Source organism: Paenibacillus sp. J31R30, from assembly GCF_059692115.1.
Window position 1 is genome coordinate 172,302 of record NZ_JCAUAV010000010.1, and the last position, 41,244, is coordinate 213,545.

Consider the following 41,244-nt stretch of genomic DNA (forward strand, 5'->3'; position numbering starts at 1 on the left):
AAGATGGCAAATATCGCAAGATCATCCTTCAACCGAAGTTAGTTGTGGGTAAATCAACAGGACCAGCAATTCGAATGTAACATACAAATAGCGAACTCTTTGTAGGCCAGATGGTCATGAAGAGGCGCTATTTTTTTTTGTTTAAGTCATGGAAAAAGTCTAATGCTATATAACATTAAAAAAAGTAATTGAATTATCAGATATATATGATATATTTATATCATTAAAGAAATCGATTTGTCATATTCATTTTAATGTACGTCTCATCTCTAGAAAAGGAAGGTAACGCATATGCCTTATGAAACAATTAAATTAGAAAGACTGAAAGCTACCCACAATAAGATTCAAAAACATATTTATGTGCCTGTATCTTCACTAGAGGTTACAGCTTATGTAACTAAGGAACCAGTAGTCTTCGATCTTAAGAACGGCGGCCGATTTATTGAATTGTCCCCAGGTGATAAATGGGGTGAACTTTGGGATTGTGCATGGTTTCATTTTTGTGGCGTGGTTCCGGAATTGGCTGCTGGTAAAAAAGTGGTACTACTTATCGATGTGAATGGGGAATTATGCTTGGTAGATCACGAGGGGACTCCTGTTCAGGGACTGACGAATGTGAATTCTGAATTCGAGTTATCCCTTGGTTTACCAGGTAAGCGGGTCGTACATATTAGCTCTAATGCAAATGGTGGTGAGGTCATTGATCTATGGGCTGATGCCGGTTGTAATGATCTTTTTGGGTATTATCGCAGTGGGACTTTAAAGGAAGCGGATGTTGCTATCTGTCATGAGGAAACAAGAAAGTTATATTTTGATTTTGAGGTTCTTCTAGAGTTAGTAGAGCATCTCCCTGAGCAAAGTTCACGGCGAATCCGTGTGCAGCAAGCACTTTATGAGGTTGTGTTATTGCTAGCGGAAATAACAGAAGAAAACATCAGTGCGGCCCGGAGGATTCTTGAGCCTGAATTAATGAAGCAAGGCGGAGATCCATCGCTTTCTGTTAGTGCGATAGGGCATGCGCACATGGATCTTGCTTGGTTGTGGCCGATTCGTGAAACCATTCGTAAGGGTGCGCGAACATTTTCCACGGTTTTGCGAATGATGGAGCAATATCCGGACTATGTATTTGGCGCAAGTCAGCCTCAATTATATCTGTGGATGAAGGAGTATTACCCTAAGCTCTATGAACAGATCAAAGCCAGGATTGAAGAGGGGCGCTGGGAAGTGCAGGGGGCGATGTGGGTGGAGCCGGATTCCAACATTGCTGGAGGAGAGGCGCTTGTAAGGCAAATTTTATATGGGAAACGATTTTTCTTGAATGAATTTAATAAAGAGATGAAAATTCTATGGGTACCAGACATATTCGGCTATAGTGCATGTTTACCTCAACTGTTGAAGCTATCTGGCGTTCCATATATGGTGACGCAGAAGTTGTCATGGAATGTGTATAATGATCATCCGCATCACACGTTTATGTGGGAAGGCTTAGATGGCAGTAAGGTGCTTACACATTTGCCGCCTGAGGATACTTATAATAGTCCAGCAGCTCCTAGGTCCATTATTAAAGCGGAAAAGGATTATTTGGATAAAAATATTTCTGATCACTGTTTGATGTTGTTTGGGATTGGAGATGGCGGAGGAGGGCCGGGAGAAGAGCATTTGGAACGTTTGCAACGTGAAAAGAATTTACAAGGCCTTCTGCCTGTTAAACAAGAGCCGGCATTGGATTTTTTTGAAAAGCTAAATACACAAGCTGAGCGGTATAAAACTTGGCGCGGGGAGTTGTATTTGGAGAAGCATCAAGGAACCCTGACATCTCAAGCAAGGAATAAGAGATACAATCGGAAAATCGAAAAAGCGTTAAGGGAGCTTGAATTCGCTGCTAGCTTAGCTTTATCGCAAGGAGGATCCTATCCTGCGGAAGAGCTAGATAAGATTTGGAAAGAAGTGCTGTTGTATCAATTCCATGATATTCTACCCGGATCTTCCATAACGCGTGTTTATGATGAGTCGCTCGAGAGATATGAAGTGCTTTTATCCAGAGTAGATGAGCTTGTTGAACGATATTATGGGCAGCTTGCTGCTGGAGTTTGTACAGAGTCTTTGGCCCAGCCAGTTGTCGTCTTCAACTCACTTCCTTGGGAGCGTGAGCAGTGGATTCAAATCCAAGATAAATGGTTGTTCGTTGCAACACCTTCAATGGGTTATCGGGTTGTGGATACGGCGAATATGGCGGTATCGGAATCCTTTGAAATGAAAGCCGCTTCTCAATTGTTGGAAAATGAAATCCTGCGAGTTGGCTTGAATGAGGATGGCAGTATTCATTCGATCTATGATAAATTGCTGCAGAAAGAAATGATAGTTGCAGGAGCAAGAGCGAATGTTTTTTCCATTTACCCGGATAATGGCGATGCTTGGGACTTTCCGACAGATTATGCAGAGACTAAGGCTACGGAAATGAAATTATCTGAGGTGCAAGTACGTATGAGAGGGCCTCAAGCTATTTTAGAACAAACATATCACTATGGTAAATCGACGCTTCATCAAAAAATCATTTTGACATCGGGAAGTAGAAAGCTAGATTTTGAAACGGTGGCCGATTGGCAGGAGGATGGCAAGATGCTTCGTGCCTCATTCCCAGTGCAGGTGTATACAGACAATGTCAATTGTGACATCCAGTTTGGTCATATCAAACGTCAGACACATCGCAATACATCTTGGGATCGTGCTAAGGATGAAATTTGCGCTCATCAATGGATTGATCTATCACAGCCGGATTATGGCGTTGCACTTTTAAATGATTGCAAATATGGTTTTAAAGTCGAAGGTAATGTTCTTGATATAAATTTATTGCGTAGTCCATCAAGTCCGGATCCGGTATGTGATCGAGCACAGCATCAATTCATTTATTCTTTGCTTCCGCATGAAGGTGATTTTGTACAAGCGCAAGTCTACAAAGAGGGGTATGAGTTGAATGTTCCGCTTCGCGTCGTAAGTGCTGCTTCTGGTGGCGGGGCGGGGGTTCAGAGTGAATCATTCTTCGGTATTGATTCTCCCTATGTCATGATTGAGGCTGTGAAAAAAGCGGAGGATAGTAACGATATCATCGTTCGCCTATATGAAACATCGGGAAGAAGTGTTGTGACAAATCTTCATGTGAGATTACCTTTTACAACGGTATCATTAGTTGATTTAATGGAGCGTGAGCTCTGTGCACTAGCTCTAGATAATGAGGATATTAGGCTGAGTTTTACGCCATTTGAAATCAAAACCATACAATTATCTGGATTGGTATGAGTCTGTTGGCAAAAGTTGATTTCGAGAAGGAGACGGATGGCTTGTTAAATGAAACGAGAGTGCCGCTATACTTACAAATTCAAGAGCATTTCAAAAATCGAATCATGGCAAGTGATCTTAAGGAGAATGATCGAATTCCTTCTGAAAAAGAGCTTATGGAGCTATATGGTGTGAGTCGAATTACGGTTGCAAATGCATTGGGTGAACTTGCCAAGACTGGTTGGATTCACCGTATTCCTGGAAGAGGAAGTTTTGTTCAGGCTAGGGAACTAGTTGAGGATACAAAAACGTTGTTGGATGAGAATAACGATGCGGATATTCCGACTTCGTACGAAGCAGTCAATAAACGGATAGGACTGGTCATACCTAAAATAGAGGATTTCTTTGCTATTCGTTTATTGAAAGGGATTAATCATGTTCTGAATAAAAGTGGATGTGAGTTAGTTATTTATTTAACTGAAAACTCAAGCTTGCGTGAGAAAGAGGCGATTGGGCAGCTCATTCGGATTGGTGTTGAAGGCTTGTTGATATTTCCAATTGATGCTGAACAATACAACGAAGATATCATTAAGCTGAAAATGGAGAACTTTCCTTTTGTACTCATTGATCGTTATTTGCCTGGCATTGAAACAAGTTACGTGAATTCCAACGGTGGACTTGGCGCGGAGTTGGCTGTGAATTATTTGTGGGATCTCGGGCATCGGAATATTGCAATTTGTTCGGATTCTCCATCAATGACAGTGACTGTGCAGGATCGTATCAATGGGTATATCAAAGCGTTGAAGCTTAAGGGATCTTTGATTAACCCGGCACTTATCTTAGTGGATTTTACCATTGACGAGAGCGGGGCAGATCCTGAAGGTCATGCCTTATATCCTATGATGAAAAATAAAATCGCTACCGCTTACATCACGTTAAATTCACGCCTTGGTGTACATGTTTCAAAACTGGCGAATCATCTTGGTCTTCATGTACCAAATGATATATCGATCATCACGTTTGATAACCCGTTTATGGAAATGGGTAAAGAGGGTGTTTTATCTTATATTTCACAATCGGAAGAAGAGATTGGTGCTGAAGGGGCGAAGATATTATTGCAGATGTTAATCAATAAGAGGGTGCTGGACGCGCCATACTCATTTAACACCAAGACGATAAAGCCTAAATTAGTTATACGGGATACAACGGGACCCCGAATTCAGACCTTATGAGGTGAAGTTATGAGTCAATTTGAGTCAAAAGAACATGCAGCCATCGTTGTGACGCCCTCCATAGCTGTGGGATGGAAGCGGTTTCGCAGAAGGCATGCGGATGCGATTGTAGCTACAATCATACTGGGTCCCATGTTGTTATGGTGGGGCGTTATGTATGGCATTCCAATTATCTTTTCATTCGTCCTTGGTTTTTATGAGTGGATTGGCATTAATGATCATCCTAAGTTTGTTGGGTTTCATAATTTTGTGCTTTTTTTCCAAGATAAATCCTATGTTGCCGATCTCTTTCGTTCTATTTGGATGGGGGGACTAGTAACGCTATTATCCATTTTAGCCGGTTTGGGCGCGGCACTTTTGATGAATTTACCTCTGTTCGGAAAAGGGATTTATCGTACGTTATGGTATGTGCCCGTAGTAACATCTACGATAGCTACAACGCAAGTATTGAACATATTGTTGAATCCGGTTAATGGTGCTATTAATCGAGCGATAGAGGGAATGGGCTTTGAACCGATATTGTGGCAATCATCTGTTTTTTGGAGTATTGTTCAGATTTGTGTTTACTCGGTCTGGAAGGGTGTTGGCACCCAGGCTTTGCTTTGGTTAGCTGGCTTGCAGTCGATTGATCCCGTTTTGTATGAAGCTGCGGAAATAGATGGCGCAGGACGGAAGGGTAAATTTATCAATGTCACGCTGCCCGGTATTAAGCCAATCGCCACCTATATTGTTATTACTGGATTGATTGCGGCGATTCAAATTTATGAACAAGTGGCATTTCTGACCAATGGCGGACCCTACGGTTCGACGGAAGTGTTGGTATATCGTATTATTGCTGACGGTTTTTTCAATTTCAACTTAGGTATGGCTGGAGCGTCCTCTGTTATTCTGGCGACAATCGTCTTTATTGCATCCATTGCTTATTATAAATTGGCTCAAGATAAGGACTAAGGGAAGAGAGGGAGGGAGTTAGACATGTTAATCGCCTTAAAGAAACAATTGAAGCCGCAATACTTGATTGCACATATCATATTGCTTGGCGGAGGATTGATCTTGGTTTATCCGTTGGTATTTATGTTCATGGCGAGTTTGTTTACGCGAGATGAATATAATACCGCGGTGATTGGATTCTTTCCCATAGCGAAGGATCCGACATTCGCGAATTTAAAGCTATTATTCTTTTCGTCCATAGATAAATCAACGCGTTATTTGTATTTGAACTCCATATATCGTACGGCTTACGCAACATTCTTTGCTGTACTAACCGCTTTATTGGGTGGTTATGTTTTTGCTCGTTTACGTTTTAAAGGCAAGGGTGTATTGTTTATGGCTTTGTTGGCGACGCAAATGATTCCAACTGTTGTTGCGCTGTTGCCGACCTATCTGGAGTTCGTTCGTTTTCCTTTTGCGAGGGGGAATGACATTTTTACTGGAGGGAAGGGATTATTTGATACCTGGTGGGTATATATACTCCTTAATGGTGGGTCCATTTATATTCTGGGTGTCTTTCTGATCAAGCAATCATTGGAGAAAGTGCCGAGCGAGTTGGATGAGGCGGCTAAAGTGGATGGAGCAGGTACAATAAGGCTAATATTTCAAATATTAATGCCTTTACTAAAACCTGTCCTTGCTTATATTGCAATTACAGTATCCATTAATACATGGAATGATTGGTCGGCTCCTTTCTTTTATACAAATAGTAGTAAGTTGCAAACGCTTGCGTCTGGATTGTCTAAATTAACAGCATTTGCAGGGGCGCCAGGATCTATCGTGAACTATCCGCTTATATTATCGTTAAGCCTTTTGCTTACCGTACCTAGTGTTCTGTTGTTCTTTTTGTTTCAGAACTTGATTGTGCAAGGCTTGGCGAATGCGGGGCTAAAAGGTTGAATTTTAAACTTTAATATAATGAATATAACGTATTGTGCATTAATGAATTATATGATATATTTAATTCGAACTTATCAATGCTTTACATATGAAAGGGGAATGTTCAATGGTAGTCTTAAAGAAAACAGCAACAGTAGTTCTTGCAGCAAGTCTTTCTATTTCATTAGCAGCTTGCTCAAAAAGCGAAAATGCTGATCCAAAGGCATCGGCAGCAGCTACCGCTGCGCCGGCTACGAAAGATGCAGCTGCAACGGCAGCACCTGCAAAAGTAACTAAACTTTCTGTCCTACTTGATAATGCAATGATTCTCGGTGGTTATGAAAAACCAGAAGAAAGACTTAAACAATATGAAGAAGATGTCAAATCCGGTAAGCTTAAAGGTTCTTCGAACGATAAGATGCAATTTGACAATCTCAAATATTTATCTGAGAAAATGAAAAGTCAAAATATTGAACTTGTTGCTCCTGATTGGGGCTGGGCTGAGCCGTTGATTCAAAAAGAATCCGCTGCCTTCTTAGCGAAAGATGGTCCGGATATCATCGTAGGTGAAACACAAATGCCAGGCTTTGCCTTGGCGGGAAATTTGGAGCCGTTTCCAGATGCGCTTGCTGCTAAAATAAGAGCAACAATTGCTGAAGCAGCTTGGAAGCCAATGGAAGTGAATGGGAAAATTTACGGGCTAGCACCAGATCCAGGTGTAAACATTCTTTATTGGAATAAAAACATTGTTAAAGCAGCGGGATTAGACCCGGACAAAGCACCTGCAACTTGGGATGAACTACTTGCCAATTCGAAAAAAATCTTTGAAAGCGGTTCTTCTGCTGGCGGTGTCTATGGTGGCCCTAACTTTGGCGGTTACTTACGTTTCGGAGCGTTTATGAAGTTAGCTGGCGGTGACTTTGTGGATGGCAAGGGTGTTCCGACGCTGAATTCTCCAGAAAACGAAAAAGCGTTTGAATTCCTTCGTCAAATGAATAAATACAACAAGCCAGGAATCGTTTCCGCACTTGAAGAGGGCACTTTCTTCTCTGCTTTTGACAAAGGTCAAATTGCTTATCAAGTCAATGGACCGTGGGTCATTCAAGGCTGCGTGGATCAAAAAATGGATTGTGGTGTTGCTCCTCTTCCATTAGGGCCAACAGGCAAACCGGGTAATGTTACGATTGGTGCTGCTTTCCAAGCTGTTCCTACGTATTCTAAAAATAAAGAAGCCGCTTTCAAAGTTATTGAAGAACTAATGGGTCAAACGATCCAACAAAATATCGCTGACGCAGGTGTTAGAGCGCCAATTCTAAAATCGATTACGGAGTCGGATGCTTACAAGAAGGCTCACCCAAGCTTATATGTCTTTGCAAAAGGTTTACAAGGTGAAGTAGTTGGATTACCAACTTTCGCGGGTGATGCGAATAAAGCATGGCAAGCTATTGGTGAAGCTATGACGAAGACCATGCTTACGGATAAGCCAGTGAAAGAATTGCTGAAGACGGCTCAGGATCAAATCGTTGCTGCAGGGAAAAAGTAATAGGAATTAAATGGATGGTTTAACGGAGGCTTAGATGATATGGCTAATATGGCATATACGTCTGAGCCTTCTTTGTTAATGCGTATCTATATATGATCACAGGGGGTAGGAATGATGAACACTAGAACGAAAGAGGCGGAACGGACTGGATTCCAAGAAGGATCGCCATATAGTGAGGAAATTGATCTACAATCTGATTTTGTTATGGTTTATGGCATTGATTCGAGGATGCCTGAGAGGATCAAGTCGTGGAAAGAACGGGGTTATATCGTTCATTTAATGACAGGTGTATCTTGGGGTGAATATCAAGATTATCTCAATGGTAAAGAAGATGGCAGGTCTCATTGGGACGAAGCTCAGAAAGGGCGGAATTATGAGAACATCATCCATGGTACATCGATAGATACTCCATATATGGTTCCAAGTATCGCTTATACGGATTTCTTGACAAGGCGTATTCAACTTGCTGTTGATGCAGGCGTAGAGGCCATTCATTTAGAGGAGCCTGAGTTTTGGGTAGAAGGCGGCTATTCCGATGCTTTCAAGCGTGAATGGGAGCTGTATTACAAGGAGGATTGGAAGGCGCCGCATGAAACCGAAGATGCGCAATATCGCGCTTCTAAATTGAAATCATATTTATATACACGATGTCTGGATCGTCTCTGTAATACCCTGAAGGAATATGCCAAAGTAACATATAACCGGAATCTAAGGTTCTATGTTCCGACGCATAGTCTAATCAACTACACGCAGTGGCGCATTATTAGTCCGGAATCCAGGTTGTTAGATCTACCTGGCGTGGATGGCTATATTGCGCAAATTTGGACAGGAACCTCCCGAACGCCAAATGTATATGAAGGGGTACGACGTGAACGAACATTTGAAACGGCTTTTTTGGAATATGGCGTTATGCAAGAACTTGTTCGCGGTACAGATCGTCGGATGTGGTTTTTGCATGATCCAATTGAGGATGACCCCGCGCATACTTGGAAGGATTATCGAAGGAATTATTTGAAAACCGTCATTGCCTCTCTTTTTCACCCAAAGGTCTCGCGATACGAAATTTGTCCTTGGCCAAACAGGATTTTTAATGGTAAATACCCGACTGAGGATGGACTGGATAAAGAGACGATTCCTTCCCGCTATGGCACGACACTGCTGACGATCATGAATACGCTTGGTGATATGGAGCAAAGTGATGTGGAATGGCTAAGCGGGAATGCGGAGGTAGGGATTTTGCTTGCTGATTCAGCCATGTTTCAGCGCAATGGTCCGAAGTGGAGCGAAGAAGCCACTGCCTTTAAATATGATGGGACTGATGTGAAGTCGGCGGAAGGCGAAGAATTTAAGGAGTTGCTGGATTGGTCGCCGTTCTATGGTTTGGCTTTACCGCTGTTGAAACATGGTCTGCCTGTTCGACCTGTGCAATTAGATAACATAAGGCGTTTTACGGGGTACCTAGATGACTATCGCGTATTGGTTTTAAGCTATGAGTATATGAAACCAGAATATCCGGATTTGCATAATGCGCTAGCGCAATGGGTTCGGGAAGGTGGCGCGTTGGTCTATGTAGGGGATGGAAGTGATTCATTTCACGGTGTTCGTGAGTGGTGGAACCAGGGTAGACGCTATTATGCTAATCCAGCTGAACACCTATTTGAGTCGATTGGCTTAGAGAAGCATCTTCAACCTGGTTTTCATGAAGTAGGAAAAGGGAGCGTAACCTATTTAGCCTTCCATCCAGCGCTAAGTGCGCAAGAAAAGACCTATGCTTCCCAGCTGCGAGATGCAGTGAGAACTGCGATATATTCATTTCATGATCCGGCAATGACGTGGCAACCGAGGAACGGCTTTGTGCTTCAGCGTGGCCCTTACACGATCGTATCCGTAATGGAAGAATCCGTGAATGATGAGCCAGAACAATTAATAGGTACTTACATTGATCTATTGGATTCTGAATTGTCTACTGTGATTAACCCACATATACACTGCGGCGAGCAAGGGTTGTTTTACGATCTTAGTCGTGTTGACTCTGGTTTTCAATTAATCGCAGCGGCTTCTCGAATGGATCGAATAGAAGAGGATGAAAGTGGGGTTAGCCTTACTGCTCGAGGTCCTAAAGGGATTAAGGGTATTGCTTGTTTGCGGTGCGAGTCAGCGCCAAGTGCTGTGGTTGCTGTCAATGCGCAACAAGCGTTTGTGAATATATCATTCGAGTGGGAGGAAGCGACCTCGATTGTCCGATTGCGTTATGACAACAATCCTGATGGTATTCATATTAAGTTGACATAATGGAACATCAATAGAAATTAAAGCAGGAGGGGTGCGTTGTGCTACGAGAACCCTTGAAGGAAAACGCTGCTCTTAAAACTAAACTGATGCCACCCTAACATAATCTAGAACAAAGAACCCGGCAATTCCGTTTCAGTAGAAACGAGATCACCGGGTTGCTTTGTGTTGGTCCCTCTTTAACGTGTGGGAGGAGAGGGGGTTACTTACTACTTCTGGTTTTCCGCGTCATATTCGCTGGCGAATTCCGCCAGAGCTTTCACCTTACCATGTGGTGGATGTTGAGCTTGTTTACGACCCTTCCATGCTGCTTCTTCGCGGCGCTTTGAGTGGCTCATCGCTTAAAACCTCCTATGGCATGCGGATAGTGATGCACTAATAAATTGTGATACATGAGGCTTTTTTATGCAGATCAGATAACATCTCTTTACGAAAAAACTCCACCAGACTGATGAAGGTCTGGTGGAGCTCATCTACAATTATACTATTCCGTAGCAACGGATTGGTCAGCTTGCATGTTGACCGGGGAAATACGGATAAAGTTAGCTTCAAGGTTGCTCAGCAAACCTTCGATTTTCGCTGCGGCTTCGGATTGACCGGAGTTCGCAAGCTCAGCGTGATAAGCTGTGAGCAATTCAGTAAGATCTTTTTTACTTTGAAGGCCGATAGGCTCAAGTTTAACCTTAGCACCTTTAGCAATACGACGCTCGATCGCTGCTTGATCAAGACCCATTTCCGGCACTAGACGTTGGTAGATAACCCCGCCTGTCATACCAGCACAGATCCATGGTCCTGGATCGCCCATAACAACGGCACGGCCGTTAGTCATGTACTCGAACGCGAAGCCTTTGAGGTTCGCGCGAGCTGCTAGACCGCCAAGCTCATCACGCAAAGGTGTCGTGATTTCGCCGCCGAAGACAACGTCAGCACCGGAGAAACGGATACATGCACGTGTATCTGCACTGCCTTGAATTAAGAACAAACCTTTCTGAGCGCCGTAACCGAACGATTTACCAACGCTGCCGTTGATGAAGGTGTTGTTGTGGCCAAGTGACTTAACGATGGCAACTTTACCACCGAACGCCATTTTACCAAGACCGTCTTCAGCACCGCCGTGTACAGTAATATCTACGCCACGTGCGTTGAATGCGGCAAGACCGTTACCAGGAACGGAACCATCAACAAGGTTCAATGCAACCGTTGGAAGCTCATCGTAGCTACCGTTGAAACGGTCTCTTACGCGATGACTGGAATAACGAGTTCCAAGGATACGGGACTCGGCATCCACTTTGGACCAGTTGCGAACGACAGGAGCATCGAATGATACGGAATCCGGGAAGAATTCCAAACCTTCTGCGCCAGCCGCGATACGGATGTCGGACGAAACTGCTGCTTCTTCAAGTGCTCTTGTCTCTTCAGAGATGAACTGAAGTGGAGCAGGACGAAGAATGTCGGATAGATCAATACGTTCAACGTGGCTGATTTGTTCCAATAGATCGGAACGGCCAACGAGTTCTTGTAAGCTCTTGAAACCAAGGGAAGCAACGACTTCACGTACTTCTTCACCCATCGAACCGAACAAACGAACCAAGCTGTCAACAGCTAGATCGAATTGACGAGGTACGAAACGACGAAGACCTTTTTCTTCGGCTTCTTCCATGGAATCGATTTGTGTTGCGATACCAACGTGACAAGTGTCCAAATGACAACCACGACATGTTGTACAACCAATGGATTGCATCGCGATACTACCGAAGCCTGCACGGTTCGCACCGAGCATTACCATTTTAACAACGTCAGCGCCTGATTTCAGACCGCCATCGGACCACAGCTCAACGCGGTGACGAAGACCAGCTTCAATCAATGCAACGTGAGCAAGCTTCGTACCAATCTCCGTAGGAAGACCAACGTGAGTCAAGGAGTGAATACGAGCCGCACCTGTACCGCCGTCAAAACCGGAAAGCGTAATTACGTCAGCACCAGCTTTAGCAACACCAACTGCAATCGTACCGATACCAGGAACAACTGGGATTTTTACGATGATTTTGGCTTTACGTCCGCTGCCTTCTTTAAGCTCGGAAATGATTTGCGCCAAATCCTCGATAGAGTAGATATCGTGGTTGTTGGATGGCGAGATCAAGTCTGAACCGATTGTAGCGTTACGTGCTTCAGCGATTTTTGCTGTTACTTTGGAGCCTGGTAAGTGACCGCCTTCACCTGGCTTTGCCCCTTGACCGATTTTGATCTCAAGGAAAGCGACTGCGTTAGCAAGCTCAATGTTAACACCGAAACGTCCGGAAGCGACTTGCGCTCCGCGCGTTTTTTTGTAACGGCCAAGCATATCTTTAATCTCTCCGCCCTCGCCGTTCATGGTTACCATGTTCAGGCGTTCGCCGGCTTCAGCGTAGGCACGGAAAGCTGTTTCATTTTGTGAACCGAAGGACATCGAAGAAATCAACATCGGCAAGGAATGACCGCCAATGGAAATATCAACTTGCGACGGATCGAGTGGCTGACGGCCATCGCTGATTGCTTTGAAGCCCGCAATGTGACGAATGGAGATCGGGTTCTTCTTCTCTTCTTCACGCAGCTTGTCGCGGTAGTCGCTGTAAGGAGCAGCTCCTGATGCAGCATCGCCTAGCGCTTTCCACATACGTTGAAAGAAACGGAAGTTTTTCGCTGCTTTCGCTTTCGGGTTCGTGTAATCGGCATAACGTGCTTCAGCCTCAGCTTCAAGCTGTGCAAAGCCAGTTCCTGCTTTTTCACTACCCAGGTAGTTCACGATATCCAGCACCTCGGATACTTCCGGATGGAAGCCGATGGAGGAGAAGAAACGTGTGTAACCGCGAAGCTCATGCGTACCGATCGTAGAAATGACTTTTTCAAGTCCTTTTGTAAGTGCCGCGTATACTTTACGTGCTGCTGCTGCATTGCCTTCTTTGTCAGAAGCTGTGGAGAACAACAAGTAAGGTGAGATCACATCTGCACCAAGACCGCAAGCTACAGCAATATCATGCAGACTGCGAATCGCAGCTGAACGAAGAATCAGCGTAACATGGCGGCGCAGGTTGTCGCCAAAACCAAGCTTTTCCGCACGAAGTGCGATATCGATTTTGGAAACGACAAGGTGCGGATCAAGCCACAAACGGTCGTTTTGGTGAGCTTCTGCATCGTCCAAGACAAGAAGTACAGCACCACCACGTGCTGCGGAGATCGCATCCTCAGCAAGCTTAGCCAATCCATCTTTCAGAGAAGTTCCTCTTCCGAAAGTTGTGGATAGAACCGCTACTTTGTTGTCGCCTTGCGCACGGAATTGTGCCACTAATTGCTCGAAAGATGGTTGGGATAGGTGCTCTTCGCTGCCTACACCGTTCGTTCCTTCAAGTACTAGCGGAGCAAGAAGCTCAAGACGAAGGTTGCTATCCACCTGTGCAAATACCGGAAGACGAGCTCCAGCGATAACTCGCGTGGAGAAATGCTCCATTTCACGGTCACGGTCAATGGCAGGGTTGGTTACAACGGCAACACTTTCTTTAATGAAGTCAGGCACGTTCTGGCGTTCCCATGCAAGTGCTGCGTGAGGGGAGTCATGACCCAATGAACGAATCGGCTCAGCGCCAGTCTCGGACATGGATTCAATGTGTGAAATGCCGTCACGATCCCAACCAAATGCACTGTACACTTGATCCGTTGTAATAACATTCTCATTAAGATCGGCTTCTGTATTCGTTATGGCAGGGTTCAAATAAGAGCGAAGACCGCCAAAATTAACACGCTTGCTTACACGCTCATACACCAAGGTTTGAACTTCATGATAAGGAATAACTTGAATGTGTTCGCCTGGTGTCAGCACAACGCCGACTTTCTCACCTGGAGCAATCGGCTTCGGATCAGCAACCATTTCGCCAACCGTAATAACACCTTGCTCGGATGAGAAGTATAGGGATGTATCACTTTCAACCATCCATACAGGACGAAGACCTAGCGCATCAACGCTGAAAATACACTCATTACCGTAACGGGAAACGATACCCGCTGGACCTTGTGCAAAGTGGCCCCATACTTGACGGTAGTACACGTATAGATCTTGAAGCTCCGGACGGAATTGTTTCATTTCATTAATAATTGGAGGGAACACCATTTCCATAGCTTCGAAAAGGGACAATCCAAAACGGTGAATGAACGTCTCAATCGTTCTGTTCATGTCTTGGGAGTCAGAGCCGCCGCTTACAAGCGGAACGCCAACCATGTCAGCTTCAAGACGAAGTTTCTTTACCGTGTTAATTTCACCGTTATGTCCAAGAAGGGAGAACGGTTGAACGCGGAAGAAGCTGGACAGTGTGTTTGTTGAATAACGGTTATGACCGATTGTAACTTGGGACGCAAATAAAGGATCACGCAAGTCGTTAAAATATTTAGGAAGGATGCTTGCTGCACCTAGTACTTTGTAAGCAGATGTCACATTGCTAAGTGTTGCAACATGTACGTTGTAACGATCTTCAATTGCAATATGCAGCTCAAACAGATGATCAGCAACTTGACCTTCAGTCTTGTTACTAATCGCTGCAATTTGCCAGAACGTAGGCTCATCGAGCAAACCGTTAGCGCCAAGCGAAGAGCTATCAACAAGGTTTTCTTGCTCAAGAATAATGGATACATCATGGGAGGCAAAAAGCTCACGAATGCCGTTTTGAATATCAGTAACAGTCAAGTCCAACTTACGTGGAACAAAGATATGTCCAACAGAAAAACGGTTGTCATAGGCAAGCTTGCCGTCCAGACCCGCGTCTGTTAATTTCTTTTCCCAGAGAGCACGTGGAATGTCTGTTAGAATACCGCAACCATCGCCTTCACCATTGATAAATCCTGAACGATGTTCCATTTTAACAAGGGCATCAATCGTTTTTTGGATGTTATCACGGGAAGGATGACCATTTTTTTCAATAATACAAATAATACCGCAGCTGTCGTGTTCGGTTCCTAGTAGATCTTGAAAACGGCCTTCATTACGCATAATTTCATTCATTGCTCTGGTCAGTTGCCTGACCGTCACCCCCCATACATAATTAAACTCCTCTTGCTTACGCTTCTTGCATTCTGGCATAGTTGAATCTGCTTGCTATCGCATTTCCTGAAGAAAATCCACAATGTGGGTCAAATCCGAAATATGCATAATCGTGTATAAAAATGCAATATAACTGAATATCACGCCAAATTACAGGAGGATAAACTCTTAAAATAAGGCATAAATCGACACGTAGTAAAGTAAGGCACCACACACAAAAATCCGCATAGTATTTGTAAATCATGCCCTAACTTTCTAGGAAAATACTGTGAAAACGAGCGATTTCGCTAAAAGGGTAAAAGTAATCTTAGAATAGCATGAAAATGTGCATCCGACAATACTTGCAGACGTAAATCACGAATGTAAGCGTTACCTTTTTTGTATATTGGTGAATAAAACCATAAAATATATCACACTAGTACATGTAGAAAGACGAACGAACTATAATCCAGATAGGATCATAGTTCGTTTTTGGGACAATCAGCGTGTTGACATGACTTTGAAAGCACGATCTGCCGCTTCAAGCGTTTGGACAATATCGTCTTCCGTGTGGGCGATCGTCATGAACCAAGCTTCGTATTTGGAAGGAGCGAGATTGATTCCTTGCTCCAGCATGAGGCGGAAGAAATCAGCAAAGCGTTCGCCATCCGTATCTTGCGCTTCATCATAGTTGGTGATCGGATGATCGCAGAAATGGGTAGAAAAGGCGCCGCCGATGCGATTCAGCGTGAGGGCGATGCCGTGGCGTGCGGCGGATTCGACGATGCCATTCGCGAGTGTCGAGCCAAGCTGTTCAAGTTTGGTGTATACACCTGGCTGCTGGAGCACCTCCAAGCAGGCGATGCCGGCCGAGATGGAGGCGGGGTTCCCCGCCATCGTGCCGGCTTGATACGCAGGTCCGAGCGGTGCGACCTGCTCCATCACTTCCTTGCGGCCCCCGTAGGCCCCGATCGGCAGCCCGCCGCCGATTACTTTGCCGAGGGCCGTCAGGTCCGGTTCGACGGCGGCGAAGCGCGCCGCCGCCTCTTGTGTGCCTCCCTCTACGAGAGGGAGGCCGGGGTAGGTCTGTGCCGCTCCGTAATGGAAGCGGAACGCTGTGATCACCTCGTCGTAGATGACGAGGGCGCCATGTTTGCGAGCAGCAGCGCAGAGCTGCTCGAGGTAACCGGCATGGGGCATAACCATGCCGAAGTTGCCGACGATGGGCTCCACCATCACGGCGGCGATCTCTTCACCCCAACGCGCAAGCGCGGTCTCGAGTGCCGGAATGTCGTTGAACGGCACGGTGATGACCTCTTGCGCGATGCTCGCCGGTACGCCGGCGCTGTCCGGCGTGCCTAGCGTGGACGGCCCGGAGCCGGCCGCCACTAGCACGAGATCCGAGTGGCCGTGGTAGCACCCGGCGAACTTAATGATCTTGGTGCGCTTCGTGAACGCGCGCGCCACGCGGATCGTCGTCATCACGGCCTCGGTGCCGGAGTTGACGAAGCGCACTTTGTCGAGCGAGGGAATCGCCGACTTCAGCATCTTGGCGAACTCGATCTCGAGTTCAGTCGGGGTGCCGTACAGCGTGCCGTTCTGTGCGGCGCAGCAAATTGCTTCGGTCACGTGCGGGTGCGCGTGACCGGTAATGATCGGACCATAGGCGGCGAGGTAGTCAATAAAGCGATTCCCGTCTACGTCCCAGAAGTGTGCGCCTTGCGCACGCTTCATGAAGACGGGCGCGCCGCCGCCAACGGCTTTGAATGAGCGGGAAGGGGAGTTGACCCCGCCGACGATGTGTTGCAGTGCTTCTTGATAAAGTAGCTCAGATGTCTTGCGTTCCATGGGGAGTATCATTCCTTTATTTATGTAGTGGTTGAAATTATAATGTAGCGAACCCGTATCCATGAAGGGGAACGAGAGGACGCTATTAGTAGTGTTTGGGCTGTTTTGGAGTCGCAAGGGGAACGAGGGTGCGCTATTTCGGCGATAGGATGTCATTTCCTGCCCGGAACTACGAAATAGCGCACTGACGTTCCTCCTCGTCTGAAATTTACCTAAAATGGCGCAAATAGTGCACTGACGTTCCCCATAAAAGCGGGGGGATGCCGACTTTGAATAATAACGTGCCATAGTTTCAGCAGTCGCGAAATCAATTGATTATCCACTCGTCGCTCACAAGTCACCACCACCACCGCAAACCCCTGCGCATCAACCGCCGCCACTAACAAATTGCAAATGACAAATTTCCATTTTTGTCATTCGCGATAATTGTGTATCGCAATATTGCCCCAGCAAGCTAGTTGAGAGTCAAGGCACCTGACGAACCGGCCTGTGTTCTAAGTAGAGCGGGAACTAGCTAAGCTCGCTCATACAAAAAATAAGAGTGGATATCCACTCTTATTATCCGCTTTTTTATCCTATTCGGGTGCTTACTTACTCACTGTTTTCCCTGCCGCCTTCGGCGTCGGCGAAGGGGATGGTTTCGTTGGACCTGAATCCGCGTCCGCTTTGCCAGCGAACAGGTCTTTGATATATTGCTGGAGCTTCAATTTATCTGCAGTGATGACGGAAGCGCCGCGAATCGTTTTCTCAACGAGCAGCTCTGAAGGCGGAAGCTGAGAAGAGACGATACCGTCTGCTTTTGCTTCGTAGCCGAGACCACCTAGCTTGAGCATATCCGTTACACTAAGATTCGTATCAATATACGGATCGATTGCGTTCAGGATACGTGGGAGCTTGATCAGCGATGAGGTTGATTGCATTTTAGCCGCGACAGCCGTTAGGAACTTCCGTTGTCTCTCTGTTCGGGAGAAGTCAGATAACGCATCGTGTCGGAAGCGAACATATTGAAGGGCTGTTTTGCCATCCAGATGCTGCTGTCCTTTTTTCAAATTAATATCATACACATGATCATCTTCGGAGTCGGAGTATTTCATGTCCTTCTCGACATCAATATCGATACCGCCAACAGCGTCAATGAGTGCGATAAAGCCTTTGAAATCTGTGTAAACGTAGTACTGAACTGGAATACCAAGCAGATCGCTCACGGTTTTCATGGCCAAATTAGGGCCGCCCGTCGTGATCGCCGTATTAATTCGATCTTCGCCTTCGCCAGGGATCTTCACGTAGGTGTCCCGCAGAATCGAGAACAGATGAGCCTTCTTCGTGACTGGATCGATGGAGGCCAGCATAATACTGTCTGATCTTGGTAGCTCATTCTTTACCATGCCACGAGAATCGCCGCCCAGGAGCAAAATATTCACTCGCTGCTTGCTTTCCCATTTCGGCGGTGTGTATTTATCTCCATTTTCCTTTACGGTGTTCGGAATTAAGGTAGTGCTTCCACTTCCTTTTCCATCTGTATTCTCTGATTTATGCGAGATACTATTTGCAAAGCTGTAGAAGGCGTAAGAATAATAGCCAGCGACCATTAGAAGAAGCATAACAATCAGGAGCATGGTCCGTTTGAAGATTTTCATACTAGGTAAGCTCCTCTCAAAGGTAAAATTCAGCGTTATTTAATGGGAAATACGTTACATGCTAATCTGTACTTTTTTTTCTTACAGAATTGAGTTATCATGAGCATGTTGTACGGTTGTATGAAACGTCATTATGATCCATATTATAGATGCTACGAAACTTCGATAGCAAGTTATGACGAATGTTGCCGTAATCTGTAACCGAGACGACAAAGTCAGGGGGGAAGACGCATGTTAGCTATAGATGTTCAAATGCTGCGTAAAGAATTTCAAGTTCAGCAAAGCCGCGGTGGCCTCAAAGGAGCCGTTCAAGATTTATTCAAGAGAGAGTATAAGCAAATCACAGCTGTGAAGGACATAAGCTTTCAAATTCCAAAAGGCGAAATTTGTGGATATATTGGTGAAAATGGCGCTGGGAAGTCAACGACGATCAAAATGCTTACTGGCATTCTTGTGCCGACTTCCGGTCACATCAAAGTGAATGGCTACGTGCCTTTCAAAGAGCGTGAGAAATTCGTCGCCGGGATCGGTGTCGTTTTCGGTCAACGCAGTCAGCTTTGGTGGGATATTGGTGTAGTCGAGTCCTTCCAGTTGTTGAGAAAGGTGTATCGTGTATCCGAAGCCGATTACAAAAAACGCCTAGATGAGCTCGTTGACCGTTTGCAGCTGTCGGATCTCCTTTCACGACCTGTCCGAAAGCTCAGCTTGGGTCAGCGGATGCGTTGCGAATTAGCGGCTTCGCTGCTGCATAATCCTGAAATTCTATTTCTGGATGAGCCCACCATTGGCCTCGATATTGTAGTTAAAACAGAAATTCGTGAATTTCTGAAATCACTCAATCAGCGTTATGAAACAACGATTTTGCTGACAACGCATGATTTGCAGGACATAGAGGCGCTGTGCTCCCGTGTTATTATGCTAGATGACGGCAGAATTATTTATGATGGTGGTCTAGAAGATTTGAAAGCCAGATGGGGCAAGGGAAAGGAAGTTGTGCTGCAATTCGAGCGACCAACAACCTTAGCTCGCCTCCAAGAGCTGACGCTGGGTTTAGATGTAGCTTGGCAGTTGGACAATGAGCTATCCGCCAAAGTATTCATACCTTACGAAAGAGCGAATATCTCCGAGGTGCTTAGCCGCGTCGTTGGCGTGGTGCAGATCCAAGATATTAAGATTAATGAAACAAATACGGATGATATCGTCCGTGAAATTTATAAATCCGGCTCTGCCGAAGTGAAACGATTGGACATCGATCAGCCAGAGGGAGTCACGACCCATGCATAAAGCTTATATAGAAGTAATCCGCATGCGGTTTCTCATGATGCTCGCTTATCGGGTGAATTATTACAGCGGGATCCTAATTTATGCGCTCAATATTGGCTCGTACTATTTCGTCTACAAAGCGATTTATGGGGACCAAGACATCATCGGAGGTCTTACACTGGGTCAAATGACAACGTATGTGGCGATCTCCTGGATGGGCCGTGCCTTTTATTTCAATAACTTAGATCGTGAAATTGCGAGTGAGATTCGGGATGGCAGCGTAGCGATTCAATTCATCCGGCCTTACAATTATATTATTGTCAAAATGATGCAGGGCCTAGGCGAAGGCGTCTTCCGACTGCTGCTCTTCATGACACCGGGCATGATCTTGATTGCGTTTCTGCTTCCGATTAAGTTCCCAACGGATCCGAGCTTATGGATCATTTACTTGGTGATGTTGTTTTTCAGCTTTCTAATTAATACACAGTTGAATATCATTACGGGCTTGTTTGCCTTTTTCCTTGAAAATAATGAAGGCCTCATGCGCATGAAGCGCGTAGCGGTTGACCTTTTCTCGGGGCTTATTATTCCGATTTCCTTTTTCCCAGGGTGGTCGAAGTCCGTTCTCGAGTGGCTGCCATTTCAGGCGATCACTTATTTACCCAGCGCAGTGTTTACTGGCAAAATAACAGGCAATGCGATACTCCAAAATTTTGGCGTACAAGTGCTATGGTTCCTGCTCTTGATTATTCCGATTTATGTACTGTGGGTTAAGTCCAAAACACGTCTTTTCGTACAGGGAGGGTAACGAAAATGTTCTATTTCACCCTCATTATTGACTATTTCAAAAACTACATGAAAACAAGGCTCACCTACCGTTCCGATTTTTGGATTGAAGTGCTATCCGACTTGTTATTCAATGGATTAAACCTATTCTTCATTCTTGTCGTCTTTTTGCAAACGCAATCGCTTGGCGGCTGGAATCAAGAACAAATTTTGTTCATCTACGGTTATTTTATGATCCCATATGGCATATTTATTTCCTTTTTTAATCTGTGGGGCTTTAGTGAGCGCTACATTGTCAAAGGGGAAATGGACCGCATCTTGACAAGGCCTGCTTATAATCTATGGCAGCTTATGATGGAAAATCTGGATCCTGCTTCTATGTTCAGCGCGCTAGCTGGCTTGATCGTCATGATCTACTCTTGGGTTCAGTTGGACCTGCCGTTCCATTGGCATGATCCGCTGATTTTCATCGTCATGGTGGTGGGGTCGATCCTCATTTATGCAGGAGTGTATATTTCGCTGACATCATTAGCTTTCTTCTCCGATGCGCCGACGGGTATCCTGCCGTTGATTTGGAACATTCAGAATTACGGACGGTATCCTGCAACGATTTACAATAAATTGCTGCGAAGTATTCTGACCTGGATTCTTCCGTTTGCGTTCGTTGGCTTCTATCCAGCCGCGTATTTCATTGATCCAGAGAATTGGAAATGGTTCGCCTTGCTTACCCCTGTGGTTGGCATCGCGTTTAGTGTACTTGGTATCACGATCTGGAATATTGGCGTGAAGCGGTATCGCGGCGCAGGTTCATAATTTATAAAAAAAGGGCTGGCCCTCAAGGTTGTATCAACCTTGGAGGCCGGCTTTTTTGTCGTTTAAATCCGCGGATTAAACGGTATGGGTGAAAAATCATCACTCAGTATCAGAAGGAAGTTCAGGCGGGGCCTCAACTGCAGGTTCTACGCTCGGGAGAGGCTGCTCAATAGAAGTGGTCGAAAACCGCCTGTTCGACGGCGCCTTCTTCGCCTTCGAGCAGGTCAAATCGTACTTCCGGCCATTGGCTCTGCCGAATTGGATGATTTTACGGATGATCGATTTGTCCTCCAGCTTGGTGAAGGGACAGGGGTCTGGCCGCGTGTTGACCTCGAGGATCCATGGCTTGAGCCTATGATCGACGGCGATGTCGATGCCAAGCTCATTCATCGCAGGGTATGCACGGCCTAATTGAACAGCGGTCAAATAGGAGATTCTCTCCATTTTGAACATAAGAATAGACGTTGCATCCACACCGAATCGGGGTTCCAGAAGGTCGTAGGGACTGTAGATGGTGCCGCCTTGACTGCCATTGGTTACGGCTTTCTGCGGATGAGCAACCCGTGCTGCAGTTCCCGTGCATACCCATTTCCCCGTAGAGCTTCGTTGAATCATGACCCGGAAATCGAAGGGATTACCCTCATGTTTGAGCACATGGATACCCTTCTGAATAAGATAACGCTTGGTGCCGCACCGATGCAGCAGGGACTGGTACAGCTTCTCAAACGTCGGAAAACGATAAATGTGCACACCGCTCTGATAGCGGTAGGCTCCATCCTTTTTCTCAACACGAATGACGCCTATACCGAGGGAACCAATGTCGGGCTTCACATAGAGCATGCCGTGCTCGGTGAGCATGGCGAATAGTCTATTTCGATCAAAAGGATGCGTAGTTGGCACATACTGGCGCAGCTTCGCATTCCGAAGCGTGATGCGTGTTTTAATCCATTTGCTTGAAACGGCTTTCAGTGAACTTGTCATGGCTACGATCCTTTCTCTAGCGAGCATGGCGTTTCATTATTCATTATGATATGAGCGTTTGCGGAGGCAGGGAACAGGGAATCAGGTTTCTAGATCAGGAAAATAGAACGACGGGCAGGTAGGGCGCATAGGATATGGGGGCAGTTGTTTTTGGGGTTCGTATGTCGTCAGTACGGTTGAGAGGAGGAACATTACATCCATGCATATCAAAGAAACGATTGAAGTGATGAAGCGGCAATTTCCCTGGCTGCTAGAGGGGATCGAGGCTTCGCCGGTGCAAGATGGGGTTGGAGAGCTGGCTGCGCTGCCACTTGTGTCAGCGGAGATGTTGGAATCGTTTTACTACACGGATACCAATCCATGTCTGCAGCTAGCGGATATGAATCGCTATCAGACATCAGGCACAAGCTCCAAGCGGCGTAAGACGATTTTCTACTCACAATCGGACGAAGAAGCGTATTTGCGAATCAAACTGGACGTTTTTCGCAATATTCTGGCAGGCACCAGTTACCGAACTGCGATGGCTGACATGGGCACGGGACATGCGGAGGCGACGGCGGTCGAGGTATTTCGCGAGCTCGGGATGGAGGTAGAGTCGGTATCTTTTCGGCTGCCTATCGAGCAGCATATTGAACGGCTTCAAAGCTTTAGACCCGAAGTGTTGTATACGATGCCTTCGATTTTGGATCGCATATTGCAAGCTTCGAAGGATCCCGCCGGCTATGGCATCCAGCATGTCATTCTAGTTGGTGAGATTGCTTCGCCAGGCTGGCGGCAGCGTATTGCTGAACGATTAGGCCTTGCAGCAACGTGTGTCACGGATACGTACGGCTCCATCGAAATTGGGACGATCGCTTATTTTTCCCACCAGTATGGCAGGTATTTGTTTACAGAGGGCATCATTGCAGAGGGTGTCCGAGCGGAGATGCTGGATGCGGATATGGAGTCGCTGCCGGATGAGCTGGAGCAAGTGCTGGTCCTCACTTCGACAGTAAGGGACTCCTTTCCAGCACTGCGTTATGTCACCTACGATGTCGTGCGTGACTTACAAGTCATCGATGTAGATGGTGTCCCCACGCAGACCTTTCAGAGCATCGTCAAACGTATAGGGCCTGATCTAAAGCACGGAGAGAAAATCAGTATTTACGACATTGAGGATGTTGTCTATCGTCACCTTCGTGAAGCTAGCGTTCGTGTACAGGTCAGCGGCAACGCATTGACGGTTTATATCTACAGCGCGTTAGCAACGACGGCCATTCTGGACCGCATTCGTGCGGATGTGGAGAGCCATATTCCAGCGATCGGCATGATGATTAAAGCTCAGCTTTTAGAGGGTATTCAAGTTATCGGGGGCACCTTTGAGGATTCACACAACCGCACCTCCGTGAAAAATAAAAAGATTTTTTACACGTAAAGGAGGGGACGCGAATGGAGCTTGAAGGAGGTATTGTCCACGCGATCGGACGTACGCCGCTTATTCGGCTGTCGCGTTTGTTCAAGGATCAGCCCTTTGAGGTATATGGCAAAATGGAGTGGATGAACCCTGGGGGCAGCGCGAAGGATCGGCCCGCTTTGTATATGCTGCGGGAAGCGATCCGGCGAGGCGAGGTGACGAGCGAGAGTGTCATCGTAGAGTCTAGCTCCGGCAACCTGGCGATCAGTCTGGCTCAACTCTGCCGATATCTCGGGCTTCGCTTCATCTGTGTTGTCGATCCTCGTACGACGCAGCAGCATCTGCAAATCATCCGCAGCTTTCATGGTGAAATTGACCTCGTTTCCGTGCCGGATGAGGCAACGGGCGAGTTTTTGCCGGCTCGGATTCGACGAGTAGCTGATCTGGTTCGGCAAATTCCGAACGCCTATTGGACCAACCAGTACGGAAGCCCAGACAATGCACTCGCTCATAGCGAGACAACGATGCGGGAAATTGGCGAGCAGCTAGGTGCGGTGGATTATTTATTTTGCGGAGTTAGCTCGTGTGGAACGATTCGAGGTTGTATGGAATATATTCGTGCTCGCGGATGGACCACACAGATCGTGGCTGTGGATGCTGAGGGCAGTGTTGTTTTTGGCGGGGAAAAAGGTTCGCGCAAATTCCCTGGACTAGGCGCTGGAATCACGCCAGGCTTGCATCGGCATGATGTTGCGGATAGGGTCATGTACGTGTCCGATAGGGACTGTGTAGATGGCTGCCGTGCGCTTGTACGTGAGGAAGCCGTTCTGGCAGGTGCCTCCTCAGGAGGCGTCATTTCAGCGATACGGAAAATGAGCGTTTCCATTCCGCCAGGAGCGGTTTGCGCAGCCATTTTGCCGGATCGCGGTGAGCGGTATTTAAATACGGTGTACAACGATGAATGGGTAAAGAAAGAGATAGGGTTTACACCGAGTAACTAGCATGGGAGACTTAGCAGATGTTGTATTTACAGGATGACCATATCCGAGAAATCGGAATCGATTGGAAGAAGCTGACCGACATCATTCAGGATGTCGTTGCCATACAAGATAATGGGGATTGTGCTCACCCTTTGAAGCCATACTTACGCTTTCGCGATCCCAAGAACCGCATTATTGCGATGCCTGCCTATGTTGGCGGTAACATTGAGATGTCGGGTATCAAATGGATTGCGAGCTTTCCCGATAATCGCCTTTTGGGACTTCCCCGGGCTCATAATACGTTGATTTTGAATAAACCCTCGACGGGTGAGCCTACGGCATTTATCCACAGCGGCTTGCTGAATGGTCTTCGTACCGCAGCGGTGAGCGGTGTAATGTTGGAGCAATTTGTGAAAGTCAGGCAGCCTGACCGATTACGTATGCTCTTAATCGGATGGGGACCGATTGGACGCCTGCATTTGGATATGTGTGCAGCGCTATTTGGGGAGCGGATCGCGGATGTCAGCATTTATGATCTTAAGGGTGTTGATCCAACGACGATTCCAGCAGGTATGCAAGAGAAGACACAAATTGTAGGCGATTGGCGATCCGGCTATCGCGAGGCTAATGTGATTATGACCTGCACCGTGTCAGCAGAGAGATATATCGATGAGGCTCCACCTCAAGGTGCGCTTCTTCTCAATGTCTCCCTCCGAGACTATAAACCAGAGAGTGTGTCGGGCGTGAAAGCGATCATTGTGGATGATTGGCGCGAAGTGTGCCGGGAGCAGACGGATATTGAGCAGCTGCACCTCCTGTATAACTTACAGGAATCGGATGTGCGAACTTTAGCTGATGTTGTTCTCCGCGATCAACTAGCAAGTGTGGGCGCAGAGGAGTCCATTTATTTTAATCCGATGGGCTTAGGCATCTTCGATATAGCGATTGCGGGCTACTATTGGAAGGAAGCCGTTCGGCTGAATAAGGGAGTTACGTTAGAGGGAAGTCAAGAGACTTCCTGACGAAGCGGAACTACAGGGCGCTATTTCGCCCCAAAACCCCGTTTAACTATTCTAAGGGAACTACAGGGCGCTATTTGCACCAATTAGGGGCGTTTTGCTTCCGAAATGCAGAAATAGCGTCCTTGAGTTCCCTTTCACAGCCGAAATGGCGATATTTCCACAAATAGCGTCCCTGAGTTCCCTTTCACTACGAACTGCGTTCCGTTTCGTGTTAAGGGATTGCTGTTTATGGTGAGCAAGGGCGTTGGTACGAGAGTATGTTTGTAGATTAGCTAGTGTTAAGTTTGCAGAATGATGGAAGACGTGGCAGAAGTGTAGCGTTAATGAAATAGTTACAAAAGTAAACAGAGGTCACCTCATCCTAGAGGCGGCCTCTATGTGTTATCCACATCTATCCACAGAGTTACCCACAAGTCCACAGGGCCTCAAGTCCCTGTTGTGTATAACTTATTCGACGAATATCAACATATCCACATTCGGAGTTATCCACAGAATTGCTTCTGTGGATTATTTTTTTGTCACAAAACATGCGCCTATTTCGCCTTATAAAGGTAATGCGAAACGGAGGATGATGAAATGACAAAATACGACACAGCCATCATTGGTGGAGGCTTAGCTGGATTCATCGCTGCTCTTGAAGTGGCGAAAGGCGGCAGACGCGTTGTACTTCTGGAACGATCGGGCCGCATGGGTGGCAGAGCGATGACGAATAAGAAAAATGGGGCCCTTTTTAATCTAGGCGGGCATGCCTTGTATCTGGCAGGAGATGCCTATCGCATCCTGCAAGAGTTGGGTTGTCGCATCGAAGGAGGGATGCCCCCTACAAAGGCTAACGCGTTATGGAATAATAAGCTTTTTCCTATGCCGGTAACGCCAATCAGCATGCTCACATCGAAGCTGCTCTCCTGGCCTGGGAAACTGGGACTTCTGCGACTCGTCATCCGCTTAACCAAACTGGACGCGAGTAAGGCAGAAAGCGCATCGCTAAGAGAGTGGGCAGAGCAAGAAATTGCCGATCCGATGGTACGCCATATCTTCTACGCCTTGTGCCGGACGGCTACTTATGCACATGACACGGATCACCAGCTCGCAGCCCCCGTGCTCGCACAAGTACAGCGTGCATTGAAGGGTGTGCTCTACCTCCACGGAGGCTGGCAAACGATCATTGATCAGCTTCATGAGAAAGCGATTCAAGCGGGAGTTCAGATCCTAGTCGATTCGGATGTGAAAGAAATCGTACATGCGAATGGCCAGGTTCAAGGACTTAAACTTGCTAATGATGACATGCTTGAAGTGTCGCATGTCATCTGCACCGCATCCCCTGCGGAAACTTACAAGCTAGTTCCTGATGCGGAGCACACGATTCTGAGGCAGTTGAAGGAGGGGGCGCGCCCTTCTAAAGCCGCTTGTCTTGACCTTGGATTAAAAAGTCTTCCGGTTCACGGTCGGGATTTTGCCCTCGCATTGGATCAGCCTATTTACTTCTCCAATCACAGTGTGAATGCGAAGCTTAGTGAGGAGGGAATCGTGGTTGTTCATTTAATGAAATATAATGGGCCTGGAGAAACCAATCCGAAGGCGGATGAGGAAATGCTGCACGCCATAATGAATACCTTGCATCCAGGCTGGGAACAAGAAGTTGTAGCCAGACAGTTTCTGCCGAACATAACGGTCGGTCACGACACTTTGCATGTAGGTAAATCAAATCTGCAAACAGGCCCAGCCGTAGAAGGCATTCGCGGTCTCTATGTAGCTGGAGACTGGGTCAGCCATGGCGAGATGCTTGCTGATGCCTCGGCGGCGAGTGCTAGACGCGCGGCGCGGGCTATTTTAAAAACGCCGCAGTTCGCTTAGAATTACCCTATAACAGTCAAATCGGGAGGTGTGCCAGATGGAGATCACAGGAGCAGAAGCAGGAGCAGAAGCAGGAGCTTCCGATCAGATCTATCTGTCCTATAGACCCTTGATGTTCACTTTAGCGTATCGCATGTTGGGCAGCGTGTTGGATGCGGAAGATGTCGTTCAGGAGGCGTTTCTGTATGCCAATGAGACCAAGCTGGAGCATGTTCACAATCCCAAGGCTTACCTATGCAAAATCGTGACCAATCGATGCATCGATAACCTGCGCTCCGCCAGCAAAAAGCGTGAGGTTTATGTAGGACCTTGGCTGCCAGAACCGCTGATGGGTAGTCAAGCTTCCCAAAGCACCCCGGATGACATATACACACAGAAAGAGTCGCTCTCCACGGCATATCTGCTGCTTTTGCAGCAGCTGTCATGGGTAGAGCGGGCAGTATTTCTACTTCGGGAGGTTCTGCAATACGAATACGATGAAATCGCAGAGATTGTAGGGAAAAGCAGCACCAATTGCCGACAAATTTTTCGTCGGGCTAAGAGTGCTATTAGTGTCCCGTCAGAACGAGTCGGTGAATCGAAGTTGCAGCTCAAACAATCTGAACTCAAACAAACAGCAGCTGTCGTGGAACAATTCGTACACGCGTTGGTATCAGGGAATATCGCTCAACTATTAACCATCGTGAAATCAGATGCGATCCTGTACTCCGATGGCGGCGGCAAGGTAAAAGCGGCCATCAAACCGATTATAGGTGCTGAGCGAATTGCGTTGTTCTTGTCGGGTGTATTGGCCAAAGTGCCAGAGGGCTACCGGTTTGAGCTAACCACCGTCAATGAAGAACTAGGCATTGCAGCTTATGTGAACGATCAGCCCAATAATGTGATGACCTTTCAGGTGGAGGATGGGCAGATTAAGGCATTTTATCTCGTCGTGAATCCGGATAAATTAAGGCATCTTCACAAGGCTGTAACCGAAACATAGAATCCTTAAATAAATATACAGCAGCTGCTCACGAAGTCTTTACGATTCGGAGCAGTTTTTTTCCGTTTGATGTCATCCAGGGAATGTCGCATAATGAATAAAGACAAATAGCTGGATAGCAAGAGGAGAGAGCATCATTGAAAAAACAAGCTGAAACGGCAGTAAGCAAGCGTAAGGCACCATCCTTTTCCCTGCCTGCCTCTAACGGGCAGAAAGTATCATTAGCCGATTACAAAGGGCGTAAAGTCGTCATTTATTTTTACCCGCAAGACAATACACCTACTTGCACGCAGCAGTCTTGCGATTTTCGAGACTATAACGGGAAGTTTGCGGAGTTAGGTGTAGAAGTGATCGGCATCAGCCCAGACGAGCTGAAGTCGCATGACAAATTTATTGAGAAGTACGAGCTCCCATTCCTGCTACTTTCAGACACGAATCACAAGGTAGCTGAGAAGTATGGTGTTTGGGCCATGAAGAAGCTATATGGACGCGAGTATATGGGCATTATCCGATCGACTTTTCTCATCAATGAAAAAGGATACATCGTGAAAGAGTGGAGCAAAGTGAGGATAAAAAATCATGTGCAGTCCGTGTTGGATGCTGTGATGGAAATGAAGTAGACATACTCTTACTTACATCGAAGGGATTGTACAACATGTGGCTCATGCTCAAAGACCGTAGAATGATGTTTCTAATGATCGCAAATATGTTATCCTCTATTGGCTCGGGAATTACGATGATCGGGGTGCCGTGGTTACTGGTGAATCGGGCAGGGGGAAGTGAGATATACGGGTACGCGACGCTTGTTTCTACCCTTATCTTGTTCCTTTTGTCGCCTCATATCGGCGCCTATATTGATCGCATTTCTCGGAAAAAAATGCTGCTCGGCAGTGAAATAGCCGGCGGTGCCGTCACTCTGCTATTTGCAATGTGGGGAATCCTATCAGGTCATTTTGAAACGTGGCAGTTGATAGTCATCTATTTCAGTGGCTCCCTCTACTATAATGTTCACTTTCCAACGCAGTTCGCATTTACACAGGAGATCTTCTCCAAGGAGCAGTACAAGACATTAAACGCCATTCTTGAGGTGCAAAATCAATCCACCTCCATGATCGCCGGGGGCTTGGCGAGTCTGCTTATTGATCATATTCATTTTGGCTGGATTCTATTAGCCGATGCGATGACCTATTTCTTAGGCTTTGGCCTTTTTCTGCTCATTCCGTATATCAAGAATAAGTCAGTCACCGCGACTGGCGCTGTCTCCATGTGGGCGAATTTTAAGGAAGGGTACACCTATTTGCGAACGAGACCGCTGCTAGTCTTATTTTTCCTATGTGCGCTGATGCCGTTCCTCTGTGTGATGGTAGGTAACTATTTATACCCTGTGTATATTACAAGCGTCCTTCATGGCGGGGCGAGTGTGCTTGGGGCGGCTGATATGATTTTTGCCATTGGAGCTATCGTGGCTGGTTTAACGATTCCATTGATTATGAAGCGATTAGGTTCCTATGCGACAACCATTCTAGCATTTATTATGTTCAGTCTATCGATCGTCTTCTTCTATTCGTTCCCAATCGTCTCTATCTTTCTAGTATTTAAAACACTGAATGGCTGGGGTAATGCAGGAAGTCGTGTAGCGCGAAATACGATTCTAATGGAAATCGTGCCGAATCATCTCATTGGCCGTGTGAACAGCTTTTTCAATACCGTAGGGATGGGGATGCGGGTTCTGCTTATTGCCGTTTGTACACAAATCGTTTCTTTTCAGGGGGCCAGGGCCGCAATTTTGCTGCTTGGCGTGTTGCTGATCGTAAGCTTTGTGGGTCTGATCGGCAGCCGCACTCTGTTTAAAATAGGTACGAAAGAGGGGAGCCATAGCTTGCCTCAGGAAGCTTAAACGAGCTGCCAAAACACATATGAACGATGCTTCTCCTTGCGGAGAGGGATCGTTTTTTTTCATGCATACTCTCGCACCTCCGCCCATATAATCTATCAGATGTCTAAATGATAGAATATGCGGAGGGATCATCGGATGCGCTTACAAGTACAATCTCCAAGCAACGGTAAACTACGAATTCAAATCATGATGGTTGTTGTTTTACTAGTTTCACTCTTGATTGGTATGACGCCGGCCAAAGCCGCGGACAATGATGCTGATCCAGCTGTGCAAGAAGTGTTTGGGCAGCTTCAAGCAGGGAAGCGACTGAAGAGTGAGAGGTCATACGTTTCACCGGAGCAACCTACTGTGTATCTGACGTTTGATGATGGTCCTAGCAAGCTAACGAATAAGGTGCTGGACATTTTAGATAAAGAAGACGTTAAGGCGACGTTCTTCGTACTTGGCGAGCAAGCGAATGCGCATCCTGCTGAACTCAAACGAATTGTGAAAGACGGTCATGCCATTGGCAATCATACATATAATCATGTTTATAAAGAGCTTTATAGTGATTTTCAAACCTTTTGGAACCAAATCCAGCGCAGCGAGGACATTATTTCCAATATCGTGGGGATACGACCGCAGCTCGTACGTGCGCCTGGCGGAACTGCTACGAATTTTGATGCTAATTACTTTTACCTGATGGAACAAGCCGGTTATATCGTGCATGACTGGAATGTTGACAGCGGGGACTCCAAGAGAGCCAATGTCCCTGTGAATGAAATCTGGCAGACGGTGAAGGCTTCACCGCTTGAGCATGAGATCAACATTTTGTTTCACGACGGCACTGGTCATGAATCTTCTGTTGAGGTCTTACCCCAAGTTATTAGCTATTACAAAAAATTAGGATATGCCTTCGCACCGTTGACGGAACAGGTTAAACCAAGACAATTCGCTGTCACGAAGCCGAAATGGTCACGAAATATGAGCTTGAAGCAATTTCAAGCGTTGATCAAACAAACACAGCAATATGCAGCTGCTCACCCCAGCCCAAGTGACATTGCGAAGAAAGCAGAGGAAAAGCTCCTCGCTCAGAAACTAGAAGCCGAGGCCGAAGCGAAAGCGAAGGCGAAAAGGGAAGAAGAGGAGGAGGCTGCGCGTATTCTCTCCAAACAAGCAGCTTTACCTCTGCAGGTTCATGTGATCGGAGGCAATACCTTTTCTATAGAACCATCGATTTATAAGCTGCGTGCGAATCAAATAGAGCTGCCTTTACGCTATCTCATCGAGAAGATGGGCGGGAAGGTCGAGTGGCAGGCGAGTACGAAAACAGCCAATGCGCATTATGGCATCTATGATATGGACTATGATCTAGCGAATCGAAGCATTAGTTTGTTTACCTTAGGTAAGCAAACAGCCACTTATTCGTTAGCGGATATGAATATGCAGAACAATCAAATCATCGTACCATTACGCAAAACCATAGCTTCACTAGGCGGTCGAATTACGAATGCGGTAATAGAATCGAACAATCGCGAGGTTTCTTTGGCGCTGCGGCCACTCTACTTTATCAAAGAAAATAATAGTATTCTCAAAAACTCTCTATTTGCGATGGGAAGTTAATGTCTAAAAGAGTAGAGAGCTGGAAAAACTAGAAGCATACCCTTATAAAGGAGGCTTCTTGTCTATGGCATCGAAAACCCGAATATTCGATCAACCGCAGCCTCTTGTGGAACGGATGATCATGAACGTAGAGAAAGTGATAGTTGGCAAAAGAGAGACGATAGAGAGAGCTTTTATCGCCATGTTGAGCGGTGGACATCTGCTGCTAGAGGACGTGCCAGGTGTAGGCAAAACCATGCTAGCACGCGCGTTAGCCAAAACGATCGGTTGCGAGTTTAAGAGAATTCAATGTACACCTGATCTGCTTCCTTCGGATGTGACCGGTGTTTCCGTGTTTAATGTGAAAAGCAATGAGTTTGAGTTTCGCCCAGGACCGCTGATGACGTCTGTCGTACTTGCGGATGAATGCAATCGGACTTCACCGAAGACGCAGTCTGCTTTCCTGGAAGCGATGGAAGAGAAGCGAGTAACGATTGACGGCACTAGCTATGAGCTGCCGAAGCCCTTCGTTGTCATCGCGACCCAGAATCCCATGGACTATGAAGGTACGTATGCCTTGCCAGAAGCGCAGATGGATCGCTTTATGATGAAGCTGTCGCTCGGCTATCCAACGCATGATCAAGAGATTCTGATGCTGGATCGCTTGCAGGATCGTCATCCATTGGAAAGTCTAAAGCCTGTTATTGTGCAGGATGAGTTTGTGCAATTACAGAAGGAAGCCGCCATGATCCATGTGGATAACACGTTAAAAGATTTCATCGTTCGCTTAGCCTTAGCAACGCGAGACCATGCTGATTTTTACATAGGTGCGAGTCCAAGGGCTTCGTACGCCTTGATGCGTGCTGCCCAAACAGCAGCTTACGTGAAAGGGAGAAGCTTTGTTGTACCTGATGACATCAAGGATTTGGTATTACCTGTTTGGACGCACCGGCTTATTCTTACTTCGGATGCTCGCATGATGGGACGTTCGGCCGAACTGATTCTTAAAGGCTTATTAGATGGCATGCAAACACCAGTTCTTCGTTATGTCACAGCGAAGTAGGGGGCCACTATGAGAAGCTGGGGGAAGTCGACGTTATTGCTCGCAGGTAGTCTGCTGATGGTCTATTTGGCTTATCGACAAGGTGGATTTGCTGCATGGTATCTAGGCATCTGTTTATCGTTGATCTGGATACAGGCAGGCTTGTTTTATGTGTTTGCTCTGAAAGGTTTGAGCTTGAACCGGCACATGTCAGGGGACGTTTTTCTGTCTGGTGAAGCTGTGACGATTGTCCTGGAGATTAAGCATCGCTCATTAGTGCCTATGCCTTGGCTGCTGATGAAAGAAACGTGGATACATGAAGGAAGCGGGAGAAAGCTGACGTATAGCAAGCTGCTTTTTCCTTGGTTTCAGAAGACGCTTTTGCTTCCTTACAAAATGACTCATCTCATGCGCGGCAGCTACCGCTTTGCTCACCTGGAAGCTGTGGCGGGGGATCTCTTCGGTTTCGCGCTTCGCAAAGTACATCGGGAAGACTTGCAACGCTATGTCGTATATCCACGGCCGGATGCTTTGGGTGGGAGCGGGATGACGTTTCAATCCGATGAAGGTTCTGCGACACGAAGTTCAAAGGTCGCCGAAACGCCGCTGATCAGCTCCGTTCGCGATTACGTCAGCGGTGATCCGTATCACCGCATCCACTGGAAATCGACGGCTCGTCTGAGCCGTCTGATGACCAAAGACCCCGAGCAGACCGCTTCCACGAAGTGGATGCTGCTGCTCGATGTAGCGCCTGCGGCGGGCCCAGCAGAAGCGGCTCAGCCGCTGCTGGAGAAGGGCGTCGCCCTCGCGGCTGGCTTCTTCGAAGCAGCCGCCAATGGGCGAGAGAGCTGCGGCTTCGCCTGCAGCAGCTCTAGTACTAGGCGAATCGCGCCGACGATTCGCCCCGATCTAACGCTCGCGTACGAAGTACTCGCGAGCGTTGGCGGCAAGCCCGCCCTGCCCTTTCCTGACCTCGTCAGGAAAGAGGCGGCAGACTTGCCGCTGGATGCGTCGATGCTGTGCATCACATCGACGCTGGATGCGGCGCTGGTGCGCGCGATCGCAGATAGCGGCACCAGGCGCCGAGCCGTGCACGTGATCTACGTGCACGCGCGGCCTTCCCTCTCGGTCGCAGAGCGAGAGGGGGCTTCTCAGCTGCAAGCCGCAGGCTGCAGCTTCACGGAAGTGCCGCATCCGCAGAGCCAGTGGCCAAGGCAAGGGGGTGTTGCGGATGCAACCGCTTGAACCACGCCGCGGACTGCACGCGCGCTCTCGCACTTCGTCCCTTTTTAAAAAGCACGCAGGTACTTCGAGCTCAGGCACTTCGCACTCAGGTTTTGCGCACTTGGGTACTTCGAACTCGGGCGTTACGAACTCAGGCACTTCGCACTCAGGTGTTACGAACTCGGGCACTTCCCACCCAGACACACCACCCAGTGCATCCCGTAACCCTTCCCAGCTCATCTTCCACGCGGACACGATACCGCCTACTCATAACAGTCTCTTCCGTGACAGTCTCATCACCCTGCTGCTCTTTCTCCTTCTCTCGGAATGGTTGCGTCCATTGGCGTGGATGGGCGATGAGTCGATCCAAGTTGGACCGATCCTAGTCGTTTTTGCACTATGCCTTGCACTGGATTGCTTCCGAGTTCCGTATGGTTGGGGATGGATGGCGAAGTTCAGTATTATCGTTATGTTTATTGGTTATATGTTTGACCGGAGGGAGTTGCTCAGTGGGGGATGGATCTTCTCACTGGTGAGAACCTTCGTGCAGGATTTTGTGTACATCATACAAGCTCATTTTGAACTCATCAGCGGTGAAATGCGTACGCTTCTCTTCTTAATGGGGTGGGCATTGCTGCTTTCCGTCGTTCAAGCACTCATGCTGCAAAGACAGCATAGTCTTTGGTTTATGATAGCAACATTGACTTATCTCGTAGGTATTCAGCTTGTATTAGGGGCAGATACCGTTCAAGGGATTATTCGCACATTAGGCTATGGGCTTCTCCTTATGGCGCTTCTTAATCTTTCAAGGATCGAAGAGACGTATAAAGTGACGATTACTCGTTCAGGAAATTATTTGCGGTGGCTGATAGTCAGTGTAGTTGTCGTTGGTCTATTGACTGGCGTTGGTTGGTTTTCTGCCAAACAAACGGATTCTGAACCGTTAATGCAGCCGGTGAGTTGGGTGCATTGGTATGATCGTTTATTTGAACTCTATAACGAAGATATGAGCGTAAGTCCTGCTGTGGCGACTTCTGGGTATGGTCAGAACGACACTGCTTTGGGAGGTCCACTCCAAGTGGACACGTCGCCAGTCTTTACAGCCAAAACCTCCGAATTAACCTACTGGCGCGGCGAATCCAAAAGCTACTACGATGGCAAAGGTTGGACACAGCCGATTCAAAAGCTAGAACCCTTTGCAGCATCTACTCCATCGTCGACACAACCCGTGGTGGAGCAGGAGATTTTGCTGAATGGGAAGTCACCCAATAAACAATTGTTCGTAGGTGGTCAACTGCGGAGCGTGGACACGTTATTGAGCGAAAAAGGGAAGCCAATGTCTTCGGGTAGTCTGCTGACTTCCGATGCGACTGGCTTAACGACCTTACCGGAGATCGCAGATCCGCTATCCTATTACAAAATAACCGTTCAGCCCGTCACGGAAAACCCAGACCTGTTGAACGCAGATATCGCACCATATCCAGAAGCGATTGCAAGCGAATATTTGCAATTGCCAGAGGCGCTACCGCGGACGGTACGGAGCACGGCAGAGCAAGTCACCGAAAATCGGTTGACACCATATGCCAAAGCGGTGGCCATCGAGCAGTATTTGAGTCAAACCTTTCCCTATAGTCTCGAAAAGCCTACCAATCCCAGCCGAAATGAGGATTTCGTCAGTCATTTCCTGTTCGTTGATCGAACAGGGTATTGTGATCATTTTTCTACGGCCATGGTTGTCATGCTTCGTTCTGTTGGTGTACCCGCTCGGTGGGTGAAGGGGTTTGCTCCAGGATCAGCAGGGGCCGTGGATGACAATGGGCTTCGAGAAGTTGTTGTTCGGAATCAAGATGCGCATTCCTGGGTTGAAGTGTATTTCCCTTCGATGGGGTGGGTCCCGTTCGAGCCGACGCCAGGCTATTCAACAATATCTGCGGATCAGCCGAGAGATCTCTTGACCACAGAAACGATGGAGCAACTGGGGATGACAGCTTCCCTCGCCAATACGCCGTTATCGCGTTCGGTCATCACCAAATCGAGTGAATGGTTGCACACCATGAAGAATAATCTTATCCAATTGGTAAAGGCTTATAAGAGTGCTGTTTTCGTTCTAATCGGCAGCATCTGTCTACTTGTTGGTATGATTCACGTGCTGCGAAGACAAGGATACTTGTTGCATAGAACGGTGGAGCTCCCGAGCTATAACAACGTATCTTCCAATCAGCAGCATCCGATTACGCCGTATATGGATCGTTTGTGGAGACAGCTTTTCCGCAAATATGGTGCCAAGCCAGCTAATCAAACGGTTCGCGAATATGTCATGAATCTTCAGGTGACCCATCAAGGGCAGCAACAGGCACTGATGGCTTTCGCTCAAATCTATGAAAGTGTCCGCTATGATCCAGCTCGTGCTTTTGCCTATTCGAAGCGGGAAATTACTGCGATTTGGAAAGCCATTCAAAAGACACATTAAATCCCCTTTACATCCTAGGTGCCTAATGTTTAAAATTAGTACCTAGAAATAGCGGTAAGTGGACAAGGGTTATCCCGAAGCTTCAATCGCTATGAACCTAGGAGGTCGGATAATGAGTAAACCAAGTGAATTGATCGTCGTTTTAGATTTTGGAGGCCAATATAACCAACTGATTGCTAGACGAATTCGTGATTTGGGCGTATACAGCGAACTGCTGCCGCACAATACAACGGTTGATAAAATTCGTGAGATTAACCCAAAAGGGATCGTGTTCTCTGGCGGACCTGCAAGCGTATATGGCGAAGGAGCTCCTTCGGTTGATGCTGGCATTTTCGATTTGGGTATTCCAATCTTAGGTATTTGTTATGGGATGCAGTTGATTGCACACCAATTGAACGGAAAAGTTGAACGCGCACATACGCGTGAATACGGGAAAGCGGATCTGCTATTCTCGAACGAAAGCCCGCTTGTCAAAGGTCTTGATGCGCAACAAACCGTATGGATGAGCCATGGTGACCATGTTTCTGCACTACCTGACGGCTTTGTTGTTGAAGCAAGCACAGAATCACTTCCAATTGCTGCAATGAGCAACCGTGATCGCAAAATCCATGCTGTACAATTCCACCCTGAGGTTCGTCATTCCGTTCAAGGGAACGAAATGATTCACAACTTCATTTATGAAGTGTGTGGCTGTCATGGCGATTGGACGATGTCCTCCTTTGTCGATGATATGGTTAAAGAGCTTCGTGCAGAAGTTGGCGATAAAAAAGTGCTTTGCGCACTGAGCGGCGGCGTGGATTCTTCCGTTGTGGCGATCTTGCTTCACAAAGCAATCGGCGCACAATTGACATGTATGTTCATTGACCATGGCTTACTTCGTCAAGGAGAAGGCGAAAGCGTTATGGAGACGTTTGTCGGCAAATTTGATATGAAAGTTGTCAAAATTGATGCAAAAGACCGTTTCCTCGGCAAATTGGCTGGCGTAGCGGATCCGGAGCAAAAACGCAAAATCATCGGTACCGAATTCATTCGCGTGTTTGAAGAAGAGTCAGCTCAGTTTGATGACTTTACTTTCTTGGCGCAAGGCACGTTGTACACAGATATCGTGGAAAGTGGTACAGCTACCGCGCAAACGATTAAGTCGCATCATAACGTTGGCGGCCTGCCGAAAGATATGAAGTTCAAGCTCATCGAACCATTGAAAACACTATTCAAAGACGAAGTGCGTAAAGTTGGCGAAGAGTGTGGTCTTCCTTCCGCAATCGTTTGGAGACAGCCATTCCCAGGTCCGGGACTAGCTATTCGTGTTCTAGGTGAAGTTACCGAGGATAAGCTGAAAATTGTTCGTGAATCCGACGCCATCCTGCGCGATGAAATCGCCAAAGCTGGCCTAGATCGTGAGATCTGGCAGTACTTCACGGCACTTCCAGGCATGAAGAGCGTAGGCGTTATGGGCGATGCTAGAACTTACTCCTACACAGTAGGTATCCGTGCAGTTACGTCCATTGACGGCATGACAGCTGACTGGGCACGTATTCCTTGGGATGTGCTTGAGAAGATTTCCGTGCGTATCGTAAACGAAGTTGAGAACGTGAATCGTATCGTGTATGACATCACGTCGAAGCCGCCGGCTACGATTGAGTGGGAATAGTGGCTGCAGAATGATCAGCGTCAAATAGCATGAAATAAAAGACTCTCTTTGAGCTGTAGACCAGCTGGAAGAGAGTCTTTTATTTTGAGCGAGATGGATGGATAAATATGTTACATTTATAAGGACACCCAATATATTGGAGTACCCAATGGAGGAATGGTTATGGTTATAATTGCAACGATCTTGGTCGGTCTTGTTGCGCTTGAGCACTTGTATATCTTAGTGTTGGAAATGTTCCTATGGACGACCCCGCGCGCAATGAAGTCATTCGGTATGACGAAGGATAATGCGCAGATCACTAAGAGCTTAGCGGCTAATCAAGGGCTGTATAACGGTTTTCTGGCAGCAGGTCTCGTTTGGGGGCTTGTGCATCCCGACGCTTCCGTGGGGCGCTCAATCGAGCTGTTTTTCCTTATCTGTGTGCTCGTTGCTGCTATATTTGGAGGCGCAACAGCGAAAAAATCCATTCTACTCGTTCAGGGGCTGCCTGCCCTAATCGCACTAATTTTCGTTCTTTTTACCTAGCAGAAATGATTTTATGAAAAGACGAACGATTTGTTATATTTTACCCATGAATCGTTCGTCTTTTTTTATTGACACTTGCTCAATACTTCACTAGAATATGAAATTGGATAACAGTTTTTCGTATAATCTCGGGAATTGGCCTGAGAGTTTCTACGAGATCACCGCAAATGATCTGGCTACGAAAAAAAGGAACGGTATCCGTATGAGTTTTTCCGTGCGACTTCACATTTTGAAGGCAGCCCTCATATGGACGGCTCCTTTTTCGTACCCGGAATCAGCACCACGATTCCGGGTTTTTTGCTGTTCCCCATCATTTATTTAGGAGGAGTAGGAAAATGGATTTAGATCGTTTTTTTAAATTGAAACAAAATGGCACTACCGTAAGAACAGAAATCATGGCGGGGATTACAACGTTCATGACTATGGCTTATATTCTTGCAGTAAATCCAGATATTCTGAGTGCTTTTAAAACAGGGGCAACGGGTGGAGACTGGACTTCCATTTTCTTAGCCACAGCCATCGCGGCGGGCGTTATGACGATTGCAATGGGGCTTTTCGTTAACTTCCCAGTCGCATTAGCACCGGGGATGGGCTTGAATGCGTACTTCGCGACGATCATTCTGACGTCACAAGGTAAATTTACATTTTCAATGGCGCTCACGGCCGTGTTTATTTCAGGGATTATCTTTATCATCCTTACGATTACTAAAATGCGTCAAATGCTTCTAGTCGCAATCCCGGATAGCTTGAAGCATGCGATCACTGTGGGAATTGGTTTGTTTATCGCCATGATCGGTTTCAAAAACAGCGGTATCCTTGCTGTAGCCGTTGAATCAGGGAATGATATTAAAGCACATCAATTTACGGATGTTCTTTCATTTGAAACTATTTTTCATATGGGTTCATTAGAAGATAAAGGTGTTATTTTAACACTCGTCGGAATTTTGTTGATTTCTATTTTGCTGGTAATGCGTGTGCGTGGCGCGATTCTATTCGGAATTCTAGGAACGACAGTTGTAGGTTACTTCATGGGTATGGTTGATTTAGCTACATTAACTAGTGATAAAACAACGTGGGTACCAGATTTGGCTAAACTGCGTTTTGCTGATTTTGATTTCGCAGGCGTTATGACAACAGGTATCGTTTCTGTCATCGTTACTTTTACGTTCGTTGAGTTGTTTGATACCTTTGGCACAATGGTAGGAACAGCTAACCGCGCTGGACTTATGAAGAACAAAGAAGAAGGCAACAAACGAGTAGGTAAAGCGATGTTCGTTGATGCGATCGGGGTTAGTGGTGGTGCATTAGTTGGGACAAGTACAGTTACAGCATTTGTTGAGAGTTCCGCAGGTGTAGCCGAAGGTGGCCGCACAGGTTTGACAGCAGTAACGACAGGCGTATGCTTCTTGCTTGCTCTGTTCTTGGCGCCAATCGTTATGCTAATTCCTGGTTCGGCAACAGCGGCAGCATTGATCGTGGTTGGTGTTCTCATGGTTCAATCCATCAAAGAGATCGACTTCCAAGACTTCGTTATCGCGATCCCAGCGTTCCTTACAATTGTATTGATGCCTTTCACATACAACATTGCGAACGGGATTTCCTTCGGAATCGTGACGTACGTAATTCTAGCTGCAGCAGCTAATTTAAGTGGTAAAAGTGAGAAGAAATACAGCGTCCACTGGTTGATGTGGATTCTAGCTATTCTAATCATTGCTCGATACGTCTTTATTGGAAGCCAAGGTTAAAATAAAGTAAGGCTCTGGTGCATGATGCGCCAGGGCCTTTTTAATTCCGTTTTTTACCATGCTCAAAAAACTTGCATTCCTTTGGAGGATTTGTTATATTACTCCTTGTCGCTTCGGCGGTCGAACGAAAGAACGAAAGATTCGAAAGAAACTTAAAAAAAGTTCTTGCATTCGAATGAGCTGATGTGGTATATTACTTCTCGCTGCTTCGGTAACACGGCAGTGAGCGAAAGAAATTGATCTTTGAAAACTGAACAACGAGTGAGTAAGCACAGTCGAGTAATCGACTATAAAAGA

Annotated in this window: 29 protein-coding genes and 1 riboswitch (1 of these 30 cut by a window edge); of the genes, 24 read left to right on the forward strand and 5 right to left on the reverse strand. The window is 46.8% G+C overall.

Translation table 11 applies throughout. The features are described 5' to 3' along the window. The 7 genes from AC58QO_RS26155 to AC58QO_RS26185 form a co-directional block, all read left to right on the forward strand. A protein-coding gene (locus tag AC58QO_RS26155) for a GntR family transcriptional regulator (protein WP_497270701.1) crosses the window boundary here: on the forward strand, positions 1–80 show its 3' portion. The gene continues 1,108 nt to the left of window position 1, outside the view; the window shows 80 of its 1,188 coding nt (coding positions 1,109–1,188); its start codon lies off the left edge, out of view; the stop codon is at positions 78–80. 211 nt (positions 81–291) lie between these two features. Beyond that, a complete protein-coding gene (locus tag AC58QO_RS26160) occupies positions 292–3,297 on the forward strand; it encodes an alpha-mannosidase (RefSeq protein ID WP_497270703.1) in 3,006 nt (1,001 codons plus the stop codon). Between the two features lie 41 nt (positions 3,298–3,338). Beyond that, complete coding sequence (locus AC58QO_RS26165) at positions 3,339–4,508, forward strand: GntR family transcriptional regulator (RefSeq protein WP_497270705.1); 1,170 nt, start codon at positions 3,339–3,341, stop codon at positions 4,506–4,508. Positions 4,509–4,517: 9 nt separating this feature from the next. Further along, positions 4,518–5,459 (forward strand): carbohydrate ABC transporter permease, encoded by a 942-nt coding sequence (locus AC58QO_RS26170; RefSeq protein ID WP_497270706.1) that lies wholly within the window; start codon positions 4,518–4,520, stop codon positions 5,457–5,459. 24 nt (positions 5,460–5,483) lie between these two features. Beyond that, the gene (locus tag AC58QO_RS26175) at positions 5,484–6,398 is read left to right on the forward strand and encodes a carbohydrate ABC transporter permease (protein WP_497270708.1); all 915 of its coding nucleotides are present in this window, start codon (positions 5,484–5,486) and stop codon (positions 6,396–6,398) included. Between the two features lie 106 nt (positions 6,399–6,504). After that, on the forward strand, positions 6,505–7,920 hold the full coding sequence (locus AC58QO_RS26180) for an extracellular solute-binding protein (protein ID WP_497270709.1): 1,416 nt from the start codon (positions 6,505–6,507) through the stop codon (positions 7,918–7,920). A 111-nt stretch (positions 7,921–8,031) separates the two neighbouring features. Continuing rightward, a complete protein-coding gene (locus tag AC58QO_RS26185; protein WP_497270711.1) occupies positions 8,032–10,212 on the forward strand; it encodes a hypothetical protein in 2,181 nt (726 codons plus the stop codon). Between the two features lie 206 nt (positions 10,213–10,418). On the opposite strand, the gene AC58QO_RS26190 is transcribed toward AC58QO_RS26185, so the two are convergent. From AC58QO_RS26190 to AC58QO_RS26205, 4 genes are all read right to left on the reverse strand, one after another. Continuing rightward, positions 10,419–10,547 (reverse strand): DUF6254 family protein, encoded by a 129-nt coding sequence (locus tag AC58QO_RS26190; RefSeq protein ID WP_477589236.1) that lies wholly within the window; start codon positions 10,545–10,547, stop codon positions 10,419–10,421. Positions 10,548–10,693: 146 nt separating this feature from the next. Further along, positions 10,694–15,223 (reverse strand): glutamate synthase-related protein, encoded by a 4,530-nt coding sequence (locus tag AC58QO_RS26195; protein ID WP_497270769.1) that lies wholly within the window; start codon positions 15,221–15,223, stop codon positions 10,694–10,696. Positions 15,224–15,754: 531 nt separating this feature from the next. Continuing rightward, positions 15,755–17,101 (reverse strand): glutamate-1-semialdehyde 2,1-aminomutase, encoded by a 1,347-nt coding sequence (locus AC58QO_RS26200; RefSeq protein WP_497270713.1) that lies wholly within the window; start codon positions 17,099–17,101, stop codon positions 15,755–15,757. 587 nt (positions 17,102–17,688) lie between these two features. Further along, positions 17,689–18,738, reverse strand: coding sequence for an LCP family protein (locus tag AC58QO_RS26205; protein ID WP_497270715.1), 1,050 nt, complete (start codon positions 18,736–18,738; stop codon positions 17,689–17,691). A 231-nt stretch (positions 18,739–18,969) separates the two neighbouring features. Here AC58QO_RS26205 and AC58QO_RS26210 point away from each other — a divergent pair, with 231 nt between their 5' ends. The 3 genes from AC58QO_RS26210 to AC58QO_RS26220 are packed head-to-tail and all read left to right on the forward strand — an operon-like array spanning position 18,970 to position 21,600. Then, the gene (locus tag AC58QO_RS26210; protein ID WP_497270717.1) at positions 18,970–20,022 is read left to right on the forward strand and encodes an ABC transporter ATP-binding protein; all 1,053 of its coding nucleotides are present in this window, start codon (positions 18,970–18,972) and stop codon (positions 20,020–20,022) included. Further along, the gene (locus AC58QO_RS26215; RefSeq protein ID WP_497270719.1) at positions 20,015–20,809 is read left to right on the forward strand and encodes an ABC transporter permease; all 795 of its coding nucleotides are present in this window, start codon (positions 20,015–20,017) and stop codon (positions 20,807–20,809) included. Before AC58QO_RS26210 ends, AC58QO_RS26215 begins: the two co-directional genes overlap by 8 nt. 5 nt (positions 20,810–20,814) lie before the next feature. Then, positions 20,815–21,600: an ABC transporter permease gene (locus AC58QO_RS26220; protein WP_497270721.1), complete on the forward strand. Its 786-nt coding sequence runs from the start codon at positions 20,815–20,817 to the stop codon at positions 21,598–21,600. A 99-nt stretch (positions 21,601–21,699) separates the two neighbouring features. On the opposite strand, the gene AC58QO_RS26225 is transcribed toward AC58QO_RS26220, so the two are convergent. After that, positions 21,700–22,581, reverse strand: coding sequence for a YheC/YheD family protein (locus AC58QO_RS26225; protein WP_497270723.1), 882 nt, complete (start codon positions 22,579–22,581; stop codon positions 21,700–21,702). Between the two features lie 199 nt (positions 22,582–22,780). Between AC58QO_RS26225 and AC58QO_RS26230 the strand changes: the two genes are divergently transcribed. The 14 genes from AC58QO_RS26230 to AC58QO_RS26295 all read left to right on the forward strand — a co-directional run bounded on the left by AC58QO_RS26230 (position 22,781) and on the right by AC58QO_RS26295 (position 40,947). Then, on the forward strand, positions 22,781–23,995 hold the full coding sequence (locus AC58QO_RS26230; RefSeq protein ID WP_497270725.1) for a phenylacetate--CoA ligase family protein: 1,215 nt from the start codon (positions 22,781–22,783) through the stop codon (positions 23,993–23,995). A 14-nt stretch (positions 23,996–24,009) separates the two neighbouring features. After that, on the forward strand, positions 24,010–24,975 hold the full coding sequence (sbnA, locus tag AC58QO_RS26235) for a 2,3-diaminopropionate biosynthesis protein SbnA (RefSeq protein ID WP_497270727.1): 966 nt from the start codon (positions 24,010–24,012) through the stop codon (positions 24,973–24,975). 17 nt (positions 24,976–24,992) lie between these two features. After that, positions 24,993–25,976 carry a 2,3-diaminopropionate biosynthesis protein SbnB gene (locus AC58QO_RS26240; RefSeq protein ID WP_497270729.1) on the forward strand — a complete coding sequence of 328 codons (984 nt, stop codon included), beginning with the start codon at positions 24,993–24,995 and terminating at the stop codon, positions 25,974–25,976. Between the two features lie 576 nt (positions 25,977–26,552). After that, positions 26,553–27,830, forward strand: a complete 1,278-nt coding sequence (locus AC58QO_RS26245) for a phytoene desaturase family protein (RefSeq protein ID WP_497270730.1) — start codon at positions 26,553–26,555, stop codon at positions 27,828–27,830. Positions 27,831–27,867: 37 nt separating this feature from the next. Then, entirely contained in the window at positions 27,868–28,812 is a 945-nt protein-coding gene (locus AC58QO_RS26250; RefSeq protein ID WP_497270732.1) for an RNA polymerase sigma-70 factor, read from the forward strand. 137 nt (positions 28,813–28,949) lie between these two features. Then, the gene (gene bcp, locus AC58QO_RS26255) at positions 28,950–29,432 is read left to right on the forward strand and encodes a thioredoxin-dependent thiol peroxidase (RefSeq protein ID WP_497270734.1); all 483 of its coding nucleotides are present in this window, start codon (positions 28,950–28,952) and stop codon (positions 29,430–29,432) included. Positions 29,433–29,467: 35 nt separating this feature from the next. Then, complete coding sequence (locus tag AC58QO_RS26260) at positions 29,468–30,709, forward strand: MFS transporter (RefSeq protein ID WP_497270736.1); 1,242 nt, start codon at positions 29,468–29,470, stop codon at positions 30,707–30,709. A gap of 135 nt (positions 30,710–30,844) precedes the next feature. Beyond that, on the forward strand, positions 30,845–32,311 hold the full coding sequence (locus AC58QO_RS26265) for a polysaccharide deacetylase family protein (RefSeq protein WP_497270738.1): 1,467 nt from the start codon (positions 30,845–30,847) through the stop codon (positions 32,309–32,311). A 64-nt stretch (positions 32,312–32,375) separates the two neighbouring features. Further along, positions 32,376–33,353, forward strand: a complete 978-nt coding sequence (locus tag AC58QO_RS26270; RefSeq protein ID WP_497270740.1) for an AAA family ATPase — start codon at positions 32,376–32,378, stop codon at positions 33,351–33,353. A gap of 9 nt (positions 33,354–33,362) precedes the next feature. Next, positions 33,363–34,577, forward strand: a complete 1,215-nt coding sequence (locus AC58QO_RS26275; protein ID WP_497270742.1) for a DUF58 domain-containing protein — start codon at positions 33,363–33,365, stop codon at positions 34,575–34,577. After that, positions 34,564–37,026: a DUF4129 domain-containing transglutaminase family protein gene (locus tag AC58QO_RS26280; RefSeq protein WP_497270744.1), complete on the forward strand. Its 2,463-nt coding sequence runs from the start codon at positions 34,564–34,566 to the stop codon at positions 37,024–37,026. The genes AC58QO_RS26275 and AC58QO_RS26280 overlap by 14 nt, the downstream gene beginning before the upstream one ends. Positions 37,027–37,138: 112 nt before the next feature. Continuing rightward, positions 37,139–38,677 (forward strand): glutamine-hydrolyzing GMP synthase, encoded by a 1,539-nt coding sequence (gene guaA / locus AC58QO_RS26285; RefSeq protein WP_497270746.1) that lies wholly within the window; start codon positions 37,139–37,141, stop codon positions 38,675–38,677. A 162-nt stretch (positions 38,678–38,839) separates the two neighbouring features. Then, positions 38,840–39,202 (forward strand): DUF1304 domain-containing protein, encoded by a 363-nt coding sequence (locus AC58QO_RS26290; protein ID WP_497270748.1) that lies wholly within the window; start codon positions 38,840–38,842, stop codon positions 39,200–39,202. Positions 39,203–39,300: 98 nt separating this feature from the next. Beyond that, a riboswitch (purine riboswitch) is annotated at positions 39,301–39,401 on the forward strand. 136 nt (positions 39,402–39,537) lie between these two features. Next, a complete protein-coding gene (locus tag AC58QO_RS26295) occupies positions 39,538–40,947 on the forward strand; it encodes an NCS2 family permease (RefSeq protein ID WP_497270750.1) in 1,410 nt (469 codons plus the stop codon). The last annotated feature ends 297 nt before the right edge of the window (positions 40,948–41,244 follow it).

Bases quoted from the DNA above. Each gene is read 5' to 3' on its own strand.
- AC58QO_RS26160 (WP_497270703.1), top strand. From the start codon at position 292: ATGCCTTATGAAACAATTAAATTAGAAAGACTGAAAGCTACCCACAAT.
- AC58QO_RS26170 (WP_497270706.1), top strand. From the start codon at position 4,518: ATGAGTCAATTTGAGTCAAAAGAACATGCAGCCATCGTTGTGACGCCC.
- AC58QO_RS26175 (WP_497270708.1), top strand. From the start codon at position 5,484: ATGTTAATCGCCTTAAAGAAACAATTGAAGCCGCAATACTTGATTGCA.
- AC58QO_RS26180 (WP_497270709.1), top strand. From the start codon at position 6,505: ATGGTAGTCTTAAAGAAAACAGCAACAGTAGTTCTTGCAGCAAGTCTT.
- AC58QO_RS26185 (WP_497270711.1), top strand. From the start codon at position 8,032: ATGATGAACACTAGAACGAAAGAGGCGGAACGGACTGGATTCCAAGAA.
- AC58QO_RS26190 (WP_477589236.1), bottom strand. From the start codon at position 10,547: ATGAGCCACTCAAAGCGCCGCGAAGAAGCAGCATGGAAGGGTCGTAAA.
- AC58QO_RS26195 (WP_497270769.1), bottom strand. From the start codon at position 15,223: ATGCGTAATGAAGGCCGTTTTCAAGATCTACTAGGAACCGAACACGAC.
- AC58QO_RS26200 (WP_497270713.1), bottom strand. From the start codon at position 17,101: ATGGAACGCAAGACATCTGAGCTACTTTATCAAGAAGCACTGCAACAC.
- AC58QO_RS26205 (WP_497270715.1), bottom strand. From the start codon at position 18,738: ATGAAAATCTTCAAACGGACCATGCTCCTGATTGTTATGCTTCTTCTA.
- AC58QO_RS26210 (WP_497270717.1), top strand. From the start codon at position 18,970: ATGTTAGCTATAGATGTTCAAATGCTGCGTAAAGAATTTCAAGTTCAG.
- AC58QO_RS26215 (WP_497270719.1), top strand. From the start codon at position 20,015: ATGCATAAAGCTTATATAGAAGTAATCCGCATGCGGTTTCTCATGATG.
- AC58QO_RS26220 (WP_497270721.1), top strand. From the start codon at position 20,815: ATGTTCTATTTCACCCTCATTATTGACTATTTCAAAAACTACATGAAA.
- AC58QO_RS26225 (WP_497270723.1), bottom strand. From the start codon at position 22,581: ATGACAAGTTCACTGAAAGCCGTTTCAAGCAAATGGATTAAAACACGC.
- AC58QO_RS26230 (WP_497270725.1), top strand. From the start codon at position 22,781: ATGCATATCAAAGAAACGATTGAAGTGATGAAGCGGCAATTTCCCTGG.
- sbnA (WP_497270727.1), top strand. From the start codon at position 24,010: ATGGAGCTTGAAGGAGGTATTGTCCACGCGATCGGACGTACGCCGCTT.
- AC58QO_RS26240 (WP_497270729.1), top strand. From the start codon at position 24,993: ATGTTGTATTTACAGGATGACCATATCCGAGAAATCGGAATCGATTGG.
- AC58QO_RS26245 (WP_497270730.1), top strand. From the start codon at position 26,553: ATGACAAAATACGACACAGCCATCATTGGTGGAGGCTTAGCTGGATTC.
- AC58QO_RS26250 (WP_497270732.1), top strand. From the start codon at position 27,868: ATGGAGATCACAGGAGCAGAAGCAGGAGCAGAAGCAGGAGCTTCCGAT.
- AC58QO_RS26260 (WP_497270736.1), top strand. From the start codon at position 29,468: ATGTGGCTCATGCTCAAAGACCGTAGAATGATGTTTCTAATGATCGCA.
- AC58QO_RS26265 (WP_497270738.1), top strand. From the start codon at position 30,845: ATGCGCTTACAAGTACAATCTCCAAGCAACGGTAAACTACGAATTCAA.
- AC58QO_RS26270 (WP_497270740.1), top strand. From the start codon at position 32,376: ATGGCATCGAAAACCCGAATATTCGATCAACCGCAGCCTCTTGTGGAA.
- AC58QO_RS26275 (WP_497270742.1), top strand. From the start codon at position 33,363: ATGAGAAGCTGGGGGAAGTCGACGTTATTGCTCGCAGGTAGTCTGCTG.
- AC58QO_RS26280 (WP_497270744.1), top strand. From the start codon at position 34,564: ATGCAACCGCTTGAACCACGCCGCGGACTGCACGCGCGCTCTCGCACT.
- guaA (WP_497270746.1), top strand. From the start codon at position 37,139: ATGAGTAAACCAAGTGAATTGATCGTCGTTTTAGATTTTGGAGGCCAA.
- AC58QO_RS26290 (WP_497270748.1), top strand. From the start codon at position 38,840: ATGGTTATAATTGCAACGATCTTGGTCGGTCTTGTTGCGCTTGAGCAC.
- AC58QO_RS26295 (WP_497270750.1), top strand. From the start codon at position 39,538: ATGGATTTAGATCGTTTTTTTAAATTGAAACAAAATGGCACTACCGTA.